Raw genomic sequence first — 57,671 nt, forward strand, 5'->3', positions numbered from 1 at the left:
CTGCTTCGCGAGCTCTTGCTGCATTTAATGCTTTATCAATTATGTTTTTACCGAGTTGTGGGTCTTCCTCTAGAACATTACTGATAGCCTCACCAACTATACTATCAACTATGCCCCTTACTTCACTATTACCAAGTTTAGTTTTTGTTTGCCCTTCAAATTGAGGATCAGTAAGCTTTATAGATATTACTGCTGTAAGACCTTCCCTTACATCTTCACCTGATAGATTTTTATCATTTTCTTTTAAGAAACCAAATTTTTTAGCATAATCATTTACTACTCTTGTTAATGCGGACTTAAACCCAACTAGGTGTGTTCCACCCTCTACAGTATCTATATTGTTAGCAAATGAAAATATATTTTCTGTATATGTATCGTTGTATTGTAAGGCTATTTCAACAACATAATCATCCTTATTGCCTTCCATGTATATGGTCTCATGAATTGTTCCTTTATTTCTATTCAAATAATCTACAAAAGATTTTATTCCTCCCTCATACAGGAAATCTTGCTTTTTCTCTTCTCGTTCATCTTCAATGGTTATTCTTAAACCTTTATTTAAAAAGGCTAACTCTCTAAGTCTTTGAGACAAAGTTTCAAAATCAAAATCAATTTCTTCAAAAATTTCCGGATCAGGGGTAAAGAATACTTTTGTTCCATGTTCCTGCGTTGTTCCTATATTTACAAGTGTACTAGTAGTTTTGCCCTTTGAAAAAGTTTGTTTCCATACTTTCCCATCAACTTTAACTTCTACTTCACAAATCACAGACAATGCATTAACTACAGATGAACCAACACCATGAAGACCACCTGATACTTTGTATGCTCCACCACCAAATTTACCGCCTGCATGTAGTACAGTCATTATAACTTCTACAGTAGGTATTTTCATTTTATGATGCATTCCTACGGGCATACCACGACCGTCATCTATAACAGTTATAGAATTGTCTTTGTGTATAATTACATTAATATTCTTACAAAAACCTGCTAAGGCCTCGTCAATACTATTATCTACAATTTCATAAACTAAATGATGAAGACCCCTAATGCTAGTGCTACCTATATACATACCAGGTCTTTTTCTTACTGCCTCTAATCCTTCAAGTACTTGTATTTGACTTTCGTCGTAAATATTATTATTTTCCATGTATATCCTCCTAACTTACTCTAAAGCGCATAATATACAGTTTCTGTTCTTTTGCATAAAGTTGAAGATGATATTGGTGATATATATATTTTACTTTTTTTATCTACCTCTGCAATTACAAAAGATTTAGCAATATTTTTTGTTATCCGCTCTACAAAACCATCTTCTTCGGCCATTCTTAAAAATTGGATAGTGTCCGAGCTATACATAGTAGTTTCCATGTCAAATATACCTATAATGTCTTTTATAGGCACTACTACATTTTCCCCTAAATGTAAAAACATATAATATCCTCCTTGATAATACATTCTACTTTATTTGAGTCTATGTCATCTCTTTTACTTCACCTGACATAACTTCAAATATCTTGCTTTCTGAGTTTAAATATTTTCTTATATCATTAATCCCGTTGCATGTAATTAATGTTTGAACTTCTTTTATAGATTTTAATATATATTCTTGCCTTTTTGTATCCAATTCAGACAAAACATCATCAAGTAATAATACTGGATATTCTCCAGTTAGTTCTTTTATTATTGCTAGAGCTCCAAACTTAATTGTTAAAACTGAAGTTCTCTGTTGACCTTGGGATCCAAATATTCTAGCATTGATACCATTAATATCTATGGAAAAATCATCCCTATGTGGACCTATTGATGTAGTTTTAGTTTCTATATCTCTTTTCCTATTTTTACATAAAAGCAAGTAAAAATTTTCTCGTATATTATCTAACTCCTTAATAGGTGTTAGATATTTAATATCTATTACTTCACTTTTGGATGTTATATTGCTATGTATTGTTTTTGATATTTTGTTTAATTTCTCTATATAAGTTATTCTATCTTTTATTATAATTGCACCAAATTCACTAAGTTGCTTATCATATACATCTATAATATCACTATTTGTATTCCATTTTTTTATAGTCAAGTTTCTCTCATTTAAAACTTTTTTATATTGCGATAAACTATAGTAGTAACGACGGCTTAACTTACAAAGCTCTATATCTAAGAATTTTCTCCTGTATGATGCAGATTCTTTAACAATATTTAAATCTTCGGGTGAAAACATAATCACATTGAAACTTCCTACTAACTCGGAGAGTTTTTGAACTTTTATAGAATTTATATTAACTCCTTTTCTACCTTCTTTAAAAATCTTTATTTCTATTTTTTTATCTAATCTAGTTTTACACACATAAAGCTTTATATATGCTTCTGTGCCGTTCCAATTTATCAATTCCTTATCTCTATTGGTTCTGTGAGACTTAGCTAAACTACAATAATAAATAGCTTCCAAAATATTTGTTTTTCCTTGTGCATTATCCCCTACAAATACGTTAGTACCTTTATTTAATTCTATAAATAATTTATTATAATTCCTGAAATTTTCAAGTTGTAAATATTTTATATGCATCCAATCACCTATTATGATTATAACATATATATATAAGTTTATTATTTTATATATATAAATAACTTCTTATAAATTTTATTATTATAGACATAAATTGTGCACCGGAGATTATTTTAAAATTTTCCGGTGCATTCATATAATTTAAATTATTTTATAAGTTTCGCTGTTAAACTCAATTATATCACCTTTAGATAATTTCTTACCTCTTTGAGTTTCTATTTCTCCATTGACTTTAATATCCTCGTTTTTGATGTAAAATTTTGCTTCTGAACCTAAACAAGCTATCCCAGCCCATTTTAGAAAAGAATCTAATTTTATTATATCTGTTTCTATTTTTATTTCATTCATTTCAAAACCTTCTTTTTCAAATATTATTAGAACTATATTTTAATTATTATTGGCTCTTATTCTTACCGGCAATACCATATAAGTACAATTATTTTTTTCTTTGTTTTTTACAACACAAGGATTAACTCCACTAGAAAACTCCATAATTATCTCTTCTTCCTCCATTATTTTTAGAAGTTCTATTAGGTATTTTGAGTTAAATGCAATTTGAAGAGACTCACCTTGCAAAATTATATTTATTTCTTCTCTGGCCTTTCCCAATTGAGAATTAGAAGTGATTATCATGTTATCTTCTTCTATGTTGAATTTAACTAAATTGGTATTTCCCTCTTTTGCCATAAGAGAAGCCCTTTCTATACAGCTTAATAATTCATGTCTTTTAGCTGTAATTTTTAGATTATATTCCTCAGGTATTATTGAGCTATATTTTATGAATTCACCTTCGAGTAACCTTGATATAACCTTCGTTTTTCCAATATTAAATAAAATATGATTTGGTGTGAATGTTATATTAACGTTCTCATCTGTTTCTTCTAGTATTTTTGATACTTCACTTAATGTCTTACCTGGAATTACAGCATTTATATTAAAATCGTTATCTACTGGTTCACTTCTAAATGCAACCCTATAACCATCTAAAGCTACAAGATTAAGGTTTTTATCTTTTATTTCAAATAAGACTCCTGTAAGAATTGGTCTAGTCTCATCTTGCGCAACTGCAAAAATAGTACCTTTCATCATGTTTTTTAATACTTTTTGAGAAATTGAAAAGATCATGTTCTCTATTATATTTGGTAAATTGGGATAATCATCACTATTCATATGTATTATAGTTGCATATGATTTTTGGCAAACGATTTTAATAGAGTTATTTTCATCTGTTGCTATCTCTATTGCACTATTGGGTAATTTTCTTATGATTTCACCAAAAAGTTTAGAATCTAAAACTACACTTCCATCTTCCATAACCTCTGCATTAATTTTAGCCTCAATGCTTAAATCAACATCAGATCCTATAAGAGTTACTTCTCCGTTCTTAGCAGTTATTAGTATACCTTGTAATACGGGTAAAGTTGATTTTCCTGTAATAGCTTTTTGAACGTTTGAAATTGCTTCTTGTAATATACTTTTTTCACATATAAATTTCATATAATAAAGACCTCCTTATCCACATGGGAAATTTATTAAAGATAGGTAAGATAATAATAAATTATTAGTAGTAATAGTAGTAGGGGCTGTTGATATGTTAAGAACCTATCTTAGACTACAAGCTGCAACAATGCTAGGTAGAAATGTTTGTGGATAAGTATGCAAAAAAAATCACAGTTATCCACAATATCAACAGCTAAGTTTTATGTATTATTTTATACACAGGATTATATATATATAGTATCAACACCTGTTAATATCGGGATTATACTATTTTTGACTTATTTTTTTAGTTAGTTCTGCTATGTTATCTTGTAAATTTTCATCTTCTTTAAGACCATTAGATATTTTCTCACATGCGTGTATTACAGTTGTATGATCCCTACCTCCAAATTCTTCACCTATTTTAGGGAGAGACATATCAGTAAGCTTTCTGCACAAATACATTGCGATTTGTCTAGGAAATGTTATGTTCCTAGTTCGCCTTGAAGATTTAAAATCCTCAATTTTTAAATTGAAATAGCTAGAAACTATATCTTGTATTAGCTCAATAGTTACTTGTTTTGAATTTCTACTAGAAATAATATCTTTGAGTGCTTCTGATGCCAAATCTATACCAATTTCTTTATTAGTTAGTGAAGAAAAAGCTACAATTCGAATAAGAGCGCCTTCTAGCTCTCTTATGTTAGATTTTATTTTAGTAGCAATATACACCAATACTTCGTTTGGAATATTTAAATTCTCTATATCTGCTTTTTTCTTCAAAATAGCTATTCTAGTTTCAAAATCCGGTGGTTGTATATCAGCTATAAGACCCCATTCAAATCTAGACCTCAATCTATCCTCTAGAGTAGGTATTTCTTTAGGTGGTCTATCACTAGATAAAATAATTTGCTTATTTGCTTCATGAAGATCATTAAATGTATGGAAGAACTCTTCTTGCGTACGTTCTTTACCTGCAATAAATTGAATATCATCAATTAGAAGTACGTCCACATTTCTGTACTTGTTTCTAAATTCTACGTTTTTGTCGTCTTTAATAGAATTGATAAGTTCGTTTGTAAACTTTTCAGAAGAAACGTAAACAACCTTAGACTTTGGGTTGTTTGCTAATATATAATGACCAATAGCATGCATTAAATGCGTTTTTCCAAGACCAACCCCTCCATAAATAAATAGTGGGTTATAAGCTTTTGCAGGGGATTCGGCTACAGCAAGTGATGCAGCGTGAGCAAATCGGTTACTATTGCCAATTACATAAGAATCAAAGGTATATTTTGGGTTTAGTGTTGCAGACATTTCATCATTAAATATTATATTATTTCTATTAGCTTCTCGTTTCGCTTTAGGTGTTTCAATTTCGGCTACGTCCTCAGATAATATAAAGAATTCTATTTTATATGTTTTAGAAGTAATCAATTTAACAGCATTCATTATTAAATCCTTATATCTATTTTCAAGAATGTCTTTGGTAAAATTATTAGGAACACCTAATTTAAAAGTATTATTATCTAAGGCCATAGGTTCTATACTTTTAATCCAAGTATTAAAACTAACCTCTGTAAGTTCACCTTTTATTATACTTAAAGTTTTTTCCCAGATATCTTTAATTTGGGTGCTCATTTCCTACCCTCCAGTTCAAATAAAAAAATTTTATGTAAAAACAAACAATATATAAACAACATTATAAACAAAGTTATAAGCAATAAATTAATACATTGTAGGTTGTTGATAAATAGCATTAAAAATATACACATGTTAATAACTATGCTTATATTTTTAATAGGACTTAAATTGTTAACAAGACAAAAAAAAACTATTAACATATTAAATTAAGAAATAAATCTGCTTATATAAGTAAAAATAGATAAGCAAAAGAAGTTTAATACAATATTGTAGTAGTTATTAACAATTTTGTCCACAAGTTGTGAATAACTTTATCAATAAACAGGTTATTCACAGTTCTTTCTTATATAATATCAAAAAATAACAAGGTGTTCAAGAAGTTATCCACAAAAAAACATATAAATATAAAAAATATTAACAATAGTAATAAAAATGCTTATCTTGACATTAAGATGATGTGACTATATAATCTAATAGTAAAACTGTAAAAATACGATTGTAAGATGATTGCTATAATGTATGGTTTAAAGAAGGAGGTGTAGTAGATATGTTCATGACTTACCAACCTAAGAAAAGACAAAGAAAAAAAGAACACGGATTTAGAAAGAGAATGAAAACCGCTTCTGGCAGAAACATTCTTCAAAAAAGAAGACAAAAAGGTAGAAAAAAATTGACAGCATAAAGGCCGCTAATGTGGCCTTTTTCTGCAATTTGCGGAAAAGAGGGCGGCTAATATTAATATTAATGTTAAGAAATATAGAATTAGAAAGAATACTGAATTTAGAACAGTATATAGAAGAGGAAAATCTTTTTCTAACCAATTATTAGTATTATATATTTATAGAAATGGTAAAGATATTAATAGATGTGGAATATCCGTTAGTAAAAAGGTAGGAAATAGTGTAATTCGCGGTAGAGTTAAAAGATTAATAAGCGAAAACTATAGGCTTAATAATGTAGGATTAAAAACAGGATATGATTTAGTGTTTATTGCAAGGAACCCTTCTAATTCTAAAAATTATAAAGAAATAGAGAGTGCTTTGACTAAACTACTTAAGAAAGCTGGTTTAATTAATAATGAAAAAAATACTTATACTGGGAATTAAGTGTTATAGAAAATATATATCACCGTTTAAGAGGCCTTGTTGTATATTTTACCCTACATGTTCTCAGTATACTTTAGAAGCTATTGAAAAACACGGAGCAATAAAAGGATTTATTATGGGAATAAAGAGAATACTTAGATGTCATCCTTATAATAAGGGCGGCTTTGATCCAGTTAAATAACCACTTGGGAGGTTTTGTATTTGAAATTACAGTTTTTAAGTGATCCACTTTCAAAGTTCTTTTTCTTGATACATAATGGAGTGAATACGCTTATACCAAATAATGATATATCATTTGGATTAACAATAATTATATTTACAGTTATAATAAGAGTAATATTATTGCCATTAAGTATTAAACAAACTAAATCAACGGCTAAAATGGGTGCAATTCAGCCAGAAATGAAGAAAGTTCAAGAAAAATATAAAAAAGATCCACAAAAATCTCAGCAAGAAGTAATGAAGCTATATAAAGAAAATGGAGTAAATCCAATGGGTGGATGTTTACCAATGCTTGTTCAAATGCCTATTTTATTTGCTTTGTTTTATGTGTTTAATAACTTAGATATGCAGGGTGCTGGGTTCTTATGGATGAATGATTTAACAAAACCTGACCCTCTATATATATTACCAATATTGTCTACCGTTACAACATACTTTTCATCAAAACTTATGCAACCACCAGGAGACGCTGCTAAATCTAAACAGACTTCAACAATGAATACAGCAATGGCTATTTTTATGGGATTTATGAGTCTTAAATTTAAAGGTGCATTAGTATTATATTGGGTAATAAATAACTTATTACAAGTTGTTCAAACTTTAGTTATAAATAAAATCGAACTTCCAAAAAAAGAAATTTAACGATTTTTAAAATGATAGCCTCCCAATTTTATATGTGGGAGTCTAAATTTCCTTCTGAAGTCGTTAATGTTACAGCATCGAAGATGATGATTTAACACAAGTGCCTAATTTTGATATTTAGAAAGGCGGGTGAAGTGTGGTATGAATAATATAGAAATTATGGGTAAAAATGTAGAAGATGCAATTAATAATGCATTGATGCAGTTAAAAGTTACAAGAGATAAAGTAAAAGTGGAAACACTTGATGAAGGTAGCAAAGGGTTTTTAAATATCATAGGGGTAAAACCAGCTAAAATAAGAGTTACAGTTAAAAGAGATAGTTTAAATGAAGCTAAAACTTTTTTAATGGAAGTATTGCAATCTATGAGTATGAAAGCTGAAGTAAACCTTAAATATGAAAACAATGAAATAAAGATTGAATTAATCGGACCTAATATGGGACTATTAATAGGATATAGAGGCGAGACTTTAGATTCACTTCAATATCTTATAAGTTTAGTTGTAAACAAAAATCATGATGAAGAGTATAAAAGAGTAACATTAGATACTGAAAATTATAGAGCAAAAAGAGAAGAAACTTTGAAAAGACTTGCATCAAAAATTGCCTATAAGGTAAGGATTAGTGGTAGAATATTAAAACTTGAGCCTATGAATCCTTATGAGAGAAGAATAATACACTCTACACTTCAAAATGATTCATATATTTATACTTATAGTGAAGGTGAAGAGCCCTATAGAAGAGTTGTAGTTGATTTGAAGAAAGCCTAAGGGCTTTTTTTTTAAATTTATGAAACTAAGCTCAATATTAATTATAAAATTAGGAGGTCATATTTAATGAAAGAATTTGATACTATAGCTGCAATAGCAACTAGTATAGGAGAAGGTGGTATATCTATAATTAGAGTATCTGGTGATATGTCGATAGATATAGTCGATAGTATATTTATAGGCAAAAATAATAGAAAACTTCATGATTTAAAATCTTATACTATGAGATATGGACATATTATTGATAAAAATGGTAGTAGACTTGATGAAGTTATTATTTCCTATATGAAAGGCCCTAAAAGCTTTACTGCAGAAGACACTATTGAGATAAATTGTCATGGTGGAGTAGTTGGAACTAATAGAATTTTACAAGAGGTTATTCTTGCTGGAGCAAGAATGGCAGAACCTGGTGAATTTACTAAAAGAGCATTTCTGAATGGTAGAATTGACTTAAGCCAGGCAGAGGCTGTTATAGATATAATAAGAGCAAAGACAGATCTAAGTATGAAGTCAGCTCTTATGCAATCAGAAGGTTCAATTTCCAGGGAAATAAAAAATATAAGAAATAAATTACTTAGTGTAATTGCAAGTATAGAGGTTACAGTTGACTACCCTGAAGAGGATATCGAAGAAGTAACTGCAGAAAAAGTTAATGAAGATGTTATTGATATAATTAGTGAGATAGATACACTTTTAAGTACGGCTGATGAAGGGAAAATTCTAAGAGAAGGCCTAAGCACTGTTATAGTTGGGAAGCCAAATGTAGGAAAATCATCACTTCTTAATGCTCTTGTTAAAGAAAAAAGAGCTATTGTTACAGATGTACCCGGTACTACAAGGGATGCAATAGAAGAGTATATAAATATTGAAGGTATACCAGTTAAAATAGTAGATACTGCAGGAATTCGCGAAACTGAAGATATAGTTGAGAAAATTGGAGTAGAAAAATCAAAGGAAAAAATTAATGAGGCCGATTTAGTTATCTTAATATTAGATTCAAGTAAGAAATTAAGTCATGAAGATAGAGAAATTATTAAATATATTAAAAACAAAAAGTATATTGTACTCTTAAACAAAAGCGATTTAGATGGTAAAATAGAGATAGAAGAATTACAAAGTCTAAAATCAAAGTATATAACTAATGTTTCAGTAAAAACAGGTGAAGGATTAAATCATGTTAAAGAATATATAAAAGATTTATTCTTTAAGGGTGAGATTAAAACTGAAGGAATATTTGTTACAAATAATAGACATAAGGAATCTTTAATAAGAGCAAAGGAAAACTTAGAATCTTCATTAAATGCACTAGAATATACATTAGCTATAGATTTAGCATCAATTGATATACGAAATGCATGGATAAGTTTAGGTGAGATTACAGGAGAGGTTTTAGAAGAAGATATTATACATAAGATATTCTCAGAATTTTGTTTAGGAAAGTAGGGATAAATATGAAATATGATGCAGGAAATTATGATGTTATAGTTATTGGAGCTGGTCATGCAGGTTGCGAAGCAGCACTTGCAGCTGCAAGAATAGGGTGCAAGACTTTAATTTGTGCTATAAATTTAGATAGTGTGGCTTTGATGCCATGTAACCCCAATATCGGTGGAACGGCTAAAGGGCATTTAGTAAGGGAAATAGATGCTCTTGGCGGTGAAATGGGAATAAATATTGATAATACATATATACAATCAAGAATGCTAAACAAATCAAAAGGACCAGCTGTATTCTCGTTAAGAGCTCAAGCGGATAAAAGAGCATATGGACAAAGGATGAAACATGTAATAGAAAATCAAGAAAATTTGCAATTAAAACAATTAGAAGTAGTATCTATAGATGCACCAAAAGGAAAAATAAAGGGTGTATGCACGAAAAATGGCGCATATTTTACTACGAAGGCTGTTATTATAGCTTCTGGAACGTATTTAAAATCAAAGGTTATTATTGGAGATTGTTCTTATAATGAGGGACCTAGTGGATTACTTCCAGCTAATGAACTTTCTAAATCTTTAGATGATATGGGTATAACTTTAAGAAGATTTAAAACAGGAACTCCAGCTAGAATAAACAAACGGTCAGTAGACTTTTCTAAAATGGATGAGCAAGTTGGTGATGAAGAGGTAGTTCCATTTTCATTTATTAGCGAAGATATTAGTAGAAATCAGCTATGCTGCTATTTAACTTATACAAATGAAAATACTCATAATGTAATTAGAAAAAACATTCATAGATCACCGCTATATAATGGATCAATTAAGAGTACTGGGCCTAGATATTGTCCGTCTATCGAAGATAAAGTAATGAGATTTACAGATAAAGAAAGGCACCAAATATTCATAGAACCTGAAGGTGAGAATACGCAAGAAATGTATGTTCAAGGTATGTCTAGCTCACTTCCTGAGGAAATTCAGGTGGAAATGCTAAAAACAGTACCTGGACTTGAAAATGTAGAAATTATGAGAACGGCTTATGCCATAGAATATGACTGTATAGATTCAACCGAGTTAAAACTTTCACTAGAATTTAAAAATATTCAAGGTTTATTCTCAGCGGGTCAAATAAATGGTAGTTCAGGATATGAAGAAGCTGCTTCGCAGGGGATTATTGCAGGGATTAATGCTGCACTTACTATTCAAAATAAGGATCCATTAATATTAAAAAGATCTGATGGATATATAGGGGTTTTAATTGATGATTTAGTTACTAAAGGCACTAATGAACCATATAGGATGATGACCTCAAGAGCAGAGTATAGATTGTTGCTAAGGCAAGACAATGCTGATTTAAGGTTAACTGAAATAGGGTATGGAGTAGGCCTTGTTAAAGAAGATAGATATGAAATATTTAAGAAAAAGAAGATGCAAATTGAAGAGGAAATTGAGAGAATAAAACATTTGCAGATCACAAATAAAAAAGAAATTGAGGAATTTTTAATTTCTTGTAATTCTACTCCACTGAAAAAGCCTATTAGTTTATACGAACTTATAAAAAGACCTGAACTTGATTACTATATAGTTGAAAGACTGGATGCAGATAGACCTAAATTAAATAAATATATACAGCAGCAAGTTAATATTGTTTCAAAATATGAAGGGTATATCCAGAAACAATTAGATCAAATTAAGCAATTTAAAAAGTTTGAAAACAAAATCATATCAAAAGATATAAATTATGACGATATAAAGGGACTAAGGATAGAAGCTATGCAAAAACTAGGTAAAATAAAACCAGAAAGTATAGGTCAAGCTTCTAGAATATCAGGTGTTTCTCCTGCGGATATGTCTGTTCTAATGATATATCTTGAGCAACAGAAAAGACTTAACATTAACCAACAATAAAAATACATGGAGTTGAAATATGAAATACTTTGATATATTAAATAAAGCTAGCAGTAACGAAGGACTTGAATTTAGCAAAAAAAAATACGAGCAATTTATGAAATATAAAGACCTTATAAAGGAATGGAATGAAAAAGTAAATTTGACTGCTATAAAAGAAGATGAAGAAATAGTAAAGAAGCACTTTATTGATTCTATGAAGGTTTTTAAGTTTGATCAGTTAAAGAATGCAAAGAATGTTATAGATATAGGTACTGGAGGAGGGTTTCCAGGTATTCCTATGAAAATAATAAAGCCTGAAGTAAATATAGTTTTATTAGATTCACTGAATAAGAGAGTTAAATTTTTAAATGAAGTAATTAATTCTCTTCAACTAGAAAATATTAAAGCTATTCACGGTAGAGCAGAAGATTTTGCACAAGAAATACAATATAGAGAAAAGTTTGATGTTGCAGTATCAAGAGCGGTTGCTAATTTAACAGTCTTGAGTGAATATTGTATACCTTATGTAAAGGTTGGAGGATATTTTGTTGCAATGAAGGGGCCTGCAGTTGAAGAGGAAATTAAGCAATCTAAAAATGCAATTAGGATGCTGGGTGGACGAATCGAACATATAGAAAAGGTACAAATTGAAGATAGTGATTTAAATCATAACCTGGTAATAATAAGTAAGATTTCGCAGACACATAGGAAATATCCTAGAAAAGCAGGGATGGTTACTAAAGAGCCTTTATTTTAACGACAGCACCACAAGTGATGATTGCACCAAACAGGGGATAAGTAATGTTATAATTTGTCGTACGAAAGAATAAAAAAGAAGAAGGAAATAAGATAAAAATGGAGAATTGTTAATGAAAGGTAAAAAAAAGGAAAAATTGAGGGATGGTATATTATGAAAAATAATGTAAATCACATATCTATAGAATTAATTTCTCCAAATGTTTATCAGCCTAGAAAGCATTTTAATGAAGAAACTATTGAAGAACTATCACAGTCAATAAAGGCTTATGGGATAATCCAACCGCTAACAGTTAGAAAAATTGGGGAAAACAGGTATGAACTAGTGGCGGGAGAGAGAAGACTAAGAGCAGCAAAAAAAATAGGGCTTGAACAAGTCCCAGTAATTATTATAGATATTACGGATAAAGATTCCGCAGCAATTGCACTATTAGAAAATTTGCAAAGAGAAGATCTAAATTTTTTAGAAGAAGCTATAGCTTATTATAATCTTATTCAAGATCATTCTTACACACAAGAACAGTTAGCACAAATGATAGGAAAAAAACAATCAACTATTGCAAACAAATTAAGATTACTAAAATTGGATAATCAAATAACAAGTATCTTAGTAAAAAATAAGCTTACTGAAAGACATGCTAGAGCTTTGTTAAGATTAACTGATATAAACATTCAAAAGAAAGTACTTAAAATAATTGTTGATAAATCGCTTAATGTTAAAAATACAGAAGAACTTATTGAAAAAGAACTATTGAAGTTATGTAGAGATGGAGTGCCTGTTAGTGGTAAGAAGAGAATCAAAGGAATTTTTGCGCCTAGAGTATATATAAATACTATAAAACAAGTTTTTGATAAGTATGGAATAAATGCAGAATACAAGTCTAAAGAATTAGAAGATAGTATAGAAGTGACAATAAGAATACCTAAAAAATAGACATTGAAAACAGAATGTTTCACGTGAAACATTCTGTTTTTTTAATGTTATTTTGGAAAATTCAAAAAAGTACTATTAAAATATTTAACATAAATATATAATGAACTATATAGAAAAATCAAAGTATAAATTAAAACTTATAAAGTATAGTTTATATTACATGCAACCTATATAAATTGTAAGTTATTGGGGATACAATTTATAAACTATAGAAACACAAATAATATTATGAAGGGTAAGTGTAGCCATGAAAACCATATGTATCTTTAATCAAAAGGGAGGAGTAGGCAAAACTACTACAAATATAAACCTATGTTCTTATTTAGCTATGCAAGGGAAAAAAATATTAACAATAGATATTGATCCTCAAGGAAACACTACAAGTGGATTAGGATTTGATAAGAAGCAAATAAATTTATCAATATATGATTTATTAACATCAGATATTTCAATTAGGGATACTATAAAAGAATGCGAGTTAGTTAATAATTTGTATTTAGTACCTTCTACAATGGAACTTGCAGGGGCAGAAGTAGAATTAATTAGTATAGATAATCGTGAAAATAAGCTAAAAGAAAAGCTTAAAGAAATTGAAGGTGAATTTGACTATGTTTTTATAGATTGTCCACCTTCTTTGGGTATTTTAACCATAAATGCGCTTACAGCCGCAAGTAGCGTGCTTACACCTATTCAATGTGAATTTTATGCTTTAGAGGGTGTGGGGCAATTAGTAAATACAATCCAATTAGTTAAAAAATCTTTGAATAAAGAATTAGAAATTGAGGGTATAATTCTTAGTATGTATGATAATAGAACAAAACTTTGTAATGAGGTTGTATCAGAAGTGAAAAAATATTTCAATGATAAAGTGTATAAAACAACAATACCTAGAAATGTTCGGCTGGCTGAATCTCCAAGTTTTGGATTGCCAATTATGTTGTATGATGATAATTGCAAGGGAGCAGAAGCGTACGAAAAATTAGCAAATGAATTTTTAAATAGACAAAGGGGATGTTAAATATTGAATAAAAAATTTGGATTAGGTAAAGGGTTAGGAGCTTTAATACCTGAAGAAGAAAGTACAGAAGATAGTTCCAATGTTTTTAAAATATCTATGAATTTGATTAAAGCTAATAAAGATCAGCCAAGGAAAAACTTTGATCCTGAAAAAATATCCGAATTAGCACAATCAATAAAAGAACATGGAGTTATTCAACCTATTATTTTGAATAAAGAAGATGATGTATATATAGTAGTAGCGGGTGAAAGAAGATTCAGAGCAGCGAAAAGCATTGGGCTCGCAGAAATACCTGCAATCATTATGAATATAAACAACAAAGAAGTACTAGAAATATCATTAATAGAAAACATTCAAAGAGAAGATTTAAACCCAATTGAGGAAGCTATAGCTTACAAAAAACTACTAATAGAGTTTAATCTTACTCAGGAAGAAATAAGTAAAAAGGTTTCCAAATCAAGAACAGCTATAACAAATTGCATGAGATTATTAAACTTAGATGAAAGAGTTCAAGATTACATAATAGATGGAGTAATTTCGGAGGGACATGGAAGGGCAATACTCGGTATAAGTGATAGACAGCTTCAGTATCAAATTGCTCAAATAGTTATAGATGATAATCTCAATGTGAGAGAAACAGAAAGATTAGTAAAAAACTTAGGAAATGAAAAGCCACAAAAAGTAGTTAAAAATGAAAATGATATATATTATAAAGATATAATGAATAAATTAGAAAATCGTTTTGGTACTAAAGTTCTTATAAATTCTAAGAATAAGAATAAGGGTAAAATAGAAATTGAGTATTATTCAGAAGAAGATTTTGAAAGAATTTTAGAGGTTTTTAATATATAATGTTTCACGTGAAACTAATAGAGGGGATGTAATTTAGAATGAAAAGTATCATTAATTTTATAAATAATGAACAGATTTATATAATAATAGCTCTTATGATTATTGTATTTATGCTAATAGCAATAATTATTATAACCTATGCATTTTTAAATAAATTAGAGAGAAGATACAGAAAATTAATGAGAGGTGTAAATAATAAAAATTTAGAAGAAGTGGTTATATCTTATTTAGACAAAATTGACGAAGTTAAAGATGAAAATGAAGTTATAAAACAAAGGTATGAACAAATAAATGCGGAACTGAAAACTTGTGTGCAAAAAACTTCAATGATAAGATATAAAGCATTTGATGATATGGGAAGTGATTTAAGTTTCTCTATAACATTGATTGATGGAAATGGTAATGGTGCTATATTAACAAGTATTTATGGTAGAAATGAGAGTACTACTTATGCTAAACCAATAGATAAAGGAATATCTAGGTATGAATTATCTCAGGAAGAAAGTAAAGTTTTAGAGCAAGCTATAAATTTAAAAAAATAAAAAGTATATATTGCGATTATGCATTTAATTCGTTAAGAACTACTAATTTTATTTTTCATTAATCTGGTGAAAAGCATAAACTCGCTGTAGCTCAACCATATGTTTTTCCTAACCCATCTTAATTAAAAATAACTAAGAAGTTCTAAATCTCGCTTCAATGTATTATACGCAATATATATTTTTTTTGCATAAAAATCAACCTTCAACGTCCTTTATGTTGAAATCATCATAAATGGGATTTAATTTTTTTTCGCCTGCGATTTTGAGTATTGAATGGTATAAACCAGTGGATATAGTATCGGCAAGCATCATTACTGTATATAATCTTGTATTTTGAAGAACCATAAATTCAAAGGCTCCAGATATATTTACAATGCCCGTTATGCTTAAATCACCCACCTTAGGTAAATCTTTATTCATAGCAGCACCAGGACTTAATGGTTTTTCCTCAATAATGATTTTTCCTACATTTTGTAAACTTCCGAGGCAAGCATCTATTGCAATAATGTAAGGATTAGTATAGGAATAGTTAATTTCATCAATTGTTTCACATAAATTTTTTGCATGGACTGGACATTCAAGACTACCGTAAATATGAAGTCTATTTCTAACTAAAAATTTAAGCTTGTTTCCAACCAGGGGTCCTAAACTATCACCAGTAGATCTGTCGGTGCCAATACATAAAATAACAATAGGGCGTGAGCATTTTGCTATGGGAAAAATATATTGACTTATAATATCTCTTAACTTAAAAGTGCAATCTCTGGACATAGAATCTAAAATAACTTTATCTACCATAAAAAAACCTCCTATTGGGATATTAGCCATTTAGGAGGTTTTCTATTCTATAAAACTTCAACTTTTTTCAATATATTATAAAAAACTAAAAAAAACATACAGAATAGCATCCCAACAATACCATTTGCTCTTAATCCTATAAATATAGAAGCGAGAACTGCTACGGGGTGAATGCCTAGTGATGAAGACACAATCTTGGGTTCTATAATTTGTCTTACTATAGTGATAATTATATAAGATATTAAGAGGCCTAAAGCAGCTACATAATTATTAGATATAAAAAATATTATTATTACGGGAAGGTATATAGTTCCTATACCGAAAATAGGGAGTAAATCAAATAATCCACATAATACACTCAGAGTTACAGCATACTTAACTTTGAAAACTAAAAAAACAATTAATGTTTCTAAAAATGTTATAGTGATTATCAGTAAGTAAGAAAGTAAATAATTCTTAAGCATCTTTTTTGATTCATCAAATATGGAATGTAATCTATCTTCATTTTTGCGGGGAATTAAATCAAACTTTTTTTTGCTTGAAGATGACAAATCTTTTGTGAAGAAATAAGTAGTAAGTAAAGTAAATAATAAAACCATTAAAATATAAGGTATAGTAGATACAAAATCTAGAGTTTGAGAAAAAATTTTTGTGGATGCATTCATGCTAATATTTATAGTCTTGGTTATATAATTAGTAATATTTGACTCAATATTACTTACCACGTTTGGATCTAAAGTTTTATAATAATTTTGTAAGTTACTAAAAATATTAATTACAATGTCTTTGTTTAAAGTTATATATGATTGGATGTTTTTTCCGAGTAGTATCGATTCTGAAGTTAAAGTAGTGATGATTAAAGATAATAATACAACAATTACAGTGAAAAATATGGTGGTAGTAAGTAATGAAGCTATAGTGTTTTTAAGTTTGAATTTTTTCATCAAAAATTTTGTTGGTATCTTAAGTAGTGAAGCTAAAATAAAAGCAAATACAAAAGGAAGGGTGAACCCAATAGTTCCAAAAAAGATTACAAAAACAAAGGTATACAAAACAAAAAATATAGCTAGTTTATCAATTTTTTTTAGAATATTTTCCATGTAAATAAAATCACACCTTTCTAATAATAGTATTGAGGGCGTTAAGGGTATAATTGATGTCTTTAATATCATTAAAAGGGCCAATGCCAAATCTTAAAGTACCAGATGGATATGTTCCAATGCTTTTATGAGCAAGCGGTGCACAGTGAAGGCCAGTTCTTGTTGTAATTCCATATTCACTATCTAGAATAAACCCTAACTCGGAATTGTCGATTTTTGTTGAATTAACAGAGATAGTAGCGGTTCTTTTAGAACTATCGGTGAGACCATAGACATTAACAGAGGATATATTTAGAAGACCCTCTATAAAGTTTTTGCACAAATATTCTTCGCTTTCGCGAATAGAGTCTAAACCCTGGTCATTAATAAAATTAATACCTTCTAAAAGGCCAGCTATACCTGGAGCATTTAGAGTCCCGCTTTCAAATTTATCAGGCAAAAAATCTGGTTGAACAATACTAGATGAAAGACTACCAGTCCCACCCTCTATAAATGCAGTGCATCTTTCATTTAAATTATCATCAATTAAAAATCCACCTGTACCTTGAGGTCCTAGTAAACTTTTATGACCTGTAAAAGCTAGGGCATTACAATTTAATTTATAGAAATCTATTGGTAATATTCCGGCAGTTGGCGCAGTATCTATAACAAAATAAATGCCCTTTTCTTTACATATACTACCAATGGATTCTAAAGGCTGAATACTTCCAATGATGTTAGAAGCATGTGAGAGAACTACCAATTTTGTATTGGGTTTAAGTGTATTTACAAAATCGTCTACATTAATTAAGCCTTCTTTTGAGCAAGGGATAATGTCTAATTCTATAACGCCTTTTTCGCAAAGGGAGTTTAATGGTCTTAAAGTAGCGTTATGGTCCATTGAAGAAGTTATTACATGCCAGTCTTTTTGGCATGTAGATTTTATAAGTATATTTAAAGAAGTGGTAATATTTGGTGTAAAAACTACATTCTCAACTTTATCAAAGTGAAAAAAATCCATTAAAGCATATCTACAATTTAAAATAACTCTATTTCCGGCAAGTGAAGTTGTAGATACACCTCTTCCTGGGTTTGAACCTATATTCATCATATAATTCATCATTGAATTATACACTGCGGGTGGTTTAGGAAAGGTGGTGGCTGCATTATCTAAATATATTTTCATGATTTCCTCCAATATTACACAATGATTTATTAGTATATTCTATAAAAAATATAGAGGCTATTAATATTATGTATAACAAGTTAAATTTTGTTTTCATACAATTAAGACTATAAATAGTTTATAATAGAATTAGATAAATAATAAAATACACTTTTTATAAGAATATATTAGAAGTTAGAATTTTAAATGCAATATTATGAAATAATATACAATTATGCATTATAAATACATAATTTTGAATTAATATATTATACAATATTATAATCTAAAGTTATGTAAATGTATATGAAGTGATTAATATTATGATATGGAAGTAGGGTGGAAAATATTGAATAAATATTATATAGTAACATTTCAAAATACACATGAAGCCATGAAAGCGGAAAGAGAAGCACTGCGACAACAGGTTAAGGTAGTAGTTGTTCCTACGCCTACATATATAACTAAAAGTTGTGGGATTAGTTTAAAAATAGAGGATGACAATATTCGAAGTATAATTGAGCTAATTAAGTTAGAAAAGATAAAGGTAAAAGAAATTTTTGTACGGGATAAAGAAAGTGTAAAAGTTATGACAATATAGTAATAATAAATTAAAGGTGGGATATTTAATGAAGGTATTCAATTTAGGAGATATTGTTGAAATGAAAAAAACTCACCCTTGTGGCAGCAAGAATTGGGAAATCATTAGGTTAGGTGCGGATATAAAAATAAAATGTTTAGGTTGCGCTCGGATAGTAATGCTTCCAAGGATAAAATTTGATTCGGGGGTAAAGAAAATTATAAAAGAAAATGTACTAAATAAAGAAAAAGGGATTACTAAAGAAAAAGTACCTATAAAAAAATAATTACTTGATTAATGAATGATTAAATGATATAATCTATTATTGTAATCCCTGCCGTGCAATGCATGGCCGTTAGTCCGAGGGGAGGAGGTGAAATTAATGAGAAAATATGAAACTATATTCATATTACATCCTTCATTAGACGAAGAAGCTGTTAAAGCTAACGTTGAAAAGTTTAAAGGTGTAATAGAAAATAATGGTGGAGAAATTGAAAATGTTGATGCGTGGGGCAAAAGAAAACTAGCTTATGAAATACAAAAAGTTGGTGAAGGTCACTATACATTAATCAATTTCAATGCAAAACCTGAATTACCGAAAGAATTAGATAGAGTATTCAGAATTACTGACAGTGTTATAAGACATATCATAATAAATCCAGAAAAATAGGTGGTGCATTTATGAATAAAGTTGTTTTAGTTGGTAGATTAACAAAAGACCCTGAGTTAAAGTTTGCTCAAGGTACAGGAACAGCTGTAGCCACTTTCACTGTAGCCGTCAATAGAAGATTTAAAAGAGAAGGTCAACCAGAAGCAGACTTTATACCGGTAGTGGTATTTGGAAAGCAAGCGGAAGCTACTGCAAATTACATGAGTAAAGGCAAGCTATTAAGCGTATCTGGAAACATTCAAACTAGAAATTATGAGGCTAAAGATGGTACTAGGAGATATGTTACTGAAGTAATTGCTGATGAAGTTGACTTCCTTGAATGGGGAGGAAATAAAACATCAGGTACGAATACTAATCAAGGTGGAAATAATAGCGAATCAAATGCTGGATCTCATGGTTTTAGCAGTGATAGTGATATAACACCAATTGATGATGGAGATATTCCATTCTAATATTAGGTAAGGAGGAAAAACAACAATGGCTATGAACGAACATAAAAGAAGCGGCGGCGGTGCTGGCGGAAACAGAAAGAGAATGAAAAGAAAAGTTTGTGCTTTCTGTATGGATAAAGCAACTGCAATCGACTATAAAGATATAAATAAATTGAGAAAATATGTTACAGAAAGAGGAAAGATTCTTCCAAGAAGAATTTCTGGAAACTGTGCAAAACACCAAAGGATGCTTACTGTATCTATAAAAAGAGCAAGAAACATAGCATTATTACCATTTACTACTGAATAGTAAATGACTGAAAGCAGCGCCTTAAGGTAGCTGCTTTTATTTTTTTACAAATAAAAATAAATATTATACCCAATAATCAAAATATAAATATAAAAGTATATATTATGCAGTACGATTTGTAGTATACTTGTAGTTGTAACCCATAAAATGTAAACGTAGAAAATATAAGATATTAAACTACGAATTGTCTATATAGAAATAAACTTTAGTTGCATAAATTTAGAAAAATAACTAAAATGGAGTTATAAGCATAAGCCTACAAGGGGAGATGATATACTATGAAGAGACAAGATTTTAATATAATGTCTAATGTTAAGATAGTTGAAAGTTTGAAGGCTGAGCTATTATGTATAATAGGTGATTTCTTCAAGTTGCTAAGTAAAGGAAGCAATGTTGCTCAAGACGCCATACTGGATTGCATTTCGGGGGCAATAATACTTTTATATATATTAGGCGAAAGGCTCGGATATTCCAATGTAGCCGTGGATGAGAGTATGAAAAAGAAACTAAAGGTGGGAATAGTTGAAGGAGATAATATAGAAAAAGATGGAAAAGATCTAAGTAAACTATATTCGCATATAAAGGAAAGATAAGTAATGGAGGAAAAAATGGAGAATAAAAAGTATAGTACAAAGGCAATTGTAGAGGCTTCGCTTATAGCTGTTATAATTTCAGTAATAATGATTATAACGGGATACTTGCCAATTATGTCATTTATAGGGATATTGATATTGCCAATTCCGGTTGCAATACTCTATATAAGGCATAACAGCAAAATAACAATCACTGCTATATTTTTGAGTATAATTCTAACATCCTTAGTGTATAATCCAATAATGGCGATATATTCAGCTATAGCTTATAGTATTATTGGAATCGCGCTTGGCTATTGTGTTAAGGAAAATAAAAGGTCATCTATAACTTTATTATTTTTGGGTATTAGCTCTGCAATATCCAATATACTAACAATAGCTTTTTCTATGATATTTATAGAAAAAGTAAGTTTTATGAATTTTATTTCCAAAAATTTAGAATTTTTTAAGCAAACAATGAAAGTTTCTTTTGATGGAGCAAAAAACTTTTATTCGCAAGCAGGAATCACCCCAGAACAGTTGAAACTTTTAAATGAAAACTTTGAAATGATAAACAAAATGGATGTTACGATAGTTTTGGTAGTAATACCTGCAAGTATTTTAATAATTTCATTTATATCAGCTTATTTGAATTATATAGTGTCTAGATCCATATTAGAGAAGCTAAACTACAAAATGGATAAAGTATTACCTTTCAGCAGAGTTTACGTTACTAACATACTAGGAGCTGTATTAATAGGTATAGTATGTATAGGCATAATACTTTCAGCAAAAAAAATAGCAGGTGGGGATTATATACTAAATTCGTCCCAATTACTTGTGCAACTTGTATTTATGATAAATGGACTTGCGGCAGCTACATATTTTCTAAGAGTTAAAAAAAATTTATCTAAACCAGTAGTAGCACTAATTTTAGTGTTAACATCATTTTCGCGTCTAGGTAGTATTTACTTTTCAATAGGACTCATGGAGATGGCTTTTGATTTTAGAAAGCTCGATCCATATAGAATTAAAAGAAAATAATTGGGGGCTGATTATGGAGAATAAATACAATTATTTTAGTGTTAATAATAAAATATATATGGTGACCATGGCCCTACTCATATGTATAATATTTTATTACGGACACCTTGAAGTGGGAATTTTAACACTGGGACTATACGCGATACTAGTAGTGTATAATATCTACAACTCTAAGGTTAAAAAAAATGAGTGGAAAAAATTCATTGAAAATTTTTCATCTAAACTGGATATAGCAACCACAAGCACCTTAGTAAAACTTCCTTTTCCACTAATAATAATAGGGTATATGGGAAATATATTATGGTATAATCAAAGTGTAACTACAATGCTTGAAGGGGAAGATCTTTTAAATAAAAATATTAGAGATATAATTAAGGAACTAAATCTAAAACAAGTTTTAGAGGGTAAAAAGAATATATTCCCAAATATTAAAATAAAAGATAAGTGCTATGAAATCTACACAAATATTGTTGATACAAACGAGAATAAAAATGTTAAAGATAAGATTATGCTTTTATATTTTTATGATATAACGGAAAAAACCAGTTTAATAAAAGGCATTAACGGTAACAGGGAAAGCGTTATGCTAGTGGAAGTTGATAACCTTGATGATGTTGTTAAAACTACAGAAGAAGATAAGGCGCCTTTACTTGTAGCAGAGATTGAGAGAACAATAAACAGCTATGGACAGAGTGTAAATGCGGTGGTAAAAAAGTATACATCGAATAAATATGTTATTATAGTTCAAGACAAGTATATTGAAAAAGAAATAGAAAAGAAATTTGATATACTAGATAGTGTTCGCGAAATAAGTAATGGTAATAAACTCGCAGTTACTTTAAGTGTGGGAGTTGGTAGGGGAGAAGATACACCACTTAAAAACTATGAATTTGCTACCTCAGCTAAGGAACTTGCCTTAGGTAGGGGTGGTGATCAAGCAGTTGTTAAAAAAGGTGAAAAATTATCTTTCTTTGGAGGCAAAACAAAAGAAGTTGAGAAAAGAACTAAGGTTCGTGCAAGGGTTATAGCTCATGCATTAATGGATTTAGTAAATGAGAGTAACACAATTTTCCTTATGGGACACAAAAATGCTGATCCTGATTGTTTAGGCTCGGCCATAGGTCTATTTAGTATTATTAAAAAATCAAACAAAGAATGCTATATTATTCTCGAAGGAATAAATAGTGGTATAAAAAGCATGATGGATATAATACTCGCAGATGAAGAATACAAAAATACTTTTATAACAAGTGAAAAATTTAAAAGTGTTAAAAATTCAAATAGCCTAATTATATTAGTGGATGTGCACAATGAAAGTCATGTTCAAAATTTAGAAATAGTTAAAGAGGTAGAAAAAGTAGTTATAATTGACCATCATAGAAAGTCACAAGATTTTATACAAGGGGCAGTACTGAGTTATATGGAAACCTACGCATCATCTACTTCTGAATTAGTTACTGAGATGATTCAATATATGGTTGATAAGCCAAAACTTAAACATATAGAAGCGGTAAGTCTTTTAGCGGGGATATGTGTGGATACAAAAAATTTCTCTTTTAAAACAGGAGTTAGGACATTTGAAGCAGCAGCTTTTTTAAGGCGGCATGGTGCAGATACTATGGATGTTAAAAAAATGTTTTCTGATGATTTGAGTATTTATTTGAGAAGAGCTGATATTATAAGGTCAGCGAAAGTTAAAAATGAAATTGCTGTAGCCGTTTGTCCAGAGGAAGTAGAGGATACGGTATTAGCTGCCCAAGCTGCGGATGAACTTCTAAATATTACTGGTATCGAAGCGTCGTTTGTTATTGTAAAAACAGGAGATGAAGTATTTATTAGTGGAAGGTCGCTTGGGAAAATAAATGTACAGTTAATACTAGAGACATTAGGTGGAGGTGGACATATGACTATGGCTGGTACGAAATTTACTTCACTGAAACTTGAAGAAGTAGTGGTGAAATTAAATGAAGCTATAGATGAATATTTAAAGGAGGGGGAAAAATAATGAAAGTTATATTATTAAAAGATATTAAAGGGACAGGTAAAAAGGGCGACGTGATAAACGCTGCAGATGGATATGCGAGGAATTTTTTATTTCCTAGGCAATTAGCTAAAGAAGCTACAGACTCAAATATGCACATATTAAATAAAAAAAATGATATTGAAAGAAAAAAGAAAACATCTGAAATTGAAGATGCACAAAAATCAGCTAATGAACTTAAAGATAAAGTTGTAAAAATAATTGGTAAAGCTGGAGAAAACGGAAAACTTTTTGGTGCAATTACAACTAAAGATATAGCAATAGCGTTAAATAAACAATGTAATTTAGATATTGATAAAAAGAAAATAGTAACAGATACAATAAAATTATTAGGAACTTACGATGTAGAAATTAAAATATACCCAGAAATATCTACTAAGATAAAAGTTCTTGTTTGTGAGGAATAATCATATAAACCGAAGGGAGGAAACGCTTTATTAAATAAATGATAATTATATTTATTAAAGCGGATTACGTTTGAAGACATTATTAGTTAATCAAATTGGAGAACAGGTTGAAAGAGATGCATTACCTCTGGATACACAAATAGACGTTTTATATGAAATAATGAGGAATGTACTAGATGAAGGCACTATAAAGTCTAAAACTATAAAATTTAAACTTCAGAAGCACATTAAAAGCGAAAGCATATATAGAAGGTTATTCGCTTTGAATAAAATTATCAGCAATGGTAAGGGGATAGAGATAGTGCCTAATGAAAAAAATATACAAGAAGCACTAGATAATACTAATGAATGGTTGACTGATGAAATAGCTAAAAGATATGTGCAAAATAAAATTGAAGCTGAAGTAGAAAAAAATCTAATGGAAAAGCAAGATAAGTATATTGATGAAGTAAGACTTGGAATAATCAAGAAACAAAAGGGACCTGAAAATGCTAAAACACTTAAAAAATATGCAGATTTAGAAGAACTTGATAGTAGAAAACTTACTAAAAATATACAAGCTATGTTAAGGCCAGAGAGTTTTAGTGAAATAGTTGGTCAGGAAAGAGCTATAAAATCTCTGTTATCTAAAATGGCATCACCATATCCTCAACACATTATTCTTTATGGTCCACCAGGAATTGGGAAGACTACTGCGGCTAGGCTTGCTCTTGAGGAAGCTAAAAAGCTAAGTTATACTATTTACCATAAAGATGCTAAATTTGTAGAAGTGGATGGTACAACACTACGGTGGGATCCAAGAGAAATAACAAATCCACTTTTAGGATCTGTACATGACCCGATATATCAGGGAAGTAAAAGAGAACTAGCTGAGGGTGGGATCCCAGAACCAAAAACAGGTCTTGTAACAGAGGCTCATGGAGGAGTACTATTTATTGATGAAATAGGTGAACTTGATAGTATACTTCAAAACAAATTACTTAAAGTATTAGAAGATAAAAGAGTTGAGTTTTCATCATCTTATTATGATCCTGAAGACGAAAACACACCTAAATATATAAAATATTTATTTGATAAAGGTGCTCCAGCAGATTTTGTTTTAATAGGGGCTACTACCAAGGAACCATCAGAAATAAATCCGGCATTAAGATCAAGATGTACTGAAGTTTATTTTGAACCATTAACTGCGAAGGACATAGAAAATATAGTGGTGAATGCTGCGAATAAATTAGAAGTTAAAATAGGAGATGGGGTTGCACAAACTATTGGTAGATATACTATTGAAGGAAGAAAAGCTATAAACATTTTAGCAGATGCTTATGGATTTGTACTGCATAATAGAAAATCAGTAGATGCGTCTCAAGTTAAAATTGAGGTTAAGGACTTGTTAGATATTATATCTATAAGTAGACTATCTCCCTATGAGGAATTAGATAAAGAGGTTAAAGCTGAAGTTGGCCATATATATGGACTTGGAGTATCAGGATATATAGGATCAACTATAGAAATAGAAACATCAGTATTTGAGTGCAAGGAAAAAGGTAAGGGTCAAGTAAGATTTAATGATACTGCTGGAAGCATGGCTAAGGACTCAGTGTTTAATGCTGCATCCGTAATAAGAAAAACAACAAATAAAGATATTAAGGACTATGACATACATGTAAATATAGTAGGTGGAGGTAAGATTGATGGACCATCGGCTGGAGCCGCTATAACTGTATGTATAATTAGTTCTCTTTTAGACAAACCTTTAAGACAGGATGTTGCAGTAACTGGAGAGATATCCCTTCGGGGTATTATAAAACCAGTAGGTGGCATATTTGAAAAAGTTTACGGGGCAAGAAGAAAGGGAATTAAGCTAGTTATAGTTCCGAGTGATAATGAAAAGGAAATTCCTATTGACCTTAAAGATATTGAAATAAAAACATCATCAAACATTGAAGAACTAATGAAATTAGTGTTTGAAATAAAATAAATTAACTATAATTAATGGCCCTGTTAAATCATCACCTGCGGTGATGTATTTTTAGCAGGGCATAAAACATTACTTTAGGGGAGATAAAAAAATGGATACACCTCTTAGAAGTTTACCCTATAATTTAGAAGCAGAACAATCAGTTATTGGATCAATGCTTATAGATAAAACCGCGATATCACGAGTAGTAGAAGTTTTAAAAAGTGATGATTTTTACAGAGATTCCCATAAAGTTATATTTAGCGCTATTTTTGATTTATATCAAAAAGACACGCCTATTGACATGATTACTTTACTCGAGCATTTACGTTCTTCTGAAAAGTTAGAAGCATCAGGGGGAATTACTTATATTTCAGAGATAAGTAACTCAATACCCTCCACAGCCAATTTAAGTTCGTACATAAAAATTGTAGAGGATAAATCTACTTTAAGAAAACTTATTAGAGCTTCTACTGAGATTATGGAAAATTGTTATAATAAGCAAGATGATGTAGAAGCTGTAATGGATCTTGCAGAGCAAAAAGTATTTAACATATCACAGAAAAAAAATGCGGGTGACTTTGAACCAATGAACACGGTTCTAGAGCGAGGGTTCTTAGAAATAGAAAGAATATTTAATAATAAAGGGGAAACAACAGGAATATCTAGTGGGTTCCCAGAACTTGATGATAAAACCGCTGGATTTCAAAAGGGTGATATGATTCTTATCGCTGCAAGGCCGTCTATGGGCAAAACTACATTTGCACTAAATTTAGCAGAGTATGCAGCTCTTAGGCAAGGGAAAAGTGTAGCTGTATTCTCCCTGGAAATGTCTAAGGAACAACTTTCTTATAAACTGCTTTGTTCAGAAGCAAATGTTGACATGTCAAAGCTCAGACATGGTGATTTGGAAGATAGGGACTGGGAAAACATAGCGAAAGCATCCGGACCACTTGCTGCTGCTAAAATATACATAGATGATACAGCAGGAACTTCTGTTATGGATATGCGTTCAAAATGTAGAAAATTAAAAATGGAGCATGGCATAGATCTGATAGTTATAGATTATCTTCAACTTATGACTGGTAGCAATACAGAAAGCAGACAGCAAGAAGTATCAGAAATATCAAGATCTATTAAAGCTCTTGCAAAGGAGATGCAGTGCCCTGTGATAGCATTATCACAGCTATCACGTGCGCCAGAGCAAAGAACTGACCATAGGCCCATGTTATCTGACCTTAGAGAGTCAGGGTCTATTGAGCAGGATGCTGACCTTGTTATGTTCTTATACAGAGATGAGTATTATAATGAGGAAACGGAAGATAAAAATGTAGCAGAGCTTATAATAGCAAAACAAAGGAATGGTCCTATAGGCACAGTAAAACTTGCATGGATAGGCCAATTCAGTAAATTTGCAAGACTTGATGTAATTCATAGAGAGTAAGAGTACAGTAAAGTAGATTTATCTATTAATTTAAATAAATTATGATAGGATAACAAAATTTATAAAATTTTGTTATCCTATTTTTATTTATTTATATATAGTGTGGGAGACGTTGATATGACTAGTGAGCTATTAAGGATATTTTCTTTAATGTAAATATATATATGTTTACATTTGTAGATATATAAATATATATATCTATATATTTACAAGTATGTAGATAAACATCTATAAATAGGTTTATAAATATATTTATAAATATTCCATTACAAAAGAAGGATATTAATACATAATATAGAATATATACCGATAAGGAACAATTAGAAAAATTTAGGAGGGAAAATAAATGAACTTAACAGAAATATCAAAAAAATATCCTATATTAAAGAAAGAGTTAGAATCTGTACTAACTGTTGACATAGGAAATACATTTACAAAAACAAGTACCAATGTAACTTTTGCTAGTAGAGTGTCTGCTGTAAGCAAGCATGGTTCTAGGGCTACTGGAATAAGTAACATCACTTGGAATGGAAAGTTATACACCGTAGGTAATAAAGAAGGCAAGCTTAACATGGAATCTAACAAATACATGTCCGATCATTATAAGTTAAACCTGCTTAACGCTATTGCACTAAGTTTTAAGGGGGAAACTAAAATAAAGGTAAGACTCGCTGTGGGACTTCCCGCAGAATATTATATAGACCATAGTATTCCACTTAAAAATGAAATAAAGAAGATGGAAAAGCAGTCTATAACAATAAATAATATAACATATGATATAGAAATAATAGATGTACAAGTATTTAAACAAGGAGGTACATTAAGTGCTGAAACCATGGAAACATTTACTTATCCAATGTTATTACTTGACTTTGGTGGTGGTACTTTAGATGTATCTCATTGGAAATATGAGAAAGATGAATTTGGTAACAAGGTGCTTGGAATGACTAAGGCTAGTAGTTTTGCACAACATGGGTTTGAGCCAACAATAGAATCATTACTCACTAAGTTCAACTCTGCTGACGGATCTGATGGTAATTATGATATATCAGATGCTATCGAATATTTAGAAGATGACGAACTACCTTTTGGGGAAGCAAATGTATTAAAAGACATTAAAGATTTAGTGTTAAGACCATATGTGGAGAAAGCAATAAGTTCAATTAATAGTTCTTTTAAACCAAATACTTGTAAAGATATAAGAATAATAGGTGGACCTGCAAAGTTACTACTAGAATATTTACAAACAGAGTTCATAAAAACTGAGCCAAAGCTTATAGATAATAAAAACCCTCAATGTGCAAATTCTATACTGTTCGCTGAAAGATATAAAGAATTGCTAGTACTTGAATACTTAGATGGAAATAAAGAAGTTGCTGCAACTACAGTAGCAGGTCAATAATTATGGGAGCACTCCGTAAAACTGTATCATCAAATCTAGGAGAGGAAACAGATAAAGACTTAATTAATTATGTGAGCAATATGGAGAAGAAAGGTATTAATAATTCTAAACTTATAAAGCAGGCTCTGAGATTTTACAGGGACTACGGCAATAAAGTTAAGAAGCTAGATACAGTGGATATTGCAAATATTTTAGATAACCCTGAAGTTAAAAATTATATAGGTAATATAGTTGGAGAGCTTTTTAAAGGTGCTATGCCAAATTCAATTCCACAAATCAACGATGCAGTTATTGTTAAAAAATCAAATGAGAGGGATATAGATTCTGTTGAAAGTGAGTATATGAAAAAACTTAATTGTGTGAAAGATATGTCGTTATAGCTTGGAGTGGCGTTTTCGTCACTCCTTTTTACTTTAAAAATCATAATTATTTTAAAAACACTTATCTCATACATATAGTAAAATGATACCATATATGATAAAATGTAAGAAAGGCATTCAAATTAAGCTAATAAGGGTGATTTAATGTTCTGTCCTAGTTGTGGATCTCAAAATGAAGATAGCTCTAATTTTTGTAAAATATGTGGGATTAATTTATTAATTCAACCTAATACGACTGGTGAACGGATTATTAGTGAAAAAAACTGGTTAGTTGCTTTATTGCTGTGTATTTTTCTTGGGGCATTTGGTATTCATAGATTTTATGTAGGTAAAATAGGTACGGGAATTTTAATGATTTTAACATTTGGTGGTTTTGGAATATGGGTATTAGTTGATATTATTTTGATTGCTACTAATTCATTTAAAGATATAAATGGGTTGCAATTAAATAAAAACATGTATAGGTATTAGTTTAAATTGTTTTGTGTATGCTGAAATAGCTCAGTTGGTAGAGTAACGCACTCGTAACGCGTAGGTCGAGGGTTCGATCCCCTTTTTCAGCTCCAAGTTTGTAATATGAAAACACATATTTTTTAGCACTGGCATAACTGCTGGTGCTTTTTTGTACGTTCAGCATAGCTAAAGTAGACAGACGGTGAGTTATAAAGTGGAATAGTAAATGAATAGAAATATAGTAAAACGTAGCTTGAGGGTAGAGAAATCTATCTCCAGGCTTTTATATTTAACGGATTGATTAATATTATAAATATTGGGTAATAATACTGATAGACAGAACAAATAAGAGGAAACAATCGTGTTTTATTAGCACTAGAAGTGTAATTATATATAAGGTGAGGTTGAATATAAATGAAAAAGATAAAAGTGAAAGTTGGAATAGATAAAAGCAAATTAATAAAAGGTAACAAACGAGTTGTTGCTTGTGGCAAGAACTTTTAACGACATTCCAGAAGGAAAGTCTCCCACTTCTATAAGTGGGAATTACATACCATAACAAAGAGAAAACTTCAAAGGGAGTATAAACGTCCTTCTGAAGTCGTTAATGCAGCTCCTTCGGAGCTGTTGCAGCACCACAGGTGATGATTTAACGACATTTCAGCACCGAGGATTATAATTTAAAATGATAGTAAAAAAGTAGTTGAGAGTTATATCTTAACTACTTTTTTAGTGTAGCATTTATTTCAGAATACTTTCAAGGAGGAGTCTTATTCCTTCACTTTTATTTATATTACTTGCCTTGCAAAAACTTTTTAGGGCGTTTGATAGTTCTTCACTTATTCTCACATGAATCAATTCACTTTTAGAATTTTCAATTTTCTTTCTTCCTCTGGGCATAATTATCACCTCGCAAGATTCGTGTTACATAAAATAAGCTCATAGATGCTAAATGGAATGTTGTGACACAATAATAATTATAATACATTTTAACAAATATTACCACGTAATTGAATTGAGAAATATAAAGATTATTTGTATAATTATATCCTCGTTTTATTTGATTTAATAAGTGGAATACAGGTAAAAGTCATGAAAATCAGTGGTTTTTTATAAATTATATGTATATAAAAAATTATTACTTTCTGTTACAATGGTATTGTACAAAAAAAAGGAAAAATTTGTGACATTGGTATTAGTCTTAAATTAAAGGGGAAGATTGATGTAAAAATATGAATAGTACTAGTTTATAATAAGTAGATAAGCTAAATTCTCAAAATATTTCCTGGAAAATATTGCAGAGAATAAAAATGCAAGTAAAACTCTAGGAGAAAAAAATAAAACATTTACATTAGAAATAATTTACATATTTCGATAATTTATATTCATTTAAAATATAGGAGGTAAGCATATGAAAAAAAGAGTAGCTTTTATAGCAATGTTATTAACTATGGCGGGTTCACATGTTGTATTCGCTGATAATGGAACGGTGACTGCAAGTTCATTATATGTCAGGCAAAAATCATCAATTTCATCATCAATTATATCTTCTCTTGCGAGAAATACGAAGGTAGAGACACTTGGTAAAGAAGGGGAATTCTATAAAATAAATTATAAAGGACAAACTGGATATGTACATAGCTCATATATAAAAATATCGGCAAATACGTCTGGTTCTACGAGTACAACAAATGGAGCAGGGACGTCAGGAACAATAACAACAGATTATTTAAATGTAAGAACAGGATTCGGGATAAATTATTCTGTTGCTAATGTTATTACACGCGGAACTAAAGTGACAATGTATGAAAAATCAAATGGTTTTTGTAAGATAAATTATGGTGGCAAAACAGGTTATGTAAGTGAGCAATATGTGAAAGCTACAACAGCACAGGATACAAACACAAGCACAAACACAGATAGTACAAGCAGTGTGATTACTGGAATAGGTAATATTACAGCATCAAGTTTAAATGTAAGAAAAACGGCGTCTATGGGTGACAATATCATGGGCACAATAAAATTAAATGCAAAAACGGATTTATATGGAACACAAAATGATTTCTATAAAATCAAGTATAACGGACAATGGGGATATATAGCTAAAACATACGTAAGCCTAGGTAATGACACTCCAAGTAGAGGTGATGTCATAGAAAATGATTCAAATGGACAACAAGGTACTGCAACAAAAAATATAGAGAGTTTAATCTCGCAATTAAACACGTTTTTGGGAATGCCATACTTATGGGGTGGTACAACACCAGCGAAGTTTAATTCTAATGGCAAATATGTAAGTGGTGGTTTTGATTGTTCAGGTCTTATACAATATGCTTATAAAAACATAGGTATAAATTTACCTAGAACGACTATGGACCAAATAAATATAGGTACCTCAGTTAATATAAATAGTCTCCAAAAAGGTGATTTGGTATTCTTTAGGACAAATCCAGCATCGCCTTCCCAAGCATCTCACGGGGGAATATATATTGGTAATAATAAATTTATACAATCTCCCAAAACTGGTGATGTTGTAAAAATATCTGAATTAACTGGATATTATAAAAGTAATTTTATAATAGGAAAAAGAGTAGTAAAATAAGTATATTTAATATAAACCAGGAAAAATTAATATTATAGATGAATGTATGATTTTTATTAAACCATACATTCATTTTTTATATCCAATTTATTATAATTAAAAAAGTTAATTTAAAAATATTTCTTAACTTAAGGATTTCTAAATTTTAGAAACAATATTGATGTATAATTGAAAGATATATTAAAGTTATGTAATCTAATTGATTAACATAGAGATATTAAGCACTTGTATCGGCATAATGTATTAGATATAATAAGTTTATTACAATATAAGGAGATAAATATGGAGATGAAGAAGATAAGTGGAATGAAGAAAGGCGATAGGATTGAAGGTTTTTATGTTATAAAATCTGTAGATAGCAAGGTTTCCAACAATAGTAACACAAATAAATATTTGGATTTTAATTTAGGAGATGCCACCGGCGATATAAATGCAAAACTTTGGGAATGGAATGAAAAATTAGAAAATACATTTAAACAAAGTATCTTAGTGAAAATTAAGGGCACGGTAAATGAGTGGAGAGGGAAGCTTCAATTAAAAATCGAAGCGATAAGACTAACTGAGGAAAAAGATGGAGTAAACATTTGTGATTATGTTGCAGTGGCACCGTATTCACCAGAAAAAATGTATGATGATATTTTAAATTATTTATCTAAAATCAAAAATATAGATATTCAAAATATAGTTACTAATATTTTAGGGCATAATGAGGAAAAGCTAATGCATTATCCAGCTGCTAAGTCTAACCATCACTCTATAAGATCAGGTCTGTTATATCACACAACCACCATGCTTAAGGCAGGAGAAAAATTAAGCGAAATTTACACCTTTCTAAATACGGATTTGCTATATGCAGGTATAATACTTCATGATATTGGTAAAATATATGAAATGAATGCTAGTGAACTTGGAATTGTAAGCGAGTATTCAGTGGAGGGGCAACTTTTAGGTCATATAGTTCAAGGAATTAAAATGATAGAAACGGCGAGCCTTGAGGTTAAAGCAGATACTGAAGTATCTATGTTGTTACAGCATATGGTGCTAGCTCATCATTATGAAGCAGAATATGGGAGCCCTAAAAAACCTATGATACCAGAAGCGGAAATGCTACATCATTTAGATATAATGGATGCAAGAATGTATGATATGAATAAGGCTTTAGGGGATACAGAGGAAGGCAAATTTTCAGAAAGAATAAGGTCTCTAGATAATATAAATGTTTATAAAAGTTTTGTTAATAAATAGTCTTAAGGAAGATTATTTGACAAAAAAATACAGTTATTCAATATGGGTAAGTGTATTTTTTATTTTATATAAATAATGTATATACGAACTATTACTTAAAATAATTTATTAATATTCGCACTTTATATTGACTGGTTTATACTGCTCTGATATCATTAAGTAGTATGGCGACCACTGATAGTTTTTATTTCCTACAGAGTAATACAAGGAGGAATATGAAATGAAAAATTTTTATGATGTAGTTATTGTAGGAGCTGGCCCAGCGGGCATATTTACGGCACTAGAAATTTCTAATAAAAAACCCGAACTTAGTGTACTTATAGTTGATAAGGGAAGAAATATAGAAAAAAGAAAATGTCCAGCTAGAGACACAGGAAAGTGTGTTAAATGTAATCCTTGTGGGATAACGTTTGGTTGGGCAGGTGCTGGAGCTTTTTCAGATGGTAAGCTTTCTCTAAGCCCTGAGGTGGGGGGAAGACTTCTTGAATATTTTTCTGAAGACGAATCAAAAAAATTAATAAAGTATTGCGATGATATATATATAAAATTTGGAGCAAATGAGAAGGTATATGGGATTAATAGTGACAAAGTTGACGAAGTTAAATATGAAGCAAGTAAGCACAATATTCGTCTTGTTGAATGTCCAGTAAGGCATTTAGGAACAGAACTTGCCTATGAAGTTTTAAAATCTATGTACCATCATTTAGTTGATAATACAAATACAGAATTTATAGAACTTAGTGAAGTGGAAGAAATATTAATAGAAGATAATAAGGCTACTGGAGTATTATTAAAGAATAAAGATGGTGTGTTTAAGGTTGATGCAAAGTATGTTGTAGCAGCGCCGGGTAGAGGTGGAGCGGAATGGGCTTCAAATGAAGCTAAAAAACATAATATTGAGGTTACTAATAATGCAGTAGATATTGGAGTAAGAGTTGAGGTGCCTAATTCTGTTATGGATCATCTAACAAAGGACTTATATGAAGCAAAATTAGTATATTATTCTGATACATTTGATAACAAGGTTAGGACCTTTTGCATGAACCCGGGGGAGTAGTGTCAGCGGAATATTATGATGATAACACGATTGCAGTTGTAAATGGTCATAGTTACTCCGACCAAAAGCTTAGAACAACTAATACAAATTTTGCGATGCTTGTATCTACTACTTTCACAGAGCCATTTAATCAACCTATAGGTTATGGGAAATATATAGCTCAGCTAGGTAATATGTTAACTGGTGGAGGGATAATGGTTCAAAGACTCGGGGATTTACTAAAAGGAAGAAGAACAGATTATGACAGATTAGGTAAATCAACTACGACGCCTACTTTAAAATCAGCAGTACCAGGTGATTTAAGCTTTGTATTACCACAAAGGCACTTAACGTCTATTGTGGAAGCATTAAAGGCTTTTGACAAGATAGCACCAGGTTTATATAGCAAAAACACATTGCTATATGGAGTTGAGGTGAAGTTTTATTCTAGTAAGATTAGTACAGATGATAAGTTTGAAACATCTGTTAGAAATTTATATACAATAGGGGATGGAGCGGGAATAACGAGAGGTCTAATGCAAGCATCTACAACAGGAGTTGTAGTAGCGAGAGACATAGCTCAGAAAGAAGACTAAGAATTTAATCTAAATAATTGGTTATATGAATATTAAAAGTGTATAATTCAACATGAAGTAAACATAGAAGACAATAAAATTTCTTAACACTAGTAGTTAAGAAATTTTATTGTGAACTGAAAGAAAGCGAGGAATTTATATGTCAGCATTTATAGTTTTAGGAGCCCAATGGGGAGATGAAGGTAAAGGTAAGATGACAGATTATCTTGCTGAGGGAGCTAACGTAGTAGTCAGGTTCCAAGGTGGAAACAATGCAGGTCATACAGTAGTTGTAGGAGAAAAGGAATATAAACTTCACTTAATACCATCAGGAATATTATATAAAGATAAATTGAATGTAATAGGTAATGGTGTGGTTGTAGACCCAGAAGCACTATTTACAGAAATTGATTACTTAGAAGCACTAGGTGAAAAAATAACTCCAGAAAGATTAATAATTAGTGATAGATCACAGGTTATAATGCCATATCATAAAGAGTTAGATAATTTATATGAAATAGCTAGAGGTAAAAATGACATCGGAACTACAAAAAAAGGTATAGGACCTTGTTACACTGACAAGTTTGAAAGAAGTGGAATAAGAGTTTGTGACTTAATGAAAAAAGATGTTTTTAAAGAAAAGCTTAAAACTAGTTTATCAATGAAAAATGATATAATAACAAAAGTTTTGGGTGGAAAAGCTTTAGATTTTGATAAAATATATACGGATTACCTAGAGTATGCAGAAAGAATGAGACCTTTTGTAAAAGATATATCAGTTAAAGTTTACGATTCAATAAAGTCTGGAAAAAATGTTTTATTTGAAGGAGCACAAGGAACTTTGCTTGATATAGATTATGGTTCATATCCATTTGTAACCTCATCAAACACTATTGCAGGTGGAGTTTGTGTTGGGGCAGGAATAGGACCTACTATGATAACAAATGCTGTAGGAGTAGCGAAAGCTTATACTACAAGAGTAGGAAAAGGACCATTCCCAACAGAGCTTGATGATGAAGTAGGAGACTGGATTCGCGAAAAAGGTTTTGAATTTGGAGTAACAACAGGTAGAGCAAGAAGATGTGGATGGCTTGACCTTGTTATATTAAAAACTGCAGCAAGAGTTTCGGGACTTACTAGCTTTGCTGTAACTAAAATAGATACCTTAGCAGGACTTGAAAAAATTAAAATTTGTGTAGGATATAAATTTGAAGGTAGTGTTATAGATTATTTCCCAGCAAGTTTAGAGGATTTAGCTAAATGCGTGCCAGTATATGAAGAGTTTGATGGTTGGGATGAAAAGATAGCTGATGCAAGAAGCTATGAAGAACTTCCTGAAAATGCAAAAATATACTTAAAGAAAATTGAAGAATTTACAGGAGTTAAAGTTTCCATAGTTTCAGTAGGACCTAAAAGAGATCAAACAATGGTGTTAACTGAAATATAGCATATAGACATGCATATTATACAAAAGTTATTTTTTTAATATGTATGGTTTTTATATTATAGGGAATTATAATTATTGTGGGAAATATATATTAAGGTATACAAGTGCATACTATAGATTAAAAAAGTGCGTACTAGTAAAATTTAAGCATATAAAATATAATGAGAATTAGGGTTAAATTAACATAAAGTGAGGTAGATAATATGAGAATAACTAAAGATATGACAATAGGTGAAGTTGTAAGACAAAATCCAGAATCAGTTGAAGTATTAATGAGCTTTGGAATGGGTTGTGTAGGATGTCCTTCAGCGCAAGCTGAAACATTAGAAGAAGCAGCAATGGTTCATGGTCTTAATTTGGAAGAATTAATGACTGCATTAAATGCATAAAAAAATTAAGACACTTAGCAATTGCTAAGTGTCTTGTTTTTTTATTTTTTTATCTTTTCTTTATTTTCTTAATGGCGAGGATAACAGGTATTGTAATTACAGTAGCTATGATGGCCTCTGGAACACCATTTATTATACCTATACCATAAATAGTCTTTGCAGCAATAGATGGATCTATGCCCTTAGAAGCAGCGAATTTAGCCGCATAAAAAACATATATCATAGTAAGAACCCCAAAAGTGTTAGTTAGCGAACCAACAACGGTCGCGAGTCCAATCCTTAGGCTATCATTTTTAACGTGGATTAGTTTATAAACATAGTAAGAAGTAAGACCAATAAGAACCCTTGGTAATACAGATACTAAAGGATTTATAAAAGCAAAAGAGAGTAAATTGGGAGTTGTTATGTTTTGCATAATACTAAACATCCCAAATATTAAACCAATAGTCATTCCTACCATAGGGCCACCTATTATTGATCCTATAATAACGGGAATGTGCATGATAGTAGCTTTGGCACCAGGAAGTGGAATAAAGCCATATCCAGTTAAACCAAGTACGATGCAAATAGCTGATAGCATACCAATAGTTGTAAGTTCACTTGTTTTTATTCTTCTAAGTTTAATAGAATTATTATTAATCATGTGTTCCCCCCGCTCTTATTCCATAAGGATATAAGTCGTCCTATTCATAATCCTTATTTATAGTTCAGTTTCATAATGAATACTGACAACAATATTTTAACACTATTTTGATAATAATTACATAGCTAAATAAAAATTTAACAAACTTTATGTTAATACTATACAGTTAATGTTTACTGTGTTGGTTTAGTTTGGTATTATTTTAAGTATGAAGAAAACTAAGAAGCGTAGAAATTAATAGTTATTATATTATGTACTCATGAGAAATATAGGAGGGGTATTATGGGCAAAATGCCAGAGGTTACAGATAGAGATTATAATATTCATTATTATGAAGTAGATATTCATAAAAGAGCTTTGATGACAAGCATTATAGATTATCTTGGTGATATGGCAATGTATCAAAGTGAAGTGCTTGGAGTTGGCATAGAACATCTTAAAGAGAATAAATCAGCTTGGGTGTTATATAAATGGGACATAACAATGGAGTCATATCCTTTATTAAATGAAACTATAAAGATTAGAACTTTTGCACATTCTTTCAATAAATTTTATGCATACAGGAAATATGAAATTATTGATATGAAAGGGAATAAAATAGGACATGCGAGTTCTGTGTGGATTTTAATAAATACAGACAGAAGAAGACCAATAAGGATTACGAAAGATATGTATGAGGCTTATGGTATAGATGATAGCAATAATACACCCATAGACATTGAGGATATAGTACCAATAACTACAGTGCATAGCGAGAAAAACTTTCAAGTTAGGTATAGTGATATTGACACGAATATGCACGTAAATAATGTTAAATATGTTGCTTGGGCTTTAGAAACAGTTCCTAAGGATATAGTAGTAAACTACGAACTAAGGAATATTAAGGTAACTTACATCAAGGAAACAACATACGGAGAGACCATAAAGGTAAGCACGCAGGTTATAAGAGAAGAAGATAAGATAATATGTAGACATAAAATTATAAATGAAGAGGGAACTGAGCTGACTCTCTTAGAAAGTACTTGGATATAAGAAAATCGTTAATCGCAAGTAGTTTTTGTATTATTCGACATACCTCTTAGATACATCTTAGTATGTACGATATAGTATGAAATTTCTCTGGACGTGAATTGGAATAAGAAGTGCAGAAACATTGAAAGTTGATTTAGAAATTCTTGTTTTGTAAATATAAAATTCTCGTGAGACTTCCTGGAAGGAAGGCCAGCAAACCGGCAGTATGCCGAATGTGAGCATTAGAGCATTTTACATTTACAAAATATTAGAATTTCTTAATCAACTTTCACGTTTGAAACTCTTATTTCAATTCACGCAGGAGAAACTTCATGCTGATCGCACTCTTATTTTTTATTTGGAGGCGTTGATGCCGGCAATAGCACCAGAACTCCATGCCCATTGAAGGTTAAAACCACCGCAATCGCCATCTACATCTAATATTTCTCCCGCAAAGAATAGATTCTTAGTAATATTAGATTCTAGGGTTTCGGGATTAATTTCTTTTGTATTAATGCCTCCTGCAGTTATCTGAGCATTTGCAAAAGAATTAGTACCTGAAACATCAAATTGATATCGCTTTAACAAAGTATATAGAGCATTTTTTTCGTTTGAGGCCAAATCGCAACAAGGCTTATGAATGTCATCTATATTTGCTTCTTTTAAAATTATTGGAATGATCTTCTTGTTAATTATTCCGATGAATGAATCATGAACGCAGCGACTTGGGAATACCGACCAATGATTATTTAAAAATGCTTTTAGATCTTCGTAGCTAATATTTGGTAGCATATCAATACTTAAAGAAACCTTGCTATTTTTAGATAAACCATAAGATGCAGTTCTACTAAGCTGAAGAATAGGAGGACCAGAAATGCCGTAATCTGTGAAAAGTATTTCTCCGAATTCCCTTTGAACATATTTATCGTTTATAAATATTTCCGCAAAGCCATCAAACTTTACTCCAGATAGAGCCTTTAGTTTATTATAGTTTAATTTAAGCTGTACAAGGGCTGGTACAGGAGAGATTATACTATGACCTAATTGCCTAGCCAATGAATAGCCGGAACCGTCAGAACCCGTTTTAGGAGCTGATTTACCACCGGTCGCAATAATCAATTTTTCACATTCATATGTAGAATTATCTGTGCTATAAACTTTAAAACCCTTATTTGTTTTAATAATCTCCTTAGCTTTGGTATTTGTATATAGTGGAATTTTTTTTTCGTCTATAGCAAAGCGTAGTATATCAAGTACTGATGAGGCTTGCAATGACATAGGAAACATTTTACCACCATCTTTTGTCACTAAAGGTATTCCTAAACATTCGAAAAAATTTATAGTATCCTTTATGGTAAAAGAATCTAGCGTATAACCTGCGAAATTTGGATTTTCACTGTGATATCTATCATTATTTATATGTACATTACTGATATTACACCTACCGTTACCGGTAGTTAGTAGTTTTTTACCTACTCTGTCGGTTCCTTCAATTATTGCTACATCTATACCAAAATCTTTTGCTATTAAGGCAGAGGTTAAACCAGAGGCACCTCCGCCAATTATTATAAGAGAATGTTTCAAGAAAATCTCTCCTTTCGAGAAAAAATATTTTAAGATTATAAAGTGCTTACATATAATCTTACCCTAAAATCAGTAGGATGAAAATGAATTTTTATTTTGTTTTAAAGTAACCATAGGATTTGTTTGCGATTGTTTAGTAAAAGGCAGTTATTTTCAAAAAAACATAAAAAAAATTATATAAGGGGAACCGTTGATTTAACTGGAGTTGAGTGTTTTGAGAAAAAAAATAATAAAAAAAATAAGAAAATATGTTGACACTTTAAGAAAAATTAGGTATTATAGTTTATGTCGGGTTGCAAGACGTAAGCCCATAATAAATAAAGTGACAAATTAGTATGGCTCCTTGGTCAAGCGGTTAAGACACCACCCTTTCACGGTGGTAACAGGGGTTCAATTCCCCTAGGAGTCACCATAAACATACATGGGAGCATAGCTCAGCTGGGAGAGCATCTGCCTTACAAGCAGAGGGTCACAGGTTCGAACCCTGTTGTTCCCACCATATATGGCTCAATAGCTCAGTTGGTTAGAGTGCCGCCCTGTCACGGCGGAGGTCGAGGGTCCGAGTCCCTTTTGAGTCGCCATTTTTACTAAACTGTTATAGTTTAATAAAAGAACATCTAATTTATAAGTTTGATTCTTATCAAAAGAATCATTGAAAAATAATAAGGCTCCTTGGTCAAGCGGTTAAGACACCACCCTTTCACGGTGGTAACAGGGGTTCAATTCCCCTAGGAGTCACCATTAAAACATATATGGGAGCATAGCTCAGCTGGGAGAGCATCTGCCTTACAAGCAGAGGGTCACAGGTTCGAACCCTGTTGTTCCCACCATATATGGCTCAATAGCTCAGTTGGTTAGAGTGCCGCCCTGTCACGGCGGAGGTCGAGGGTTCGAATCCCTTTTGAGTCGCCATTTTTGCTGGCATGGCTCAACGGTAGAGCAGCTGACTTGTAATCAGCAGGTTGTAGGTTCAATTCCTATTGCCAGCTCCAAAAAAGTCCTAAACATTTGTTTAGGACTTTTTTTACGTCCAGCATATTTGATGGAAAATTGTAAGATTCAAAAGGTAGGGATAGCCTTTATAAACAAAATATATTTAGAGTGATTTGATTTTTTGTCTTGAAAAAATTAAAAATATTGACAACATTCGATCGTTATAGTAGCATAAACACATATAATAAGCAATTAAAATAAATTAATGTTCGTATTTTCTGGGCGAATATCAATATTTTGCCACATTATTGTCTTTGTGAAATAAATATAAATTATATATACCGAACAAAAATATCATTAAGATGAAATTTTAGGAGAGTTAAACCTATGAAGAAAAAATGGACTTACGTATTATTTGTACCGTGTTTAATATTACTAACTTATTTTCTTATAGTACCTTTAGTTAGTACTATAATTCCTACTTTTAATATTAATGGAAGCTTTAGTTTAGATCATTATTTAAATTTCTTTGGAGATAAGTATACGCTGCAGATATTTTATAGAACATTAAGAATTGCTTTAATATCATCTGCGATATGCATGGTTATTGGAATTCCAACAGCATATTTTGTGTCTAGAACCTCAAAGAAGATTAGAGGGTTATTCATGGCATTAACCATATTCCCTATTCTTACAAATTCAATTGTTCGTTCTTTTGCTTGGATGAGTATTTTAGGTAAAAATGGAGTTATAAATAAAGTGTTACTTAGCTTAGGCGTTATTAATGAATCTTTAACTATGATGTATACTGAAGGCGCAATCATAGTTGGTACAGTTTATTTATTTTCACCGCTAATGATAATTTCTTTAGTAGGAGTTTTAGAAAATATAGATAATGACTTATTAGAAGCGGCGGAAAGTTTAGGAGCTAATAAAGTGAAGGCCTTCTTTAAGGTTATATTCCCACTGAGTTTACCGGGATTAATAGTTGGAACAGTCCTTGTATTTACAGGAGCACTTACTGCTTATACTACACCACAGTTATTAGGTGGTAATAAAAATACAGTGTTAGCAACATTAATTTATCAAGAAGCGATGACCTTAAGTGACTGGCAAGCGGCGTCTGTTGTTGCAACAATAATGATAGTTACAACATTATTGGTTATAAAAGGAATAAACTTATTAGCGTCTAGATTAGATAAGAGGGGATTATAGCATGAAAGGCAAAAAAAGCAAATTACTTACTATATTCGTAGCATTAGTATATATATTTTTACTAGCACCGTTAGTAATTATAGCGTTAACAAGTATAGGAACAGAAAGTTATATTGCATTCCCACCAAAGGGGTTTAGCATTAAGTGGTATGCAAATGTATTTCAATCAGATATGTTTATGAATACAATGTTTGTAAGTTTTTTAGTATCCTGTGGGTCTACAGTATTAGCACTGTTAATTGGAATACCGGCAGCTTACGGATTAAGCAGATTTGATTTCAAAGGAAAGGGTGTTTTAAAGAGTTTTTTCTTTTCACCATTAATAATACCAGGAGTGGTTGTTGGTTTCGCATTATTTCAGTTTTTAGTAATAAAATTAGAATTTTCAGTATACATGAGTTTATTTATAGGTCATACATTGGTAATAGTACCTTACATAATTAGAGTTGTTGGTTCAAGTTTAGAGGTATTTGATTATTCAATAGAAGAGGCTGCAATGAGTCTTGGATATACAAAAATAAATACTTTTTTTAAGGTAGTTATGCCAAATATAACTTCAGGAATTATAGCAGCGGTTATGTTAGCATTTATAAACTCCTTTAACAATGTGCCTGTATCAATATTTTTAACAGGACCAGGAGTAAGTACTTTGCCAATTAGTATGATGAGTTATGTAGAGTATAACTATGATCCAACCGTATCAGCATTATCAGTTATATTAATGTTAATAACAATTGGAATAATGTTTATAGTAGAAAAAACTTTAGGATTAGATAGTCTTTCTTAAGCAAAATATGTTCGTAATAGGCCTTAAATAATGCTAATAAACGTGGGGGTAACACATGAATTTAATAAACTTGAAAAATATAGCAGTATCATATGATGGAAAAGACAATATATTACAAGATTTTAATTTAAGAATTAAAAAAGGGGAGCTTGTATCTCTTTTAGGACCTAGTGGATGTGGTAAAACTACAACATTAAGAGTAATTGCTGGATTTATAGAGCCAAACAATGGAACGTTTATGCTAGGAGGCAAGGATTATACAAAAATACCTGTTCATAATAGAAATTTCGGATTAGTATTTCAAAGCTACGCATTATTTCCGCACTTAACAGTAGAAGAAAATGTAGCATTTGGTTTAAAAATGAAGAAGATATCAAGGGATGAAATAAAGAAAAAGGTAAAAGATATATTAGAAGTAGTAGATATGAATCAATATGCTAAAAGATATCCAAAGGAGCTTTCGGGAGGACAAAGACAGAGAGTTGCAACAGCTAGAGCGTTAGTAATAGAGCCAAGTTTATTACTTTTAGATGAACCTTTAAGCAACTTAGATGCGAAGCTTAGATTGAAGATGAGAGTTGAAATAAGAAAGCTTCAACAAAGCTTAGGAATTACTACTTTATTTGTTACCCATGACCAAGAGGAGTGTTTCTCTATATCAGATAAAGTGGCGGTAATGAACAAAGGTGTAATAGAGCAATTTGATACTCCAGAAAATATTTACTCAAATCCCTCCACAGAGTTTGTTGCTAGATTTGTCGGATTTGAAAACTTTATAGATTTAACGAAGGTACAAGATGGATTATATGAAAGTAATAAAGGATTAAAGTTTAATGTGGAAAATCCTAAAATAGACAAGGCAGTAGTTAAAGGTACAATAAGACCAGATGATATAGTTATAGCATCAATAGGAGCGTCAAATACTATAGAGGGAACTGTAGAAATAAGAACATTCTTAGGGAAATCCTATCAGTATAATGTAAATACCACTGTGGGAAATTTAGTTGTAAATAGCCAAAATGATGTAGTTTATTCTCAAGGAGATAAAATAGATCTTTACTTACCTGAAAATAAAATAGTATTAGTATAAGCTGAAATGGATATTATTAATTTGAGCAAATTAGGAGGAATGGATATGTTAAAAAAATCTTTGGTAGTAACGGTAGCGTTAGGATTGCTAGCAACTGTATTTGTTGGATGTAGTGGTGGATCTTCAGCATCGGGTAAAAAAAAGAAACTTGTAATTTCAACTTTTGGGTTAAATGAAGACAAGCTAACAGAAAATGTACTTAAACCTTTCGAAGAAAAGCATGGAGTTAAAATAGTATTAGAAACAGGTAATAACTCTGATAGATTAACAAAACTTAAAAACAACCCAAAGTCAACAGTAGACTTAATATACCTAGCTGAGAGCTATGCTGAGCAAGGAATAAAAGCAGGGGTATTTGAAAAGCTTGACTACAGTAAAATTCCTAATAGTGAAAATGTAGTAGATAAGGGCAAAGGAACAATAAAAGATGGATTTGGACCAGCATATGCATTAAACAGCATAGGGATAGCTGTTAATCCAAAGGAAGTAGAGTTTGAAATAACTTCTTGGGAAGATTTATGGAAGCCTGAACTAAAGGGTAAAATAGCTATACCAGATATAACAACAACCTTTGGTCCAGCTATGCTTTATATAGCAGCAGAAAAAGCAGGAGTAGATGTATCTAAAGACAAGGGTGTAGCTGCATTTAAAGAATTACAAAAATTAAAGCCTAATGTAGTTAAAACTTATAGTAAATCTTCAGACCTATCTAATATGTTTGCTAGTGGGGAAATAACAGTAGCAGTAACAGCTGACTTTGCTTATGGAATGATTACTAATGCATCACCAGAAATAAAGCTTATAACTCCAGAGTCAGGAAGATATTTAAACCTTAATTCAATAAACATAAATAAGAATTCAGATAATAAAGATTTAGCTTATGAGTTTATAAATTATGTTTTAAGTGAAGAGATTCAATATAAAAGTGCTAAGAATTTAAGTGAATCACCAGTAAATAAAAAGGTTTCTTTGACTGAAGAGGAAAGTAAAAATTTAACCTATGGCCCAACAGTGAAAAATGCTAAAACTATAGATTATAAAGTGGTTAATCCATTAATGAGTGAATGGATAGATACTTGGAATAGAATTATGAACTAATTATATAGATTAAATAAATAACTAGTCAAAATCTTTATGATTGAGACTAGTTATTTTTTAAATTCAGGTATAAGGGTGAAAAATAAGTCTGCATAATTTAAATAGAGAAATATATATTAAAGAGGTGTATTATGGAAGTTGAATTAATAGTTAAAAATATCAGAGTGTATAATAGTTATTTTAAGAAATTCATTAATGCAGATGTAGCAATAATGGATGAAAAATTTATATATATAGGCAAAGAATATGAAGGTAAATTAAGTGCTAAAGAAGTTGTAGATGGACATGGAAATTATATGATCCCTGGCCTTATTGACATTCATATGCATATAGAGAGTTCGATGATTATTCCCAGTGAGTTTTCTAAGGCTGTTATACCACATGGAGTGACTACGGTGGTGGCTGATCCACATGAGATTGCTAATGTTTTTGGTGTGGAGGGGATAATAGCTTTTATAAGTAAAGAGGAAAAAATAGATATATTTTATGGAATACCAAGCTCAGTACCATCAACATCAAAGGAGTTTGAAACCACAGGGGGATTTATAAGTGATAAAGAAGTTGGTGAGCTTTTAGCATACCCGAAGGTTATTTGTTTAGGAGAGGTAATGAATTTTAAGGATTTAATAGAAGAGGATGATTCTAATATAAATAGAATTATAAATCTAATCAAGAGAGAAAAGAATAATTTTCCGATAGAAGGTCATTGTCCTAAGATTGAAGGGTTAGATTTAGCTATGTACATATATAGAGGGGTGGATGGAGATCATACTCAGCAGAGTTTAAAATCCATAGAAGAAAAAATAAGTAGTGGAATGTTTTTAGAAATACAAGAGAAATCTATGAGTCAAGAAAATATGAATTATTTAAGGGATAATAATTTATATGAGCACTTTTGTTTGGTTACAGATGATGTAATGGCTGACAAGCTAACAAGTGGACATTTAAATAAATTAGTGAAGAAAGCTATGGATATGGGAATTAGTGAAGAAAACGCTATATATGTATCTACATATACTCCTGCTAGAAGAATGGGACTTTTAGATAGAGGAGTTATTGCCCCAGGAAAGATGGCAGACTTTATATTATTAGAAGATGTTAAAGAGTTTAAGATACACTCGGTATATAAAAATGGGAAAGTGATATATAATAAGGAAGAGTGTGAAGGGAATAGTTATTCGCAAATAAATTCAAAAGAAGGTATAAACACAAAAGAAACTGTAAAGGTGAAAGAAAATAAAAAAGAAGGATTTCCTAGGAAATTTTATAATAGCATAAAGTTAAATTCTTTAAATGAAGAAGATTTTAAGGTGGAAACTCCTATATTAAATGGAGAACTTATTTGTAGAACAATGAAGGTGGAGCAAGATACAACCTTCACTGAAGAGGGAGAAGTTATAATTAAATCATTAAATGGGGAACTTCAATGGGAAATAAAGGGTTGTGCATTGATAGTAGTCTTTGAAAGATACGGAAAAACTAAGGGTAAAGCCTTTGGTATAGTAGATGGTAATATAATAAAAGAAGGAGCTGTGGCTACTACTTGGGCCCATGACCATCATAATCTTATGGTAATGGGAAGAAATGTTAAGGATATGATAGCAGCAGCTAATGAAGTTATAAAATGCAAAGGTGGATATGCAGTGGCAAATAAAGGTCACATTCTAGGTTCAGCACCATTATCAATTGGTGGAATAGTAAGCGATGTTCCTATAGAGGTTTTAGCATCGCAGTTAAAAGAAATAAGAAAAGCTATGAAGGAATTGGGATATGACCATAAGAATGAAATAATGTCATTTAGTACATTATCACTACCAGTTAGCCCAGCTTTAAAGATAACTGATAAAGGATTAATAGATGTTAAAAAACAGGAGATTGTTTCATTGTTTAAAGAAAGTAGTGAAAGATAAAATAAAAAAATTGGTGGTATTAGCATATGAAAAAAGGAATAGAAGATAATAGAATTTTAATAAAGAATGTAAATATAATTACTATGAATAAGGATAAAGAAGTTATAGAAAATGGTACGCTCGTAATAGAGGGAGATGAAATAAAGGCAGTTGGTGGAGCAGATTTAGAAAATAAGTTTCAAGGATATAATATAATAGATGGTGAAGATGGAATATTAATGCCAGGAATGATTAATTGTCATTGCCACGGTTCTATGGTTCCGTTTAGAAGCTTAGCGGATGACTGCAAGGATAGATTAAAAAGATATTTATTCCCATTAGAGAATATGTTGGTGAATAAGGAATTGGTTTATATAGGAGCGAAATATGCAGTGGCGGAAATGTTGCTTGGTGGAGTAACTACCTATTGTGATATGTATTACTTTGAAGATGAAGTGGCAAAGGCAACATCAGAGTTAAATATGAGGGGAATACTATGTAATAGTATTATAAATTTCCAAGCACCAGATGCTGAGGAACCCTTTGGTGGATTAGATTACTCTATAGAATTTATTGAAAAATGGAAGGGGCATGAATTAATAACACCAGGAATAGCACCCCATGCACCCTATACCAATAGCGATGAAAGTTTAAAAATAGCCTATGAAATATCTAAAAAATATGAGGTGCCTTTTACTATGCATTTAGCAGAAATGGACTTCGAATTTGAAAAATATAAGGAAGAATTAGGGCTAACCCCAGTGGAGTATGTAGAAAGCTTAGGAGTACTGGATTCTAACTTTATAGCAGCACATGCTGTAACTTTAGAGGAACAAGACATAGATATACTTAAAAAGCATAATGTTAAGGTAAGTCATAATATAGGGGCAAATGCTAAAGGAGCAAAGGGAGTGGCTCCCATATTAAAAATGAGAGAAAAAGGTATAGATGTAGGACTAGGAAGTGATGGTCCAATGAGCGGAAACACCATGGACATAATCACTCAAATGAGTCTAGTTGGAAAAATACAAAAATTATATAATAACGATAGAAGCTTATTCCCCGCAGTGGAATTAGTAGAAATGGCAACAATGGGAGGATCGAAGGTATTAGGTTTAGAAAATAAAGTGGGATCCATTGAAGTCGGTAAAAAAGCTGATATAACATTAATAGAAACTAAATCAGTAAATATGCAACCAATATATGATTACTATTCAGCGGTGGTATATTCAGCTAATGCAGGGAATGTGGATACGGTAATAGTTAATGGGAAGATTGTAGTTAGAAATAAGGAATTGGTTTCTGGGAACTTTAAGGAGATAAGAAGGGAGCTTTTAAAATTGAAGGACAAGATTGAGAAGGTAGCTGGAAAATTATAAATGAATAATATTCTTATATGATTCATTTATATATCAAAATAGAAGATAAAGAAATATGATAGCAAAAGCACATAGTACTTAAAATGCATTTGAGGGTCTTAGAAGTAATTCATGAGGACAAACGCATTTATAGTAATATGTGCTTTTTATTAATGTGCATATTTTTATATTATTTTGAGTTACTCAAATTTTTCTTTATTCTTATGTCGTCTCCAAAGAATTTGCAAAGTGTAAAATTCCCAATTAATCTGGAGGTTATTCTCTCAGTATAGGTATTTAATAAATTTTCAAGAGTTAAATTAGTAGACACTAGCATTTTTTTTTGTTTTAATAATTTGGTATTAAGTAGATTGAACATTTCTGTTTTAGTAAAATCTGAAATTTGCTCAGTACCCAAATCATCTATAATAAGTAAATCACAATTTATTAGTAGTTCCTCTAAAGAGGTGTCGCCATTAAATCGAATTTCTTTTAAAGCCTTTATCAATTGTTCGGCTGTTCTATATACTACAAAAGAACCTTTGTCGAGTAATTCCTTTGTAATGCAATGAGACAGAAAGGTTTTTCCTGTACCAGAACTTCCATAGAATAATAAATTTTCATCAGTGGTATTGAAATTCTTTAAAAAGCTCATAGACCTAGATAAAATCTTTTCAATGTTCTTTTTAGGAGATTCTGATTCAAGTTCACTTTTTCTAGAAGGATAGTAGTCTAATTTGAAATTATCAAAGTTATTGGTATTTAACATACCTTGAAGTTCAGAACTAGTATAATAAACATCTATAACCTTTTGCTTAAAGCAAGGGCATTTAGTATTTCCAATAAAACCTGTATCGCGACATTTTGTGCATCTATAATGCAAATTCAAGTATTCCATATCAAAACCATTAGAGACTAATAGCTCAGATTTTTTCATTCTTAGATCTATTATTTTTTCTTTCAAAGAATGTAAATATTCATCTCTATTGTTAATACTTTTCAAAGCACTAATGGATAATTCTATACATAGCTTACCTATTTTGTGATCTAGTTCAATAATCTCAGGGTGAGTCTTTTCTATGTGAACTTTTCTTTTTCTAAAGTCAGCCTCTTCTTCTTGCCTTATTCGATCATATATAGCTAATATTTTGGTTTGATATCCTTTAATCATTATTATCCCATCCTAGTAATTTTTTTTCTAGTTCATCAAAATTATAAGCTCTTTGTTCATAATCATTGAAACTTCCCTTAGCAGGCTTTCCACCGGCAGTAGTTTTTTTATTAGTAACTAAACGTTTTTTATCTTTTTTTTCTATATCCTCTAAAGAGTTTATGCCGTCTTTAAACCAACTATTTAGAATCCCATCGATATATTTAAAATCAGCGCGGCTAAGCCTATCAAAACAAATATCGCAAGCTTTATATATAATTTCTAGAGAAAATTTATAAACATTTATCCATTTATCTAATATTTGTTCTTGAGGTTTCATTATTTCTGGAGCTTTTATTCCTAGGTAATTTAAGATTTTTCTGATGTTTATCCATTTATCCTCATGTTTTTTTATATAGGATTGAGCACCTTCAATATTTCGAATATTAGCATCGTGCCATGCAATTGCAATGGTTTCAATGTATCTATAGTCAACTTTACCTTTTGATACACAATATTGAATTAATAAAAGGATTAGTTCTGGGGGGAAATTATAATCTTTTTGCCAACTTAGGTACATGGTCATTTCTTTCGGTGAAAGAGGTTTGGCTAATAGTTTTTCAATATCTTGGAGCATACCTTTTATTGAAGAATTGGTTAATTCCTCAAGCAAATTTATGTTTTGGATATTGTCACTTGGAACATCTAATAAATCCAAGAATTCAACATTAAAGTTACCCATATTATCAATGGGGGTCATTTTAATTAGGTTCTCATCATTCCAATAGTTCCAAGCATTTACAACATCTGTTTCTAGAAGTCCAAGCGTATTTGCTATAACTGAAGAGGTAGCACCTATTTCTCCAGTTGTACAATATTTTAGCCCAAGAAGATAAACTTTAACAAATTCTCCTCTAGCTCTAGGCATAAACTTATCTATAAAGATATTACTCACAGGAGTATATTTATAGTTTTCATTCTTAAACATGAAAGTACTCATAAAGTCACTACCTTTCTTTTAAAATTATAGAAATATAATTTTAAAATACAAAATTGCTGGTTATTTATATAATGTATTAATCTATAGGGATTTTATTATTCAACATATAGTATACCATACAGTGAAAGATACAAATAAAAAAAATGTTTCAAGAATGTATATTATTTGTAATAAAAGGTAATATTAAGTAAGTATTACGGGGGGTAGAATATTGAATGCTCTAAAACGAAATAAAATGAATATAAGTGTGGTAATTATAACACTTATGATTACCGCTACTATGGTGTATTTAAATGTATATAGGTTTTATGGTTATAAAGTTTGTATAGGGAGCAGTACCATAACATTTGTAAAAAATAAGAATGAATTTAATAAAACATATAAGGAATTGCAATCCGAAATTAAATCCAAATATGGGAATGTAATTACAATAAAAGGTTTAACTTTAGGTAAAGTAAAGGTAAATGATGATGCTATGTTTATAAGTGGAGATTACCTTAAGAAAGTAATGTTAAAAAAATCCAATGTAGTAGTGGACGTATTTTTAATGAAATCAGATAATAGAAAAATGGCATATGTAACAAATGAAAATCAAGGGAAAGAAATTTTAAACTCTGTAAAAGATTATTATTCTGAGGGTTCGAAGCTAAATAGCATAATAAAAACAGATATAGAGAATAAAATTAGTTATGAACCGGTTAAGGTTAAAACAGGAAACTTATATGAAAATAATGAAATTATTAAGGAATTAATTAAATATAACAATAAAGCACAAGTTCCATTAATTACTGTAAAGACAGTAGGAAATATAATTAAAGAACAAGCGATATACCCTACTACAATTATAAAATCTTCAAGTAAACTAATGAATGGTGTTAAAAAGGTAGGTCATGAAGGTAGTGATGGAATGAAAAAGGTTACTACCGAAGTAATAGCCATTAACAATAATATCATATCTGAAAAGGTCTTAAAAGAAGATACTATAACACCAGCGCAAAACAAAGAAATATTGGTAGGAACTAATAACCCAATAACACCTCGATTGGAAGCTATAAATAGTCCATCAAGAGGTAGTATAAGTTCAAGATTTGGTGCGCGCTGGGGAAAAATGCATAAAGGAGTTGATATAGCAGCGAGTTTTGGTGCAACAATAAGTGCGGCATTAGATGGTAGTGTCACTTATGCAGCTTGGCAGGATGGGTATGGTAATGTGATAAAAATCAACCATGGCGGAGGAATAGAAACTACATATGCACATTGTAGTGTCATTACTGTAAAAAAAGGTGAAGTAGTAAAGGGTGGTATGAAAATAGGAGAAGTAGGAAGTACCGGGAATAGTACAGGACCTCATTTGCATTTTGAGGTAAGAGAGAATGGTGAGCCTAAAAATCCTCAAAAATACATTAAATAAAAATAAATATATGAATAAAATTGTACTAAAAGTAAAAAATACTTTATGAAGGAGTGATTTTATGCCATATAAAGAAATGAAGACACCAGCAAAAGAAAAAGACAATAAGCCTAAAAAACCACAGACTATAGAAGCATCTGATATGAAGAAGGCAAAACGCAAATCAGCAATAAGAGCTGAAGAATAATAAAACTAATTTAGTAAAGAGAGCTTTAATGCTCTTTTTATTTTTTTAAAATATAATTAACCATTTCTGAAATAGTAATTAATTTATAGGGATATGGTTATGGTAACATAAGTTACCGTAAGTATTGGCTAAATATAGTATCATTAAATTATAAGTTAACGACGTTTCAGAAGGAAAGTCTCCCAATGCTATAAGTGGGAGTTACATACCATAACAAATAGAAAACTTCAGTGGGAGTATAAATCTACTTCTGAAGTCGTTAATGCAGCTCCGCAGGAGATGACTTAAAAGAATAAATAGATATTGGAGGAATAATAATGAGCGCTTTTTTAGCACCTATTCACACCTGGTTATTTAGTAAAATTTTATTAGCAGAGGATTTAGAGACAAATTTAAGAAAAGTTTATATAGATGAATACGGTGACAATGCAAAAGATGTTGCCCAAAAATCAGCGGCTTACGGAAGTCCAATAGATACCACGAAAAATATAGAAGATATAATTGATGTATCTAATATTCATGGCTGGTTACAGGATAAAATCGGAAAAGTGGAAACTAGAACAGCATTTATAATAACAGAAATGATTAAAAATTATGGAGAAGAAGCAGAAGTTATTGCTAAAGCATGTTTTGCAAAGCAAGGTAAAACTGTTGGAGAAACTTTAAAAGTAAAAGAAATGCAAGGAAGGCCAGAAGAAGTATTTAACGCCCTTAATAATTATTTGTTAGAAGGTATGCCTTGTGATAGAGTAATGAGGGTTATAAAATCTGAAAATGACATATTTGAATGGGAAACTACAAGCTGTATTCATAAAAATTATTGGGAAATGGTAAATGGAGATGTAAATATATTTTACATGCTTAGACATGTATGGATTAAAGCGTTTATTGAAAATTCTAATGAGGAATATACTTATAATTTCATTAAAGGGTTAGAATATAATGGTATAATAGGAACAAATCAAATCACAAGAAAGTAACATAAAGAGCAATATAATAATTAATGGTTGTTACGATCCCCATGGAATAGGAGGAAATTTAATGGAACCTAAATATGCTGTACTTCAAAAAGTAAGAGATGGAAAAAGAACTTATGGTGTAACGCCTCATATCCCGGGGGGATTTATAACCTCAAAACAGCTATCAAAAATAGCTGAAGTAGCTGAAAAATATAAAGGAATCTTAAAAATGACCTCAGGGCAGAGAATTGCAATATTAGGACTAGAATCTGAAGATGTTGCAAAAGTGTGGGAAGAATTAGGTATGCAGCCAGGAGTTAAATCCCTAAACTCTGTAAAAAATGTTCATATGTGCCCTGCAGCATTTTGCAAAAGAGCGAAACAAAATTCCTTGAAAATTGGAATGATTTTAGATAAGCGTTACCATGGAATGGAGATGCCTTGTAGAACAAAGATTGGAGTAGCTGGTTGTAGGAATGCTTGCACTAGTGTATACGCTAGGGATTTAGGCATAATAGGTGACAAGGAAGGATACATGATAGTCGCAGGTGGTAGTGGTGGATTTAACCCTAGGATAGCTGATATTATTGTAGATAGATTAACAGAAGAAAAGGTATTGATTGTGGTTGATACCTTAATGGAATATTACAAGGTTAATGGAAATATGGGAGAAAAACTAGGAAATTTCATTCAACGAATAGGACTAGAAAAATTTAAAGGGGATATCCTTCTAAAGTCGTTATTGCAGCACAGCAGGTGACGATTAATAAATCCATTCAATGAAAACGCATGACAAGCGTTTTTATTTTTTTGAAAAATAAAAGCATCTCTTTTTATTAAAAATATTATCCAGTAAATAAAATATTTTTAGAATTTATTAAGTATATAAGCATTTGTAAATGGAAAGCATAATATTTGAAAGGAGAGATGAAATGTGGGGAGTATGAAGTCAAGAGAACTAGGTAATAAAAAATTATCTAAAGATGGATTAGAAAGGTATGTTGAAATTGAAGGCACAGACATCAAGTTAGTAAACATACCTACAATAGTTACGGGAATTAATAATAATGGAAGCATAAGACAAGAAAAAAATGAAGCCTACGCATATGAGGTAGTTGATCAAAATAAAAGATTTACAGATTAGTTTTTGAGGGACTCACAGAGCATATAACTAGAGCTGCCACTTATAATGTTTAGTTGTGTGCTTCATTTTAGATAATAAATATATCGGTGATTTAATCTAATAATCATATTTTAGCATATAAAAAAATAGATATAGTCTATTAAAAACTTATATCTATTTCAAAATAGGTAACTTAGTTATTTTTTTATATACATCAACCACCGAGTGTTACATCTTGATCATCATACCAATGTAAAGCATTTGTTAAATGCTCCGGTTTAAAGTCAGGCCAAAAGTCATCTATAACGTAAAAGTCAGAATATATGGATTGTAAAGGCAAAAACCCACTAAGACGCCTTCTTCCACCCCAACGAATAATTAAATCTACTCTAGAGATATCATTAGTTTTTATGCAATTAAATATATTACTTCTTTTGCTACTTTTGTTTTGATCTAGATTACTTAGATCCCATTCCCAGCCATAGTTTACGAGAAAGTTTAGCTTCATACCACCTTTACCAAAGGTTCTACGTGAGGTGAAAGGAAGTAGTTCTTTAGGAAACATAGGTGAGGCACTATTTCCTACTACTAATAAATCAGCATCCTGTGTACTTAAAAGTTTTACTGCATCTACACAAGCTTTAGCAAAAGCTTCTCTCTGCAAGGGTGGTCTTTTTGTATTATCAGTAGTAAACCCATAATAAGTTATTTCCTTTACGCCCACAGCTTTGCAAAGTTTATACAAAGACAGACCAGGATCTAGTCCAAAGGAATACCCTTTATCTTTTGATAAACCATTATCTACCGACCATCTTCTATTTCCATCGGGAATTACTCCGATGTGGTTTGGTATTCTCATATTATCACCCTTTAATTATGAATTTTTATAACTTATAAATCATAGTATATCCATTATTAATATATTAATCCATTATATTCACAAAATTATTAATCACTTACTAATATATTGTATTAAATAATCTAATTTATTAAATTTTTAAATTAATATTTGATTTTAACAGAAACATATATTACATAAATGGGAAAAATAGAAATGAACGGTTAACGAAATTTCAGAAGGAAAGTCGCCCAACTTCTATAAGTGTGGGTAGTTACTACAATAAAAAAAGCTTCAGCGGAATTCTAAATCTCCTTCTGAAGTCGTTGAAATTGAAGATTCGCAGAAGATGATTTAATGACATACTGTATATTTTAATACTTTAGGAAAATTAAAAATTGAAAAGTTAATTTTAGATAATGATAAAAATACTTTCAATTTATAGGGATATAGTATAGTATTATTGAAATATCGATTAAGATATTTGAAATAAGATTTAATGTTCCTTAATACTAAAATAACTATATAAGATAAATTTATTGATAAGTTGAGGTGAGTTAATGAATAAAACAAAAAGAGCTATATTTCAGTCTGCAATTAAAACTTTTTCTACTAATGGATATGACGGAGCCACTATGGATGAGATTTCAGCAAATGCTGGAGTAGCTAAAGGTACGGTGTACTATTATTTTAAAAGTAAGGATGAGGTTTTTAAATACATAATTACAGAGGGAGTAAGCTTACTTAGGCAACAAATAGAAAAAATTACTACAGGGAAGGGAGACTATACCTGTAAATTAAGAGAACTAACCAAGGATCAGTTAAAATTGGCATATGAAAATAGGGATTTATTTAAGGTTATAATGAGTCAAGCATGGGGAGGGAAAATAAGACATACTGAGCTTAGAGAAATGCTAAAGGCTTATATGGAAGATATTGAAAAATTCTTAGCAAGTGCTATGGCTGAGGGAGCTATAAAAAAATGTGAATCTTCTTTTTTAACATATATGTATTTTGGAAACTTAGTATCAGTAGCCGTTTATAATGTTATTAAAAATGATAGTATGAAATTAGATGAAATTACAGATAATTTTATGGAGCACCTACTAAATGGAATAAAGTAAAAATATACAGTAAGGTAATTCTAGATAATAGAATATCTTGCTGTTTTTTATTTCAAATGAAATTATAAAATTAATGAGCACGTTTACTTCTTTTGTTAACAAAAAATACATTGACTTTATGAAAAAAAAATGTAAAATATACATATATGACTGACTAGTCAGTTGATAAATTAATGTTGTTAAAACTGTTGTAGAAAATAATTATATATATAAAGGATGAGGTGATAACATGAACTTTTTAAAAGTAGCTTGGAGAGATATCTCAAGTATATTTAAAAATAGATTCATACGAGTATCGGTAGTAGCAATTATTATAGTTCCACTTTTGTATAGTTTACTTTATCTTGATGCTTTTTGGGATCCATATGCTAGAATTAAGGATATGCCAGTGGCTG

Annotated in this window: 59 protein-coding genes, 8 tRNA genes and 1 pseudogene (2 of these 68 running past the window's edge); 53 read left to right on the forward strand and 15 right to left on the reverse strand. The window is 30.6% G+C overall.

Annotated elements, in window-relative coordinates:
- The 6 genes from gyrB to dnaA all read right to left on the reverse strand — a co-directional run.
- Nucleotides 1-1,150 carry the 5' portion of a DNA topoisomerase (ATP-hydrolyzing) subunit B gene (gene gyrB / locus ACWJKP_RS00590; protein WP_165411856.1) on the reverse strand. It extends 755 nt beyond the left edge of the window, so the window shows 1,150 of its 1,905 coding nt (coding positions 1-1,150); the start codon lies at nucleotides 1,148-1,150; its stop codon lies off the left edge, out of view.
- Between the two features lie 20 nt (nucleotides 1,151-1,170).
- The gene (gene remB / locus ACWJKP_RS00595) at nucleotides 1,171-1,434 is read right to left on the reverse strand and encodes an extracellular matrix regulator RemB (protein WP_165411855.1); all 264 of its coding nucleotides are present in this window, start codon (nucleotides 1,432-1,434) and stop codon (nucleotides 1,171-1,173) included.
- A gap of 40 nt (nucleotides 1,435-1,474) precedes the next feature.
- Entirely contained in the window at nucleotides 1,475-2,566 is a 1,092-nt protein-coding gene (gene recF, locus ACWJKP_RS00600) for a DNA replication/repair protein RecF (protein WP_165411854.1), read from the reverse strand.
- A 141-nt stretch (nucleotides 2,567-2,707) separates the two neighbouring features.
- Complete coding sequence (gene yaaA / locus ACWJKP_RS00605; protein WP_165411853.1) at nucleotides 2,708-2,914, reverse strand: S4 domain-containing protein YaaA; 207 nt, start codon at nucleotides 2,912-2,914, stop codon at nucleotides 2,708-2,710.
- 39 nt (nucleotides 2,915-2,953) lie between these two features.
- The gene (gene dnaN, locus ACWJKP_RS00610) at nucleotides 2,954-4,063 is read right to left on the reverse strand and encodes a DNA polymerase III subunit beta (RefSeq protein WP_165411852.1); all 1,110 of its coding nucleotides are present in this window, start codon (nucleotides 4,061-4,063) and stop codon (nucleotides 2,954-2,956) included.
- 270 nt (nucleotides 4,064-4,333) lie between these two features.
- Nucleotides 4,334-5,686: a chromosomal replication initiator protein DnaA gene (gene dnaA / locus ACWJKP_RS00615; protein WP_165411851.1), complete on the reverse strand. Its 1,353-nt coding sequence runs from the start codon at nucleotides 5,684-5,686 to the stop codon at nucleotides 4,334-4,336.
- A gap of 550 nt (nucleotides 5,687-6,236) precedes the next feature.
- Between dnaA and rpmH the strand changes: the two genes are divergently transcribed.
- The 12 genes from rpmH (at nucleotide 6,237) to ACWJKP_RS00675 (ending at nucleotide 15,852) form a co-directional block, all read left to right on the forward strand.
- The gene (gene rpmH / locus ACWJKP_RS00620; protein WP_165411850.1) at nucleotides 6,237-6,371 is read left to right on the forward strand and encodes a 50S ribosomal protein L34; all 135 of its coding nucleotides are present in this window, start codon (nucleotides 6,237-6,239) and stop codon (nucleotides 6,369-6,371) included.
- A 58-nt stretch (nucleotides 6,372-6,429) separates the two neighbouring features.
- Nucleotides 6,430-6,795: a ribonuclease P protein component gene (gene rnpA / locus ACWJKP_RS00625; protein WP_165411863.1), complete on the forward strand. Its 366-nt coding sequence runs from the start codon at nucleotides 6,430-6,432 to the stop codon at nucleotides 6,793-6,795.
- Nucleotides 6,767-6,976 (forward strand): membrane protein insertion efficiency factor YidD, encoded by a 210-nt coding sequence (yidD, locus tag ACWJKP_RS00630; RefSeq protein WP_165411849.1) that lies wholly within the window; start codon nucleotides 6,767-6,769, stop codon nucleotides 6,974-6,976. The genes rnpA and yidD overlap by 29 nt, the downstream gene beginning before the upstream one ends.
- A 20-nt stretch (nucleotides 6,977-6,996) precedes the next feature.
- Nucleotides 6,997-7,659, forward strand: coding sequence for a membrane protein insertase YidC (gene yidC / locus ACWJKP_RS00635; protein WP_165411848.1), 663 nt, complete (start codon nucleotides 6,997-6,999; stop codon nucleotides 7,657-7,659).
- A gap of 141 nt (nucleotides 7,660-7,800) precedes the next feature.
- Nucleotides 7,801-8,427, forward strand: coding sequence for an RNA-binding cell elongation regulator Jag/EloR (gene jag / locus ACWJKP_RS00640; RefSeq protein WP_165411847.1), 627 nt, complete (start codon nucleotides 7,801-7,803; stop codon nucleotides 8,425-8,427).
- A gap of 66 nt (nucleotides 8,428-8,493) precedes the next feature.
- Nucleotides 8,494-9,870: a tRNA uridine-5-carboxymethylaminomethyl(34) synthesis GTPase MnmE gene (gene mnmE, locus ACWJKP_RS00645; protein WP_165411846.1), complete on the forward strand. Its 1,377-nt coding sequence runs from the start codon at nucleotides 8,494-8,496 to the stop codon at nucleotides 9,868-9,870.
- 8 nt (nucleotides 9,871-9,878) lie between these two features.
- Complete coding sequence (gene mnmG, locus ACWJKP_RS00650) at nucleotides 9,879-11,768, forward strand: tRNA uridine-5-carboxymethylaminomethyl(34) synthesis enzyme MnmG (RefSeq protein WP_165411845.1); 1,890 nt, start codon at nucleotides 9,879-9,881, stop codon at nucleotides 11,766-11,768.
- A 19-nt stretch (nucleotides 11,769-11,787) separates the two neighbouring features.
- Complete coding sequence (gene rsmG, locus ACWJKP_RS00655) at nucleotides 11,788-12,507, forward strand: 16S rRNA (guanine(527)-N(7))-methyltransferase RsmG (protein ID WP_462961371.1); 720 nt, start codon at nucleotides 11,788-11,790, stop codon at nucleotides 12,505-12,507.
- Nucleotides 12,508-12,660: 153 nt separating this feature from the next.
- The gene (gene noc, locus ACWJKP_RS00660) at nucleotides 12,661-13,440 is read left to right on the forward strand and encodes a nucleoid occlusion protein (RefSeq protein ID WP_165411843.1); all 780 of its coding nucleotides are present in this window, start codon (nucleotides 12,661-12,663) and stop codon (nucleotides 13,438-13,440) included.
- Between the two features lie 247 nt (nucleotides 13,441-13,687).
- Complete coding sequence (locus ACWJKP_RS00665) at nucleotides 13,688-14,458, forward strand: ParA family protein (RefSeq protein ID WP_165411842.1); 771 nt, start codon at nucleotides 13,688-13,690, stop codon at nucleotides 14,456-14,458.
- A 3-nt stretch (nucleotides 14,459-14,461) separates the two neighbouring features.
- Nucleotides 14,462-15,310, forward strand: coding sequence for a ParB/RepB/Spo0J family partition protein (locus ACWJKP_RS00670; protein WP_187351395.1), 849 nt, complete (start codon nucleotides 14,462-14,464; stop codon nucleotides 15,308-15,310).
- Nucleotides 15,311-15,348: 38 nt separating this feature from the next.
- Nucleotides 15,349-15,852, forward strand: a complete 504-nt coding sequence (locus ACWJKP_RS00675; RefSeq protein ID WP_165411841.1) for a DUF4446 family protein — start codon at nucleotides 15,349-15,351, stop codon at nucleotides 15,850-15,852.
- 195 nt (nucleotides 15,853-16,047) lie between these two features.
- Here ACWJKP_RS00675 and yyaC read toward each other — a convergent pair whose 3' ends face one another.
- Genes yyaC through ACWJKP_RS00690 form a run of 3 tightly spaced genes read right to left on the reverse strand, consistent with a single transcriptional unit; the run spans nucleotide 16,048 to nucleotide 18,915 of the window.
- Nucleotides 16,048-16,650, reverse strand: coding sequence for a spore protease YyaC (gene yyaC / locus ACWJKP_RS00680; RefSeq protein WP_165411840.1), 603 nt, complete (start codon nucleotides 16,648-16,650; stop codon nucleotides 16,048-16,050).
- Between the two features lie 47 nt (nucleotides 16,651-16,697).
- A complete protein-coding gene (gene ytvI / locus ACWJKP_RS00685; protein WP_165411839.1) occupies nucleotides 16,698-17,750 on the reverse strand; it encodes a sporulation integral membrane protein YtvI in 1,053 nt (350 codons plus the stop codon).
- 10 nt (nucleotides 17,751-17,760) lie between these two features.
- Nucleotides 17,761-18,915 (reverse strand): aminotransferase class V-fold PLP-dependent enzyme, encoded by a 1,155-nt coding sequence (locus ACWJKP_RS00690; protein WP_462961372.1) that lies wholly within the window; start codon nucleotides 18,913-18,915, stop codon nucleotides 17,761-17,763.
- Nucleotides 18,916-19,243: 328 nt separating this feature from the next.
- Here ACWJKP_RS00690 and ACWJKP_RS00695 point away from each other — a divergent pair, with 328 nt between their 5' ends.
- From ACWJKP_RS00695 to ACWJKP_RS00765, 15 genes are all read left to right on the forward strand, one after another.
- The gene (locus ACWJKP_RS00695; protein WP_165411837.1) at nucleotides 19,244-19,495 is read left to right on the forward strand and encodes a DUF3343 domain-containing protein; all 252 of its coding nucleotides are present in this window, start codon (nucleotides 19,244-19,246) and stop codon (nucleotides 19,493-19,495) included.
- 28 nt (nucleotides 19,496-19,523) lie between these two features.
- Nucleotides 19,524-19,760: a DUF951 domain-containing protein gene (locus ACWJKP_RS00700; protein WP_165411836.1), complete on the forward strand. Its 237-nt coding sequence runs from the start codon at nucleotides 19,524-19,526 to the stop codon at nucleotides 19,758-19,760.
- A 96-nt stretch (nucleotides 19,761-19,856) separates the two neighbouring features.
- A complete protein-coding gene (rpsF, locus tag ACWJKP_RS00705) occupies nucleotides 19,857-20,144 on the forward strand; it encodes a 30S ribosomal protein S6 (RefSeq protein ID WP_165411835.1) in 288 nt (95 codons plus the stop codon).
- An 11-nt stretch (nucleotides 20,145-20,155) separates the two neighbouring features.
- Nucleotides 20,156-20,596, forward strand: a complete 441-nt coding sequence (locus tag ACWJKP_RS00710; protein ID WP_165411834.1) for a single-stranded DNA-binding protein — start codon at nucleotides 20,156-20,158, stop codon at nucleotides 20,594-20,596.
- Between the two features lie 25 nt (nucleotides 20,597-20,621).
- Nucleotides 20,622-20,885, forward strand: a complete 264-nt coding sequence (rpsR, locus tag ACWJKP_RS00715; protein ID WP_165411833.1) for a 30S ribosomal protein S18 — start codon at nucleotides 20,622-20,624, stop codon at nucleotides 20,883-20,885.
- A 278-nt stretch (nucleotides 20,886-21,163) separates the two neighbouring features.
- Nucleotides 21,164-21,478: a MazG-like family protein gene (locus tag ACWJKP_RS00720; protein ID WP_165411832.1), complete on the forward strand. Its 315-nt coding sequence runs from the start codon at nucleotides 21,164-21,166 to the stop codon at nucleotides 21,476-21,478.
- A gap of 15 nt (nucleotides 21,479-21,493) precedes the next feature.
- The gene (locus tag ACWJKP_RS00725; protein ID WP_165411831.1) at nucleotides 21,494-22,501 is read left to right on the forward strand and encodes a YybS family protein; all 1,008 of its coding nucleotides are present in this window, start codon (nucleotides 21,494-21,496) and stop codon (nucleotides 22,499-22,501) included.
- Between the two features lie 13 nt (nucleotides 22,502-22,514).
- Nucleotides 22,515-24,506 (forward strand): DHH family phosphoesterase, encoded by a 1,992-nt coding sequence (locus ACWJKP_RS00730; RefSeq protein WP_165411830.1) that lies wholly within the window; start codon nucleotides 22,515-22,517, stop codon nucleotides 24,504-24,506.
- Nucleotides 24,506-24,949, forward strand: coding sequence for a 50S ribosomal protein L9 (gene rplI, locus ACWJKP_RS00735; RefSeq protein ID WP_165411829.1), 444 nt, complete (start codon nucleotides 24,506-24,508; stop codon nucleotides 24,947-24,949). The genes ACWJKP_RS00730 and rplI overlap by 1 nt, the downstream gene beginning before the upstream one ends.
- Nucleotides 24,950-25,019: 70 nt before the next feature.
- The gene (gene lonC, locus ACWJKP_RS00740; protein WP_165411828.1) at nucleotides 25,020-26,924 is read left to right on the forward strand and encodes a Lon family ATP-dependent protease; all 1,905 of its coding nucleotides are present in this window, start codon (nucleotides 25,020-25,022) and stop codon (nucleotides 26,922-26,924) included.
- A gap of 91 nt (nucleotides 26,925-27,015) precedes the next feature.
- Nucleotides 27,016-28,347 (forward strand): replicative DNA helicase, encoded by a 1,332-nt coding sequence (locus ACWJKP_RS00745; protein ID WP_165411827.1) that lies wholly within the window; start codon nucleotides 27,016-27,018, stop codon nucleotides 28,345-28,347.
- Between the two features lie 346 nt (nucleotides 28,348-28,693).
- Entirely contained in the window at nucleotides 28,694-29,749 is a 1,056-nt protein-coding gene (locus ACWJKP_RS00750) for a ParM/StbA family protein (protein ID WP_165411826.1), read from the forward strand.
- A gap of 2 nt (nucleotides 29,750-29,751) precedes the next feature.
- On the forward strand, nucleotides 29,752-30,129 hold the full coding sequence (locus ACWJKP_RS00755; RefSeq protein ID WP_165411825.1) for a hypothetical protein: 378 nt from the start codon (nucleotides 29,752-29,754) through the stop codon (nucleotides 30,127-30,129).
- 144 nt (nucleotides 30,130-30,273) lie between these two features.
- Nucleotides 30,274-30,600 (forward strand): TM2 domain-containing protein, encoded by a 327-nt coding sequence (locus ACWJKP_RS00760; protein WP_165411824.1) that lies wholly within the window; start codon nucleotides 30,274-30,276, stop codon nucleotides 30,598-30,600.
- A gap of 19 nt (nucleotides 30,601-30,619) precedes the next feature.
- Nucleotides 30,620-30,695, forward strand: a tRNA-Thr gene (locus ACWJKP_RS00765).
- Between the two features lie 628 nt (nucleotides 30,696-31,323).
- Here the strand turns inward: ACWJKP_RS00765 and ACWJKP_RS00770 are convergent.
- Nucleotides 31,324-31,482, reverse strand: coding sequence for a CopG family transcriptional regulator (locus tag ACWJKP_RS00770; protein WP_165411823.1), 159 nt, complete (start codon nucleotides 31,480-31,482; stop codon nucleotides 31,324-31,326).
- 511 nt (nucleotides 31,483-31,993) lie between these two features.
- On the opposite strand from ACWJKP_RS00770, the gene ACWJKP_RS00775 reads away from it, so the two are divergent.
- From ACWJKP_RS00775 to ACWJKP_RS00795, 5 genes and pseudogenes are all read left to right on the forward strand, one after another.
- On the forward strand, nucleotides 31,994-33,184 hold the full coding sequence (locus ACWJKP_RS00775) for a C40 family peptidase (protein ID WP_165411822.1): 1,191 nt from the start codon (nucleotides 31,994-31,996) through the stop codon (nucleotides 33,182-33,184).
- Between the two features lie 282 nt (nucleotides 33,185-33,466).
- On the forward strand, nucleotides 33,467-34,429 hold the full coding sequence (locus ACWJKP_RS00780; RefSeq protein WP_165411821.1) for a 3'-5' exoribonuclease YhaM family protein: 963 nt from the start codon (nucleotides 33,467-33,469) through the stop codon (nucleotides 34,427-34,429).
- Between the two features lie 220 nt (nucleotides 34,430-34,649).
- Nucleotides 34,650-36,061 (forward strand): annotated as a pseudogene (locus ACWJKP_RS00785) (NAD(P)/FAD-dependent oxidoreductase).
- A gap of 139 nt (nucleotides 36,062-36,200) precedes the next feature.
- Nucleotides 36,201-37,487: an adenylosuccinate synthase gene (locus ACWJKP_RS00790; protein WP_165411819.1), complete on the forward strand. Its 1,287-nt coding sequence runs from the start codon at nucleotides 36,201-36,203 to the stop codon at nucleotides 37,485-37,487.
- Between the two features lie 203 nt (nucleotides 37,488-37,690).
- Nucleotides 37,691-37,876, forward strand: a complete 186-nt coding sequence (locus tag ACWJKP_RS00795; protein WP_165411818.1) for a DUF1858 domain-containing protein — start codon at nucleotides 37,691-37,693, stop codon at nucleotides 37,874-37,876.
- A gap of 49 nt (nucleotides 37,877-37,925) precedes the next feature.
- Here the strand turns inward: ACWJKP_RS00795 and ACWJKP_RS00800 are convergent, their stop codons facing one another.
- A complete protein-coding gene (locus ACWJKP_RS00800) occupies nucleotides 37,926-38,519 on the reverse strand; it encodes an ECF transporter S component (RefSeq protein WP_165411817.1) in 594 nt (197 codons plus the stop codon).
- Nucleotides 38,520-38,801: 282 nt separating this feature from the next.
- On the opposite strand from ACWJKP_RS00800, the gene ACWJKP_RS00805 reads away from it, so the two are divergent.
- Nucleotides 38,802-39,551, forward strand: coding sequence for an acyl-[acyl-carrier-protein] thioesterase (locus ACWJKP_RS00805; protein WP_224579110.1), 750 nt, complete (start codon nucleotides 38,802-38,804; stop codon nucleotides 39,549-39,551).
- Nucleotides 39,552-39,884: 333 nt separating this feature from the next.
- On the opposite strand, the gene ACWJKP_RS00810 is transcribed toward ACWJKP_RS00805, so the two are convergent.
- Nucleotides 39,885-41,114 carry a BaiN/RdsA family NAD(P)/FAD-dependent oxidoreductase gene (locus ACWJKP_RS00810; RefSeq protein WP_165411816.1) on the reverse strand — a complete coding sequence of 410 codons (1,230 nt, stop codon included), beginning with the start codon at nucleotides 41,112-41,114 and terminating at the stop codon, nucleotides 39,885-39,887.
- Nucleotides 41,115-41,451: 337 nt separating this feature from the next.
- On the opposite strand from ACWJKP_RS00810, the gene ACWJKP_RS00815 reads away from it, so the two are divergent.
- The 13 genes from ACWJKP_RS00815 (at nucleotide 41,452) to ACWJKP_RS00875 (ending at nucleotide 49,505) form a co-directional block, all read left to right on the forward strand.
- Nucleotides 41,452-41,526: transfer RNA gene (locus ACWJKP_RS00815), tRNA-Glu, on the forward strand.
- A gap of 11 nt (nucleotides 41,527-41,537) precedes the next feature.
- A tRNA-Val gene (locus tag ACWJKP_RS00820) sits at nucleotides 41,538-41,613 on the forward strand.
- Between the two features lie 5 nt (nucleotides 41,614-41,618).
- Nucleotides 41,619-41,695 (forward strand) — tRNA-Asp (locus tag ACWJKP_RS00825).
- An 85-nt stretch (nucleotides 41,696-41,780) separates the two neighbouring features.
- Nucleotides 41,781-41,855: transfer RNA gene (locus ACWJKP_RS00830), tRNA-Glu, on the forward strand.
- 13 nt (nucleotides 41,856-41,868) lie between these two features.
- Nucleotides 41,869-41,944: transfer RNA gene (locus tag ACWJKP_RS00835), tRNA-Val, on the forward strand.
- Between the two features lie 5 nt (nucleotides 41,945-41,949).
- Nucleotides 41,950-42,026: transfer RNA gene (locus tag ACWJKP_RS00840), tRNA-Asp, on the forward strand.
- 5 nt (nucleotides 42,027-42,031) lie between these two features.
- Nucleotides 42,032-42,106 (forward strand) — tRNA-Thr (locus tag ACWJKP_RS00845).
- A gap of 328 nt (nucleotides 42,107-42,434) precedes the next feature.
- The gene (locus ACWJKP_RS00850; protein WP_165411815.1) at nucleotides 42,435-43,262 is read left to right on the forward strand and encodes an ABC transporter permease; all 828 of its coding nucleotides are present in this window, start codon (nucleotides 42,435-42,437) and stop codon (nucleotides 43,260-43,262) included.
- Nucleotide 43,263: 1 nt separating this feature from the next.
- Nucleotides 43,264-44,049, forward strand: coding sequence for an ABC transporter permease (locus ACWJKP_RS00855; RefSeq protein ID WP_165411814.1), 786 nt, complete (start codon nucleotides 43,264-43,266; stop codon nucleotides 44,047-44,049).
- A 55-nt stretch (nucleotides 44,050-44,104) separates the two neighbouring features.
- On the forward strand, nucleotides 44,105-45,139 hold the full coding sequence (locus ACWJKP_RS00860) for an ABC transporter ATP-binding protein (RefSeq protein WP_462961373.1): 1,035 nt from the start codon (nucleotides 44,105-44,107) through the stop codon (nucleotides 45,137-45,139).
- Between the two features lie 45 nt (nucleotides 45,140-45,184).
- Nucleotides 45,185-46,237: an ABC transporter substrate-binding protein gene (locus ACWJKP_RS00865; RefSeq protein ID WP_165411812.1), complete on the forward strand. Its 1,053-nt coding sequence runs from the start codon at nucleotides 45,185-45,187 to the stop codon at nucleotides 46,235-46,237.
- A gap of 131 nt (nucleotides 46,238-46,368) precedes the next feature.
- A complete protein-coding gene (locus ACWJKP_RS00870; protein WP_165411811.1) occupies nucleotides 46,369-48,147 on the forward strand; it encodes an adenine deaminase C-terminal domain-containing protein in 1,779 nt (592 codons plus the stop codon).
- A 26-nt stretch (nucleotides 48,148-48,173) separates the two neighbouring features.
- A complete protein-coding gene (locus ACWJKP_RS00875) occupies nucleotides 48,174-49,505 on the forward strand; it encodes an amidohydrolase (RefSeq protein WP_165411810.1) in 1,332 nt (443 codons plus the stop codon).
- A gap of 169 nt (nucleotides 49,506-49,674) precedes the next feature.
- Here the strand turns inward: ACWJKP_RS00875 and ACWJKP_RS00880 are convergent, their stop codons facing one another.
- Nucleotides 49,675-50,655 (reverse strand): ATP-binding protein, encoded by a 981-nt coding sequence (locus tag ACWJKP_RS00880; RefSeq protein ID WP_165411809.1) that lies wholly within the window; start codon nucleotides 50,653-50,655, stop codon nucleotides 49,675-49,677.
- Complete coding sequence (locus tag ACWJKP_RS00885) at nucleotides 50,648-51,634, reverse strand: DnaD domain protein (protein ID WP_165411808.1); 987 nt, start codon at nucleotides 51,632-51,634, stop codon at nucleotides 50,648-50,650. The genes ACWJKP_RS00880 and ACWJKP_RS00885 overlap by 8 nt, the downstream gene beginning before the upstream one ends.
- A 211-nt stretch (nucleotides 51,635-51,845) precedes the next feature.
- On the opposite strand from ACWJKP_RS00885, the gene ACWJKP_RS00890 reads away from it, so the two are divergent.
- From ACWJKP_RS00890 to ACWJKP_RS00910, 5 genes are all read left to right on the forward strand, one after another.
- Complete coding sequence (locus tag ACWJKP_RS00890) at nucleotides 51,846-53,045, forward strand: peptidoglycan DD-metalloendopeptidase family protein (RefSeq protein ID WP_462961374.1); 1,200 nt, start codon at nucleotides 51,846-51,848, stop codon at nucleotides 53,043-53,045.
- 61 nt (nucleotides 53,046-53,106) lie between these two features.
- Nucleotides 53,107-53,232, forward strand: coding sequence for a hypothetical protein (locus ACWJKP_RS00895; protein WP_258280600.1), 126 nt, complete (start codon nucleotides 53,107-53,109; stop codon nucleotides 53,230-53,232).
- A gap of 317 nt (nucleotides 53,233-53,549) precedes the next feature.
- Nucleotides 53,550-54,212, forward strand: a complete 663-nt coding sequence (locus ACWJKP_RS00900; RefSeq protein ID WP_165411806.1) for a hypothetical protein — start codon at nucleotides 53,550-53,552, stop codon at nucleotides 54,210-54,212.
- Between the two features lie 61 nt (nucleotides 54,213-54,273).
- Nucleotides 54,274-54,951 (forward strand): NAD(P)/FAD-dependent oxidoreductase, encoded by a 678-nt coding sequence (locus ACWJKP_RS00905; RefSeq protein WP_165411805.1) that lies wholly within the window; start codon nucleotides 54,274-54,276, stop codon nucleotides 54,949-54,951.
- A 174-nt stretch (nucleotides 54,952-55,125) separates the two neighbouring features.
- On the forward strand, nucleotides 55,126-55,335 hold the full coding sequence (locus tag ACWJKP_RS00910; protein ID WP_165411804.1) for a hypothetical protein: 210 nt from the start codon (nucleotides 55,126-55,128) through the stop codon (nucleotides 55,333-55,335).
- Nucleotides 55,336-55,528: 193 nt separating this feature from the next.
- Here ACWJKP_RS00910 and ACWJKP_RS00915 read toward each other — a convergent pair whose 3' ends face one another.
- A complete protein-coding gene (locus ACWJKP_RS00915) occupies nucleotides 55,529-56,173 on the reverse strand; it encodes an undecaprenyl diphosphate synthase family protein (RefSeq protein ID WP_165411803.1) in 645 nt (214 codons plus the stop codon).
- Nucleotides 56,174-56,712: 539 nt separating this feature from the next.
- Here ACWJKP_RS00915 and ACWJKP_RS00920 point away from each other — a divergent pair.
- Nucleotides 56,713-57,276: a TetR/AcrR family transcriptional regulator gene (locus ACWJKP_RS00920; protein WP_165411802.1), complete on the forward strand. Its 564-nt coding sequence runs from the start codon at nucleotides 56,713-56,715 to the stop codon at nucleotides 57,274-57,276.
- A 229-nt stretch (nucleotides 57,277-57,505) separates the two neighbouring features.
- A protein-coding gene (locus tag ACWJKP_RS00925; RefSeq protein WP_165411801.1) for a YhgE/Pip domain-containing protein crosses the window boundary here: on the forward strand, nucleotides 57,506-57,671 show its beginning. Its footprint extends 2,549 nt past the window's final position; only the first 166 of its 2,715 coding nucleotides appear in the window; its start codon is at nucleotides 57,506-57,508; the stop codon falls past the right edge of the window.

The organism is Clostridium sp. CM037 (assembly GCF_055081095.1).

Bases quoted from the DNA above. Each gene is read 5' to 3' on its own strand.
- remB (WP_165411855.1), bottom strand. From the start codon at position 1,434: ATGTTTTTACATTTAGGGGAAAATGTAGTAGTGCCTATAAAAGACATT.
- recF (WP_165411854.1), bottom strand. From the start codon at position 2,566: ATGCATATAAAATATTTACAACTTGAAAATTTCAGGAATTATAATAAA.
- yaaA (WP_165411853.1), bottom strand. From the start codon at position 2,914: ATGAATGAAATAAAAATAGAAACAGATATAATAAAATTAGATTCTTTT.
- dnaN (WP_165411852.1), bottom strand. From the start codon at position 4,063: ATGAAATTTATATGTGAAAAAAGTATATTACAAGAAGCAATTTCAAAC.
- dnaA (WP_165411851.1), bottom strand. From the start codon at position 5,686: ATGAGCACCCAAATTAAAGATATCTGGGAAAAAACTTTAAGTATAATA.
- rpmH (WP_165411850.1), top strand. From the start codon at position 6,237: ATGTTCATGACTTACCAACCTAAGAAAAGACAAAGAAAAAAAGAACAC.
- yidD (WP_165411849.1), top strand. From the start codon at position 6,767: ATGAAAAAAATACTTATACTGGGAATTAAGTGTTATAGAAAATATATA.
- jag (WP_165411847.1), top strand. From the start codon at position 7,801: ATGAATAATATAGAAATTATGGGTAAAAATGTAGAAGATGCAATTAAT.
- mnmE (WP_165411846.1), top strand. From the start codon at position 8,494: ATGAAAGAATTTGATACTATAGCTGCAATAGCAACTAGTATAGGAGAA.
- mnmG (WP_165411845.1), top strand. From the start codon at position 9,879: ATGAAATATGATGCAGGAAATTATGATGTTATAGTTATTGGAGCTGGT.
- rsmG (WP_462961371.1), top strand. From the start codon at position 11,788: ATGAAATACTTTGATATATTAAATAAAGCTAGCAGTAACGAAGGACTT.
- noc (WP_165411843.1), top strand. From the start codon at position 12,661: ATGAAAAATAATGTAAATCACATATCTATAGAATTAATTTCTCCAAAT.
- ACWJKP_RS00665 (WP_165411842.1), top strand. From the start codon at position 13,688: ATGAAAACCATATGTATCTTTAATCAAAAGGGAGGAGTAGGCAAAACT.
- ACWJKP_RS00675 (WP_165411841.1), top strand. From the start codon at position 15,349: ATGAAAAGTATCATTAATTTTATAAATAATGAACAGATTTATATAATA.
- yyaC (WP_165411840.1), bottom strand. From the start codon at position 16,650: ATGGTAGATAAAGTTATTTTAGATTCTATGTCCAGAGATTGCACTTTT.
- ytvI (WP_165411839.1), bottom strand. From the start codon at position 17,750: ATGGAAAATATTCTAAAAAAAATTGATAAACTAGCTATATTTTTTGTT.
- ACWJKP_RS00690 (WP_462961372.1), bottom strand. From the start codon at position 18,915: ATGAAAATATATTTAGATAATGCAGCCACCACCTTTCCTAAACCACCC.
- ACWJKP_RS00700 (WP_165411836.1), top strand. From the start codon at position 19,524: ATGAAGGTATTCAATTTAGGAGATATTGTTGAAATGAAAAAAACTCAC.
- rpsF (WP_165411835.1), top strand. From the start codon at position 19,857: ATGAGAAAATATGAAACTATATTCATATTACATCCTTCATTAGACGAA.
- ACWJKP_RS00710 (WP_165411834.1), top strand. From the start codon at position 20,156: ATGAATAAAGTTGTTTTAGTTGGTAGATTAACAAAAGACCCTGAGTTA.
- rpsR (WP_165411833.1), top strand. From the start codon at position 20,622: ATGGCTATGAACGAACATAAAAGAAGCGGCGGCGGTGCTGGCGGAAAC.
- ACWJKP_RS00720 (WP_165411832.1), top strand. From the start codon at position 21,164: ATGAAGAGACAAGATTTTAATATAATGTCTAATGTTAAGATAGTTGAA.
- ACWJKP_RS00725 (WP_165411831.1), top strand. From the start codon at position 21,494: ATGGAGAATAAAAAGTATAGTACAAAGGCAATTGTAGAGGCTTCGCTT.
- ACWJKP_RS00730 (WP_165411830.1), top strand. From the start codon at position 22,515: ATGGAGAATAAATACAATTATTTTAGTGTTAATAATAAAATATATATG.
- rplI (WP_165411829.1), top strand. From the start codon at position 24,506: ATGAAAGTTATATTATTAAAAGATATTAAAGGGACAGGTAAAAAGGGC.
- ACWJKP_RS00745 (WP_165411827.1), top strand. From the start codon at position 27,016: ATGGATACACCTCTTAGAAGTTTACCCTATAATTTAGAAGCAGAACAA.
- ACWJKP_RS00750 (WP_165411826.1), top strand. From the start codon at position 28,694: ATGAACTTAACAGAAATATCAAAAAAATATCCTATATTAAAGAAAGAG.
- ACWJKP_RS00755 (WP_165411825.1), top strand. From the start codon at position 29,752: ATGGGAGCACTCCGTAAAACTGTATCATCAAATCTAGGAGAGGAAACA.
- ACWJKP_RS00760 (WP_165411824.1), top strand. From the start codon at position 30,274: ATGTTCTGTCCTAGTTGTGGATCTCAAAATGAAGATAGCTCTAATTTT.
- ACWJKP_RS00770 (WP_165411823.1), bottom strand. From the start codon at position 31,482: ATGCCCAGAGGAAGAAAGAAAATTGAAAATTCTAAAAGTGAATTGATT.
- ACWJKP_RS00775 (WP_165411822.1), top strand. From the start codon at position 31,994: ATGAAAAAAAGAGTAGCTTTTATAGCAATGTTATTAACTATGGCGGGT.
- ACWJKP_RS00780 (WP_165411821.1), top strand. From the start codon at position 33,467: ATGGAGATGAAGAAGATAAGTGGAATGAAGAAAGGCGATAGGATTGAA.
- ACWJKP_RS00790 (WP_165411819.1), top strand. From the start codon at position 36,201: ATGTCAGCATTTATAGTTTTAGGAGCCCAATGGGGAGATGAAGGTAAA.
- ACWJKP_RS00795 (WP_165411818.1), top strand. From the start codon at position 37,691: ATGAGAATAACTAAAGATATGACAATAGGTGAAGTTGTAAGACAAAAT.
- ACWJKP_RS00800 (WP_165411817.1), bottom strand. From the start codon at position 38,519: ATGATTAATAATAATTCTATTAAACTTAGAAGAATAAAAACAAGTGAA.
- ACWJKP_RS00805 (WP_224579110.1), top strand. From the start codon at position 38,802: ATGGGCAAAATGCCAGAGGTTACAGATAGAGATTATAATATTCATTAT.
- ACWJKP_RS00850 (WP_165411815.1), top strand. From the start codon at position 42,435: ATGAAGAAAAAATGGACTTACGTATTATTTGTACCGTGTTTAATATTA.
- ACWJKP_RS00855 (WP_165411814.1), top strand. From the start codon at position 43,264: ATGAAAGGCAAAAAAAGCAAATTACTTACTATATTCGTAGCATTAGTA.
- ACWJKP_RS00860 (WP_462961373.1), top strand. From the start codon at position 44,105: ATGAATTTAATAAACTTGAAAAATATAGCAGTATCATATGATGGAAAA.
- ACWJKP_RS00865 (WP_165411812.1), top strand. From the start codon at position 45,185: ATGTTAAAAAAATCTTTGGTAGTAACGGTAGCGTTAGGATTGCTAGCA.
- ACWJKP_RS00870 (WP_165411811.1), top strand. From the start codon at position 46,369: ATGGAAGTTGAATTAATAGTTAAAAATATCAGAGTGTATAATAGTTAT.
- ACWJKP_RS00875 (WP_165411810.1), top strand. From the start codon at position 48,174: ATGAAAAAAGGAATAGAAGATAATAGAATTTTAATAAAGAATGTAAAT.
- ACWJKP_RS00880 (WP_165411809.1), bottom strand. From the start codon at position 50,655: ATGATTAAAGGATATCAAACCAAAATATTAGCTATATATGATCGAATA.
- ACWJKP_RS00885 (WP_165411808.1), bottom strand. From the start codon at position 51,634: ATGAGTACTTTCATGTTTAAGAATGAAAACTATAAATATACTCCTGTG.
- ACWJKP_RS00895 (WP_258280600.1), top strand. From the start codon at position 53,107: ATGCCATATAAAGAAATGAAGACACCAGCAAAAGAAAAAGACAATAAG.
- ACWJKP_RS00900 (WP_165411806.1), top strand. From the start codon at position 53,550: ATGAGCGCTTTTTTAGCACCTATTCACACCTGGTTATTTAGTAAAATT.
- ACWJKP_RS00905 (WP_165411805.1), top strand. From the start codon at position 54,274: ATGGAACCTAAATATGCTGTACTTCAAAAAGTAAGAGATGGAAAAAGA.
- ACWJKP_RS00915 (WP_165411803.1), bottom strand. From the start codon at position 56,173: ATGAGAATACCAAACCACATCGGAGTAATTCCCGATGGAAATAGAAGA.
- ACWJKP_RS00920 (WP_165411802.1), top strand. From the start codon at position 56,713: ATGAATAAAACAAAAAGAGCTATATTTCAGTCTGCAATTAAAACTTTT.